The organism is Micromonospora sp. NPDC049175, from assembly GCF_043197345.1.
In the GTDB taxonomy this organism is placed as follows: Bacteria; Actinomycetota; Actinomycetes; order Mycobacteriales; family Micromonosporaceae; genus Micromonospora.
On the sequence record NZ_JBICSY010000009.1, the window covers coordinates 1 to 55,779 of the forward strand.

The following is a 55,779-nucleotide window of genomic DNA, read 5'->3' on the forward strand; positions in this document are numbered from 1 at the left end:
CCGATCTGCTCCCGCTCCAGCGGGCTCAACCTCGACGCCATAACCACCCCAACGAAGATCACGGAAGGGTGTTGCAACCACCAGTTGAGCCCGCCCGCGTAACGGAAAGTGTCCAAGATCTGCGCCCGGCGGCGATCGGGAGTGCGGAATTGGCAACGCCTGCGGCGGTGGAACATGCCCGCCGACGCCGAGGGCGTCTCGTCGGCGGGCGGGTGCCCACCAGCTCCGGCGCGGTGACCCGCGAGGCGGCGACATGGCGGCGGCAGCGGCGACGGACAGCCAGCCGGACCGTGATCCGAGGGGATTCGGCCGGGCGAGCAGTGGGACGGGTGGCCGCGGGCGCGGTGCTCGTCCCAGTCGGACCGGGGGCCGCTCCGCCGAGGGTGGGACGGGTGGCCGCGGGCGCGGTGCTCGGCCCACCCGGACCGGGGCCGCTCCGCCGAGCGGATCCACCTCGACCTGGCTGTCGAGCGGGAACAGGTCGAGGAAGCGCCGCGTCGGCTCGTGGGCGTGCGCGTACAGTCGGGCGGTGGAGCGTACCGAATCGATGCTGGCGCAGACCCGGCCACCTGGCGTGGCCGACGTGGATCCCGGCAGTGTGTTGTTGCCCGGCCACGACGTGCCGTTGGGTCGGTACACGACGGTGCGGCGGCTGTTGCCGCAGCGGGTCCGCCGGATGGTCGGCGCCTGGTGTTTCGTGGACCATTTCGGCCCGGACGATGTGGCGCAACGGCCGGGCATGGAGGTGCCGCCGCACCCGCACACCGGCCTGCAGACGGTGACGTGGCTGCTCGACGGCGAGATCCTGCACCGCGACAGCCTCGGCAACGTTCAGCCGATCCGGCCCGGTCAACTGAACGTGATGACCTCGGGGCACGGCATCGCGCACTCCGAGCGGTCGCCGGCCGTCCACCCGCCGGTGATGCACGGCGTGCAGCTCTGGGTGGCGCTGCCGGACCCGGCGCGGGCCGGAGCTGCCGACTTCGCGCACCACGCCGACCTGCCGCGTTGGCGTGCCGGGGATCTGGAACTGACGCTGCTGGTCGGAGAGTTCGCCGGGCAGCGCTCGCCCGCGGTGGTGCACACCCCGCTGGTCGGCGTGCAGGTGGAACTGAGCGGCGAGGCGCCGACGACGCTGGAGCTGCGGCCCGACTTCGAGTACGCCCTGCTGGCGATGTCCGGCGCCGCCGAGGCCGCCGAGGTGGGATTCGAGCCGGGGGAGCTGCTCTATCTGGGCTCGGGTCGCCGGGAGCTGACCGTGCGCGGCGGGGCCGGGGCGCGGTTGTTGCTGCTGGGCGGTGCGCCGTTCGAGGAGCCGCTTGTCATGTGGTGGAACTTCGTCGGCCGCTCGCACGAGGAGATCGCCGCCGCCCGGGCGGACTGGATGGCGGGGGACGGCCGGTTCGGCGTGGTCGCCGACGATGCGGCGCCACCACTGCCGGCCCCGGCCCTGCCCACCACCCGCCTGAAGGCCCGCGACCGCACCGGCGGCCTGCACGGCTGACACCGCCCGACCAGGGCCGGGTGTGACCGAGGGGCACCCGGGTAGTCGCCGGGATGTCGAGCACTCTGATCACGCCCGTGGCGGACCGCAAGCGCCTGGCGCGCCGCCTCGCCGGCAGCGGACGGGGCTTCGCCGAGCAGTACGGCTTTCGGGTGACAAACAACCCCGCGAGTCTCTTCCAGGTGCTGTACCTGTCGGTGCTGCTGGCCCGTCGGGGCGACTTCCGTCGGGCGTTGGACGGGGCGCGGGCGTTGCGCGACGAGGGGTGGGACAGCGCGGCCCGGCTGGCCCGTTCACCCATTGCGGACCGGGTCCGGGTGCTGCGCGCCAGTGGTCAGCGCGGCGACGTGGACGCGTTGGCCGACGTGTTGGGTGACCTGGCCCGCACGGTGGTCGAGCGGTACCGGGGCGACCTGCGCCGCCTGCGGGCGGTGGCGCGACACGACCCCGCCCGGGAGTTGGCGCTCCTTGGCGAGCTTCCGGGCGTGGACGGTCAGGTCGTCGAGTTGTTCCTCCGCGAGACGCAGGCGCTGTGGCGGGAGGTGGCCCCGGTCGCGGACCGTCGGGCGTTGGCCGCGGCCCGTCGGCTGGGCCTGGGCAGGTCGGCGGACGACCTGGCCGGCTTGGCCAGCGGCGAGTCGGAGCAGCTCGCCTGGCTGGTGGGGGCGTTGGCCCGGGTCGACCTGGAGCACCGGTACGCGGAGGTGACGGGCCGGCGGTGACGTGCCCTGGCCCACACTTCACCAAATTCTGACCAAACGGAGGATGTTCTGTCGTATGGTTGGACCCGGCAGTGGTGACCGCTCGGTTCGGGCGGGCATCCACCGCCTGGTGACCGCGACCGGTTCGGACGTGGTTCACCGCCTGGGCAGGCTTGCGTGGCGCCCTGGGTCGCGGTTCGCGACCAGGGGCGCCCGCCTGTCCCGGCCCTTCCTTCCGTGCCACCCTGTGCCGTCCCCGGGGCCAGCGCGACCCGCCCCCGCTCAGTTGGCCAGACCCGCCAACAGGTTCACGGTCACGGCGATGATGAAGGCACCGAACAGGTACGACACCATCGAGTGCCGGAGCACCGTACGACGCATCTCGTTGCTGGTGAGGTTGGTGTCGGAGATCTGGAACGTCGTCCCGATGGTGAACGCGACGTACGCGAAGTCGGAGTAGCGCGGCGGCTCGGACTGGTTGAAGTTCACCCCGCCGTCCGGGCCGGTGTAGTAGATCCGGGCGTACCGGGCGGCGAACACGGTGTGCACCACGAACCAGGACAGCACCACGCTGAGCACGCCGAGGCCGCCGTGCGCCTCCCGCCCCAGCCCGGGTGGCGCGCTCTGGGCGCTGGCCACCACCAGTCCCACGGCCAGCAGGCTCGCCAGGCAGGCGACGAGCAGCAGCGCGTCGCGGATCGCCCGGTTCGGGTCCTCGTGGACGGCCAGTCGGGCGGTCCGCTCGGCGTTCATCGGCCAGAGCTTGTGCCAGACCAGCACGAGCCAGCTCAACGCGCCGACGTCCCAGCCGGCGAGCGCGGCGAGCGGTAGGGGCAGCAGCAGCGCGAAGAGGCAGCCGGCGATGACGCCCACCACCGCCACCACGGCGAGCTGCACGGCGGCCGGGAAGCGCGCGTCCGGTGGGCGGGACGACGGTCGGGATGCGGGGCCGGTGTGGGTCATCGGCGACGCCCCGGTGTCGAAGCCGTGGCCGCCACCGCCGGGTCAGATGCCGCGCAGATGTTGCGAGACCCGGTTGTGCGTCTTGTCCCGGGCCTGCTCGGCGCGCTGCGCGGGACCCACCTCGGGCGCGGCCTCGATGCCGGCCGACCGGGCGACCTCGGTGCCGTTGGCGTAGTCCACCGGCGGCAGGGCCCGCAACGCCTTCAGCACGTCCGGCGGGGCGCCCTCGCGTTCGGCCTCGCGGACCACGTCGTCCTTCTCGGCCGGGTAGTCCAGGCTCGACAGGTACTGCAGGACGTCGGCGTAGCTCGCCATGGCGTGGGCTCCCTCGGGGCATCGATGTGGTCACGACCGGCGGCGGTTACCCACCCGCCGGCCGGTCACGCCCGAGCGGCCGAGGAATCCCGGCGCCGTTTCCCCTCCGCCGCCGCGGGTACCCGCAGACGCCGACGCGAGACCGAGGGAGTACGCGATGAACTACGACACCTTCATCGACCAGGTTTCCCACCGCACCGCGACGTCCTCCGAGCAGGCGGTCGAGGTGACGCACGCCGTTCTGGAGACGTTCGCCGAGCGGCTGACCGGCGGTGAGGTCCTGGACCTGGCCGCCCAGTTGCCGCAGCCGTTGCAACTGGTGCTGAAGCCGAGCCCGAACACCGAGCAGGCGGACCGGTTCGGGGCGGCCGAGTTCGTCGCCCGGGTGGCGTTGCGCGCGGGCGTGCGGGAGCCGGCCGCCCGGGACGCCGCGCGGGCGGTCTTCACCACCCTGCGGGAGGCGATCACCGGTGGTGAGTTCGACGATGTCGTCACCCAACTGCCGAGGGACTACCGGGACCTGGTGGAGCCGGCGATGGCACCGGGGGCGGCGCTGCGCCGTGGCTGACCACCGCACACACAGCTGTTTACCAGGGCAACCATCGATGTCCCGCTTGGCGTGGGGATTCGGCCTGGCCTAACCTTGTCGTGCGAGGGGAGTACTTCCCACGAACCATTCCGGTCAGTACGGCGCGCCCGGCGCGCCTCGGGTGGTTGCCCATCAGGTGATGGGTGAAGGAGACCTCGAACATGACGGTGTTCGAGGAGACCCCAATGAGCGAAGTGTCATACCTGTCCGCCGCCAGCGACCTGTCGTCGGTGGGCACGCCCACGCTGTGGGCGGTGACCATCATCGGCGTACTCCTGCTGTTGGTGTTGGATTTCCTGGTCACGCGCCGCCCGCACGAGGTGTCGATGCGGGAGGCGATCGGCTGGTCGGCGTTCTACATCGCGCTGCCGCTCGCGTTCGGCGGCTGGCTCTGGTCCCGCTACGGCTCCCAGCAGGGCGTGGAGTACCTGACCGGTTACCTGGTGGAGAAGTCCCTCTCGGTCGACAACCTCTTCGTCTTCATGCTGCTGCTGGCCGCGTTCGCGGTGCCGGCCGTGCTCGCCCAGCGGGTGCTGCTCTACGGCATCGCCGGCGCGCTGGTGCTGCGGGCCGTCTTCATCGCCCTCGGCGCGGCGGCGTTGCAGACCCTCGACTTCGCCTTCCTGCTCTTCGCGATCATCCTCGTCGCCACGGCGGTGAAGCTGCTGCGCGACGCCATGTCCGGGCATCAGCAGGAAGTCGACATCAACAAGATGCGGTCGGTGAAACTGCTGCGCAAGGTCATGCCGGTGGTCGACGACTACCACGGCACGAAGATGACCGTCCGGCAGGGCGCGAGGCGAGCGCTCACCCCGTTCGCGCTGGTGGTGGTCGCGGTGCTGGCCACCGACATCGTCTTCGCCGTCGACTCGGTGCCGGCGGTCTACGGCATCACCGAGGACCCGTACCTGGTCTTCGCCACCAACGCGTTCGCCCTGCTCGGCCTGCGGGCGCTCTACTTCGTCCTGCACGCGGCGCTGAGCCGGCTGGTGCACCTCAGCTACGGCCTGGCCGTCATCCTGGCGTTCATCGGCCTCAAGCTCGGTCTGCACTGGGCGCACGGCATCTGGGACAGTGTGCCGCAGATCCCCACGCTGGCCTCGCTCGGCGTGATCGTCGGCGTGCTGGTGGTGGTCACCGTGACCAGCCTGCGCGCCACCCGTGGCGGCGACGTGCCCGAGGAGCGCGAGGTCGTCGCGGAGCGGCACTGACCGCGCCGCGCCGGGGCGACGAGGAGGTACGCGGGAAAGCTCCCGGCCGGGCCGGCGCGGGTGGTACGACTGTGCAATGGGAATCGTGTCACCGGGCTTTCAGGGTCGGCCCCGAACGCAGGAGCCGGCCCTGCCACCGGGCCAGTACCTGACCGAGGACTATCCGGTGCTCTCGGCCGGTCCGACGCCCCGGGTGTCCCTGGACACCTGGGAGTTCGTCATCTCCGCCGAGAACGGCAGCGAGCACCGGTGGTCGTGGCAGGAGATGATGGCCCTGCCGCAGGAGACGCCGACGGTGGACATCCACTGCGTCACCCGCTGGTCCAAGCTCGGCACCACGTGGCAGGGCGTCTCCCTGGACACCCTGCTCGACGGCGTCGACACCGGGGCCCACTTCGCGCTCACGCACTCCTACGGCGGCTACACCACAAACCTGCCGCTCGACGACCTGCGCGGAGGACGGGCCTGGCTGGTGCACACCTTCGAGGGTGCGCCGCTGCCCGCCGAACACGGCGGCCCCGCGCGCATGCTGGTGCCGCACCTGTACTTCTGGAAGTCCGCCAAGTGGGTGCGCGGCATTCGTCTCAAGACGATGGACGAGCCGGGGTTCTGGGAGACCGCCGGATACCACGACTACGGCGACCCGTGGCGCGAACAGCGGTACCAGGGTGACTGAGCGCGCCGTGGCCACGAGCAAGCCACCCCGGACGGCCAACCGGTGGCAGGTCGGCCGGCTGGTGGAGCGCCGGGTGGAGACACCGACCGCGCAGACCCTGGTGCTGGAGGTGCCGGACTGGCCGGGGCACCTGCCGGGGCAGCACGTCGACCTGCGGCTCACCGCTCCGGACGGTTACCAGGCGGCACGGTCGTACTCCATTGCCGGGCCCGTCGTGGACGGCCCGGGTGGCCCGCGCATCGAGGTGACCGTCCAGCGCGTGCACGAGGGCGAGGTGTCCCCGTACCTCATCGATGTCTTTGCCGACGGCGACCCGCTGGAGGTCCGCGGGCCGCTCGGTGGCTGGTTCATCTGGCGGCCCGAGGAGACCGCGCCGGTGCAGTTGGTCGCCGGTGGTTCGGGCATCGTGCCGTTGATGGCGATGATCCGGGCCCGGCGGGCGACCGGCAGCAAGGCGCCGTTCCGGCTGATCTACTCGGTGCGCACACCCGGCGACGTGATCTACGCCGACGAGCTGCGCCGCCGGGTCCGCGACGACTTCGGCCTGGACATCGCGTACGTCTACACCCGCGAGGCGCCCGAGGGCTGGCGCGGCGAGCCGCACCGGATCGGGCTGGCCGACGTCAACACGCACGGTTGGCCGCCGGACCTGGAACCGCTCACCTACGTGTGCGGTCCGACCGCGTTCGTGGAGACCGTGGCCGACCTGCTGGTGGGGCTGGGTCATCCGTCGCGGCGGGTCAAGACCGAACGCTTCGGCCCCACCGGCTGACCGCCCGCCCGCTCCCGTACCTCGAGGAGATCCGATGACCGAGATGTCGTACCTGGACGGCAACATGCTCGACGGCCCGATGCGTGAGCTGTTCACCGTCGACCTGAGCAGCGCGATGGGCCGATGCGAAAACTGCGGGACGACCGGCTCGATGGCCAGCCTGCACGTCTACTCGCACGCCCCGGGCCTGGTCGCCCGCTGCCCCTCCTGCGCGGAGGTGATGGTGCGACTGGTCCGCGGACCGGACCGGGCGTGGCTGGACCTGCGCGGCACCACGTACCTGCAGGTGCCGATGCCGTTGGAACAGACGTTTCCCGGCCCACTCTGACGGGTCGGCCGGGCGGGGTCAGGCACCGGCGACGGCCCTGATCGCGTGAATCGCCTCGGCGACTCCACCCGACCACGGGGTGCCGTGGCCCGGCAGCACCCACGTCGCCTGGACGTCTTCCAGGTGGCGCAGCGACGCCAACGCCTGGTGGGGGTCGTCGGTGAAGGGCGCGGGTTGCGGGCCCCGCTGGCCGGTCAGCACGTGCCGGGTGGTCAGGGCGTCGCCGACGAAGATCGCGTCGGCCACGGGCACGTGGATGGCGATGCTGCCCGCCGAGTGCCCGGGGACTCCGATGACGCGGGGCGCGCCGGGCAGGTCGAGCACCTGGCCGTCGTGCACGGTGACGACCTCGGTGAGGTGGGTGGTGCGGAGTCCACCCCTGCGCATCGCGTACCAGAAGAAGCCGGCCGTCGCGCCGAGCTTCATCGTGCCCCACGAGACGTCGGCCTTGACCTCGCCCCGCGCGCGGGCGGCGTCCGCCTCGTGCACGTAGATCGGCACTCCGTGGTCGCGCCGGAGCCGTTCGGCGAACCCGAGGTGGTCGGTGTCGCCGTGGGTGAGGACGACACCGCGGATGTCGTCCACCGAGCGGCCCAGGTCCGACAGCTCGGCCAGCAGCTCGCGCCAGTGTCCGGCCAGGCCCGCGTCGATGATCGTCACACCCTCGTCGGTGTCGACGAGGTAGACGGCCACGATGTCGTTGCCGATGCGGCGCAGGTGCGGGGCGAGCCTCATCGCCGCACCCGGTTCGGGATTGCTATCGTCGGCATGATGGCTACGGTACATAGCCATCATGGCTATGGTCAATAGCCATCGGACCGACCCACCCATCCGGAGGGAAGCGGCATGCCCACGCCCGATCGGACCTCCCTCGACGCCATCGTCGACGCGGGACGCGACATCCTGGAGGCGGCGGGCATCGCCCGGCTGACCATGCAGGCCGTCGCCGACCGGGTCGGCGTGCGCGCCCCGTCGCTGTACAAGCGGGTGCGAAACCGTGACGACCTGGTGCGCCTCATTACCGACGCCACCGTCCGCGACCTCGGCGAACGGCTCGCGGCGATCGGTGTCGGCACCGATCCGCGCCGCGAGCTGGCCGAGCTGGCCCGTGCCTTCCGCGCGTTCGCGCACGCCCGGCCGAGGGGCTACCAACTGATCTTCGCGGCGCGACCCGACCCCGCCGGGCCCAGCATGGAGGCCCTGACCCGCGCCGTCGAACCCGTGCTGCGGGTGACCGCCACACTCGCCGGCGACCACCACGCCCTGGACGCCGCCCGCACGCTCACCGCGTGGGCGAACGGATTCGTCAGCATGGAGATGGCCGGGGCCTTCAACCTGGGCGGCGATGTCGACCAGGCGTACGAGTACGGGATCGCCCGCCTCGCCGACGCTCTGGCCCGATGAGCGCCGGCCGGCGTTTCGTCGCCGGCCGGCGCCGTGGTCGAGCGACTGTCCTGGTCAGACCTGGTTCGCGCCACCGTCGACGAAGATCTCGCCGCCGGTCATGAAGCTGCTCTGGTCGGAGGCCAGGAACAGCGCGGCGTTGGCGATCTCCTCCGGCTGGCCCATCCGGCCCAGCGGCACCGTGGCGGCGAGCATCTGCAGGAGCGCGGGCGCCTCCTGCGGGCTGGCGGCCAGCCCGGTGATGCCCGGAGTCTCGGTCGGGCCCGGGACCAGGGTGTTGACGCGGATCTGGCGACCGGCCAGCTCGGCGGCCCAGGTGCGGCCGAACGATCGGATGGCGGCCTTGGAGGCGGCGTAGACGCCGAAGGCGGGACCGCCCTTCGTCGCCGCGGTCGAGCCGGCCAGGATGATCGACGCGCCGTCGTTGAGCACCGGCAGGGCTTTCTGGACGGTGAACATGGTGCCGCGCACGTTGCGGTCGAAGGCATCCGAGTAGTGCTCCTCGGTGATGGTGCCCAGGGCGGCGAACTCCCCTCCGCCGGCATTGGCGAACAGCACGTCCAGTCCGTTGCCGCGGGCCGTGATCGCCGCGAAGACGCGGTCGAGGTCGTCGAGGCTGCTGACGTCGCTGCGGATCCCCGTGGCGTTCGGGCCGATGGCCTGGACGGCCTCGTCCAGCTGCTGCTGGCGGCGGCCGGTGACGAAGACGTGCGCGCCCTCGGCCGCGAAGCGGCGTGCAGCGGCCAGGCCGATGCCTGTGGTGCCACCGGTGACCAGGGCGGTCTTGCCATTGAGCTGAGCCATGAGTCGTACTCCTTGGGGTTGGTGTTTCAGAAGCGGGACAGCAGCGTGGCGAGCTCCCGCCACTGCTGCCGCGGCGGGTCGGCGCCGTCGCCGGCGTCGGGCCGCAGGACGTGCAGGGTGACGTGGTCGGCGCCCGCGTCCAGGTGGGCCTGGATGCGGTCGGCGACGTCGTCGAGGTCGCCCCGGGCGACGAGGGCGTCGATGAGCCGGTCGCTGCCGCCCGGGACCAGGTCGTCCTCGCCGAAGCCGAGGCGGGCCAGGTTGGCGCGGTAGGCGGGGAAACCGATGAACATCCCGATGCCGTCCCGGGCGGCCGCCCGTGCCCGGCTCGGATCACGGTCGAGGACGACCGCCAGGTGCGCGGCGATGAGTGGGGCTTCGCCCACGCGCGCCCGTTGCGCCGCCGAGTACTCGGGCGTCACGAGGAACGGGTGCCACCCGGAGGTCCGCGAGCTGGCCAGATCGACCATCTTCGGACCCAGTGCGCCGAGAAGGCGCCGGTTGGCCGGAATCGGGTGGGCCGCTCCAGATCCCGACCGGGCCGAGCGCGCGCCTCACCGTGTCCATGACGACTCCCTCCAGGATTTCTGTACCGCTCGGTATGAAACGAAACCTAGCAGGGTCCACCGCCATTCCCCAAACTTCTGTACCGATCGGTTTCGTCGGGCGGTAGAGTCGGTGCGGTGAGGAGGTGCGGGAGATGACCCAGACCGGACGACCGCGTGGTTTCGACACCGACGAGGCCCTGGATCGGGCGATGGAGGTGTTCTGGCGACACGGCTACGAGGGCGCCTCGCTGGCCGAGCTCACCGGGGCCATGGGCATCAACAAACCCAGCCTCTACGCCGCGTTCGGCAACAAGGAGGGCCTGTTCCGCACGGTGGTGGCCCGGTACGCGGACGTCGAGATGGCGTACGCGCGCGACGCGCTGGCCCAGCCCACCGCCCGGGACGTGGCGGCGGTGCTGCTGCGGGAGAACGCGGTGGCACTGACCCGACCCGACCGTCCCGCCGGCTGCCTCTCGATTCAGGGCGGCACCGCCTGCGGCACCGACAACGCGGCGATCGCCGACTTCCTCGCGGCCAGCCGGCTGACTGGCGAAACAGCCCTGGCCGCTCGCTTCGCCCGTGCCGTCGAGGAGGGCGACCTCCCACCGGAGGTCGACCCCACCGCACTGGCCCGCTTCCTCAGCGTCGTCACCGAGGGGCAGGCCGTGCACGCGGCAGCCGGAGCCCGGCGAGACCAACTGGAACAGTCGGCCGAGATCGCCCTGCACGCCTTCACCGCCGCGGCGTATCCCGTCCGCTGACCACGGCGCGCCGAAAACTCGGGTGCGGATGATCCCGGCTCGCACCTAGGCTCCCGCACCATCGGCTGGCGCGGCGTCCGGCCGGACGGGAGACGGGCGAAGCGATGACGGCACACCTGTTCGCGATCACGTTTGACGCGCACCAGCCCCTGCGACTCGCGCGGTTCTGGTCGGGGCTCCTCGATCGGGACGTGGTCGACGATCCACAGGACGGCGTACTGGTCCTGCCCACCAACGACACCGAGTTCCGGATCCGCTTCGCCCCGTACGAGCAGCCGAAGGTCGTCCAGAACCGGATGCACTTCGACCTGACCAGCAGCTCGCTGGAGGACCAGCGGCAGAAGGTGGCCAGGGCACTGGAGCTCGGCGGACGGCACGCAGACATCGGCCAGGGCCCGGACATCGATCACGTGGTGCTCGCCGACCCCGAGGGCAACGAGTTCGACGTGATCCCGCCGGGCAACAACTTCCTCGCCGGCTGCGGGCCGGTCGGCGCTCTGGCCTGCGACGGATCACAGCAGGTCGGCTACTTCTGGAGCGCGGCGCTGGGGTGGCCGCTGGTCTGGGACCAGGGCGAGGAGACCGCGATCCAGTCACCCAACGGCGGCACGAAGATCTCCTGGGGCGGTCCGCCGTACATGCCGAACGGGGGCAGGGAGCGGGTGCGCTTCGACATCGCCCCGTCCGCCGACGTCGACCGAAAGGCGGAGATCGACCGTCTGATCTCGCTCGGCGCGACGGTCATCGACCTGAGCGACGTCGGCGGCCGGGTGCTGTTGGCCGATCCGGACGGCGTCGAGTTCGCGGTGTTGACGCCCCGCTGACCCGGGCCGCCCGGGCTCGGACGCCGTGGGTCAGTCGAAGACCGAGACGCGGGTGCGGTGGTGTCGGGGGGTCTCGATCTCGTCGAGCACCGCGACCGCGAGATCGGCGTACGACAGGGTCGTCGATCCCGACGGGGGGACGCGATCCCCGCCGAGGTGGTAGCGGCCCAGCCGAGGGCCGGCCGCGTCCAGCATCGCCGGGGGAGTGAGCATGAGCCAGTCGACCGGGGTGTCCGCCGCGCGGAGCCGGTCCAGGCCGGCGGTGTGCGACAGGGCGAACGGACGCAGGTGACCGGGGAACGCCGCGGGGTCGTCCAGGATCAGACGGCCCTGCTCGTCGCGAAGGTTGGCGAAGAGTCCGATGAGGACGAGGCGGGGCACACCGGCCTCGGTCATGCCGTGCAGGAGCGCGTCGACGGCCTTGACGAAGAACCGGTCGTCGAGCTGGCCGAGGGCGGCCAGCGCCTCGGGTCCGGACGCGGGGCTGACCGCGCTGACCACGGCGTCGTGACCCTCGGAGATCGTGTACGTCGAGTGCGGGTCCGTGACGTCGCCCCGGACCACCGCGACGCCGTCCGTGCCGATGTCGCTGATCGTGCCCGGATTCCGGACGACGGCGGTGACCCGATGTCCACGGGCGCGCGCCTCGGCGGTGATGGCCCGTCCCGCCCTGCCGCCGGCCCCGAAGATGGCGATGCTGCTCATGGATTCGTCCCCCGTCTGGCTGTCGCTGCGAACCCCGGGAACGGTATCTACGAGATACTGGTTACTACAAGGAAACGGGGATGGATGGGGGCATACCATGACGGAACTGGATCCCGAGATGTTCGATCCGATGTGCCCCTCCGGTGCCCTGCCGTTCCAGATCGGTGACAAGTGGACCGGGATGGTCGTGCTCTGCCTGCAGGGCGGGCGGCGTCGCTTCACGGAGATCCGGGTGCCGCTTCGGGGCGTCACACCCAAGGTGCTGACGCAGACCCTGCGAGCGATGGAACGCGACGGGCTGGTGGTGCGGACCGCGTACCCGGAAAATCCGCCGCGCGTCGAGTACGAGCTCACCGAGCTGGGGCGCACGCTGTTGACCCTGATCGAGGCGGCGCGCACCTGGAGCAAGGAGCACCTCCCCGCCCTGCTCAGGGCTCGGGAGGAGTGGACACGATCGGCACCGGTCGGTCAGGGTGGTCGGCCGTGAGATACCTGCGTACCGGTGGTCCCGCCGCGATCCGGCGGCCCCGGCCCACCGACGCCGACGAGTTCGTCGCCGCCACCCGGCGCAGTCGGGACCTGCACCACCCGTGGTTGGTCGCGCCGGCCAGCCCGGAGGAGTACGACCGTTACCTGCGGCGCATCCGCCGCCGGGACAGTGCCGGCTACCTGATCTGTGACCGGGCCAGCGGTGCGATCGCCGGCTACGTGAACATCAGCGGGATCGTGCTGGGTGCCCTGCGTGGTGGTTACCTGGGATACGCGGCGTTCCAGCCGTACAGCGGGACCGGGCACGCCTCGGCGGGCGTCGCGCTGGTGATCGACCACGCGTTCCACACGGTCGGCCTGCACCGGTTGGAGGCGAACATCCAACCGGGCAACGAACCGTCCCGCCGGGTGGCCCGCAAGCTCGGTTTCCGGTTGGAGGGCTTCTCCCCGGACTACCTGTTCGTCGACGGCGCCTGGCGCGACCACGAGCGCTGGGCGATCACCGCGCCGAGCGTGTCCTGACGGCTGCCGCCCGCTCGCGCGGCAGAATAGTCCGGGCAAGAGCCGCAAACCGGGATGTACGCAACGACGGGGGTCAACGGATGTGATCCGGTTCCATTACCCTCAGCGAAGTGGCGGTCAGTCCTGGTAACGAGCCATGGCTGGTTCGCGTCCGCAGGACCGACGGCGTGGTGCGAGGCGCCGGGCTGGCGTTGGATGCTCGTCACGTCCTGACCTGCGCCCACGTCGTCAGCAAGGGCGGCGAGAGCAGGTCATCCAGCAGTGAGCCCTCCGGGGAGGTCCTTGTCGACCTCCTCGGCCAGCCGGGCAGCCGGACGGTGTCGGCCCGGGTCGTGCCCGGCTGCTGGTGGCCACCCACCCCCGACGAACGAGACGACATCGCGTTGCTCGAGCTAGCCGAGCCGATGTCGCAAGGCCCGTTCGCGCCGCTGCGCCGCACGGTGACCGTGGACCGCCGCGTCTTCATGTACGGCTTCCCGGCAACAGTCGTGCACGGCGTACGCGTCGAGGCGAAACTCAAGGGCCGGTCCGGGGCGGGGTGGGAACGGATCCAGATGGTCTCCGCGGCGACCGAGCTCCGGGTCAGCCGCGGCTTCAGCGGCACGGCGGTGGTCGACGCGCAGACCGGGCACGTCGTCGGGATGGTGGTCAGCACGTACGAGGTTGACGACCGCGAGGGCGACGTGGTCGGCGGTGCCGACCAGGGCAGCGGCCTGTCGTGGATGATCCCGGTCGAGACGATCCTGAACCGCCTCCCGTGGCTTCGTGACCGGGTGCCCGGCGAGTCCTCGGTCGACCCGAGCTTCCGGTCCTCCGACGGCACTCTGGCAAACCCGCGGGTCCTTCGTCAGATCGCGAACTTCTTCGGTCGCCTCTCGCCCGACAACGTGCTGGTCATCATCAACCAGCACCACGATTCCGACATCGCCGAGGCGGTGCGTCAGGCCGCCGTGCTCTCCAGCCGTGAGCTTCGATCATCGGTCGACTCGGATCACCTCTCGGACGCTCCGCCGATCGGCAGCATCGACCTCGCGGTGGACGCGACGGACCGGAGCACGGCAGAGGTCTCCCAGCGGATCGCCGACTGGGCCGACGGCGCCGACGCCGCGACCACGCCGCCGGAGGGCGACCGGGCCGTCGAGTCGACGCCTCGCTCGATGATCATCAACAACATCGACGAGGCCACCGACCCGGAGACGCTGCTGTCCGACGTGGTGCTGCCCCTGGTCGACCAGGCGTCGACACGGGATCTGCGGATGCTGCTGACCTTCCGAGGCGAGTCCATCCGGTTGCGTACCACGCTGCTGGCTCGTCGTGTCGCCAGCCTCCAGGCCAGCGAGGAGGCCGCCCGGCGGGCATACCGCAGGGCAGCCGCCATGGTCGCCGACGTGCCCCGGCTCCAGCCGATGGCGACCGAGCTGCGCATCCAGCTGACCAAGCTGCGCGCCGCCGCTGCCACCACCGACAGCGCCGTCCTGGCCAACCTGCTCGCCTCTACCGAGCGCGCCACCGATCGGGCGCTGGCCGAGGCCGAGTCGGTCCGGCGGGAGATCGTGGCCCGGGAGGATCTCTGGTCGGAGCTGCGCGGCCGGCTGGGCGCCTATCGCGCGATGGCCGTGCAGCACGGCTTCGCCGAGGATCCCGCGCTCGGCACGTCGTACCGGGGCGGACACGACCTGCTCATGGCCGCGCCGTGCGATCTGGCAACCGCCGAGGCGGCGGTCCGCGAATACACCGAGGCGGTTTCATACCGAGTTGGCGGCCAACGCGGCGGGGGTGGGTCGTGACACCGTGCAACTGGCCAGGCTGCACCGGCACTGTCGACGAAACCGGGTTCTGTGACGTCTGCGGCCTGGCACCGCTGCCCGCCGGCACCGCCACGCCGGCCGCCGCGCCGTCCCGGTCGACCGGTCGCGACATCTGGACGGTGGCAAGCATCGTCCCCCTGCCGGTGCTGACCTTCTCGCCCGACGGGGCGACGACCGCACCACTGCGGGTGCCCGAGGAGTTCCGCTTCTGCCCCAAGGGTCACCCGGTCGGTCGGAGCCGGGGCGGACGACCCGGTCGGGACAGCGGGTTCTGCCCCTACTGCCCGACCCCGACGCCGTTCAACTTCCGTCCCGGCCTGCGCGCCAACGATGTCGTCGCCGACCGCTACAAGGTGGTCCGCTGTGTGGCCCGGGGCGGGCAGGGGTGGGTCTACCTCGCCCACGACACCCACAACGACCACGTCGACGTCGCGCTCAAGGGTGTGCTGCACGCCGCCGACGAGGCCTCCCTCAAGGCCGCCGTCGAGGAACGACGGTTCCTCAACGCGCTGGACCACCCGAACATCGTGCGGAGCATCGACTTCGCCACCCACGACGACCCGGTCGCCGGCCCCACCGGTTACATCGTGATGGACTACCTCGACGGCATGTCGCTGCGCAGGTTGCAGGTCGCCGCGAAGGACCCCCGACAGCCGGATGTCTCGCTGCCGATCGACCACATCCTCGCCTACGGTCACGAGATCCTCGCCGCACTCGACTACCTGCACCGGCGCGGGCTGCTCTACACCGACATGAAGCCCGACAACGTGATGCGCACCGCCGACCGGATCAAGGTGATCGACCTGGGCGGGGTCCGCAAGGCCGACAGCGGCACCGAGGGGATCGTCCACTCCGTCGACTTCTCGGTCAGCCGGACCGAGTTCCAGACCCGAGGGCCGACCGAGCGCTCCGACCTGTTCGCCGTCGGTCGTACGTTGGAGGAGTTGTACCGGTCCCGCACGCCCGGCCCGGATACTCCCGGCGCGGCCCCGGACGCCCTCGGCATCGAGTCGTTCCGCCGGCTCGTCGCCCGGGCGGTCCGTCCCGACTGGGACCGGCGGTTCGCCTCCGCCACCGAGATGTCCGAGCAACTCCTCGGGGTGTTGCGGGAGATCCTGGCGGGTCAACCGGACCGGCGTCAGCCCGAGCCGATCTCGCTCTTCCAACCCTCCGCCCGGCTGCTGGACGCGGGGCTCGGGCTGGTCCTGCCACTGCGTGTCTGGATCGACGCGGGCGACAGCACCCTGCTGGACGACGGTCTACCCGCCTCCGTCGATGTGGCGTTCGGCCTGGCGGTGCCCCGACCCGACCCGGACGACCCGGCTGTGGACGTGCTGCGCACGGTCGACGCGTCGGACCCGCAGGCGCTGCTGCGTGAGCTGGCCATTGTCGAGCAGACGTCGGTGGAGATCGAGTTGAGCAGGTGTCGGGCGCACCTCGCGCTGGCCGATCTCGACTCGGCCACCGCGGCGCTGGGTAGCGCCGAGACGATGACCGGCACCCGAGGCGACGTCGACTGGCGGATCGCCTGGCACCGCGGGCTGCTCGCGCTCGCCGCCGACCGGATCGACGAGGCGGGGCAGCAGTTCGACGCGGTCTACAGTGACATCCCGGGTGAGGTCGCCCCGAAGCTCGCGCTCGGCTACTGCGCCGAGCGGGGCGGCGACCACGTGCGGGCGGCTCGCTACTACGCGGCCGTCTGGCAGCGAGATCCCTTCCAGGCCAGCGCGGCGTTCGGGCTGGCCCGGCTCCGCCTGGCGACGACCGACCGGGCCGGGGCGGTGGCGGTCCTCGACGAGGTGCCCGCGCTCTCCCGGCATCACGACGCCGCCCGGGTCGCCGCGGCGCGGGTGCTGTCGTCCCGGTTGCCCGGCGGTCCACCCACCGCCGGTGAGCTCAACCAGGCCGTCCACCGGCTGGCCGCGCTGAATCTCGACGGCGAGGCACGCGACCGGCTGATCACGGCGATTCGGGAAATGGCGCTCGACCTGGCCCGTTCCGGGGACGCCGCCGATCTGACCGGCGGCCCGGTGCTGGCCGCGCCGCCGACCGAACGTGCCATCCGCGAGTTGCTGGAGGGGTCCTACCGGGCCCTGGGCCAGCAGGCGCACCACGCCGAACTTCCCGACCCGGTGGTGGTGGCGCGCTCGGGCCGCTTCCGGCGGGCCGTTCGCGTCGACGCCCGGCGCGCTGCCCATGACCTGCTCGTCGACCGGGCGAACGCGGTCCGACCCCGCACCCGATGGTGACGATGCCGACCCGGAACGGAGCGTGAACCGGTGGAAAGCGCAGTCGAGTTCGACCTGGAAGTCAACCAGAACAAGTTTCTGCGCGTTGGCGGTCGGGAGCTGCACGCGGTCCTCTCGGTCACCGGGCGGGGCCTCGCGGCTGAGGACGACACACCAGCCCGGTCGGATCCGTCGCGGCTGGTCGAGGTGCTGGTGATCGACTGCTCCGGGTCGATGGCGGACCCACCGACCAAGATGGCCGCGGCCCAGCACGCCGCCTCCGCGGCCATCAACGTCCTGCCGGATGGTGTCCGGTTCGCGGTGATCCAGGGGACCCACGAGGCCGCGCTGGTCTACCCGCCGACCCGGACGCTGGCGACCGCCTCGTCGGCCACCCGGAAAGAGGCCAGAGCGGCGGTCGCGCGCCTCGGCGCCAGCGGCGGGACGGCGATGGGCAGTTGGCTCGCGGCGGCACATGACCTGCTTCCGCCGTCATCGACGATCAACCACGTGCTGCTGCTCACCGACGGCATCAACGAGCACGAGACTGAGGACGCGTTGGAGCGCGTGCTGCGCAGCTGCGCCGGGCGGTTCGTCTGCGACCCCCGAGGCATCGGGGAGGGCTGGCACCCGCCGGACCTGCTCCGGATCGCCGCCGCGCTCAACGGCGCCGCCGAGGCGGTCCGGCGGCCGGCCGAGCTGGCAGCCAGCTTCCGGGAGTCCGTTCTCGCCGCGCTGACCAAGCTCCTGCCGGACGTACGGATCCGGGTGCGGACCATGCCGTACGCGCAGGTGGTCTTCTTCAAACAGACAAATCCCGTCATCCAGGATCTGACCGAGTACGCCGAGCGGGTCGACGAGCGGACGTGGGAGTTCGCCACTGGCTCGTGGGGTGTCGAACGCAGGGATTACCACCTCTGCCTGCGGGTCGAGGCACCCGACGACATTCTGGAGCGAGACCGGTTGGCCGCCCGGGTCGACCTCGTGGTCGACGGGGAGGTGCGGGCCACCCCCGCCAAGGTCCTCGTCAACTGGACGGTCGAGATGGCCAAGTCCTCCCGCATCGATCTCAGCGTCTCCCAGGTGACCGGTCAGGAGGACGTCCGGCAGGCCATCAACGCCGGCTGCGACGCGCTCGACCGCGGTGACCGGATCGAGGCACACGCGCAGTTGGCCCGAGCGGTGGCGTTGGCAACCGCGACACGGGACGAGGCCGCCCTGGAGCAACTGCGGCACCTGGTGGACATCGAGCCCAACGGCCTCGTCCGGCTCAGGGAAAACCTCAGCCAGACCGACATCAAGGTCAGCATCGTCGACTCGGTGCAGAACCCGTTGCAGCCACCGGTGCCACGGGTGCCGGCGGTCGCGGACAAGATCTGCGATGTCTGTCTGGAGACGTCGCCTGCCGGCTCGGAGAGCTGCGAAGCCTGCGGCCACCCATTCGGCGGAGGCCAGACGCCCGGAGTGCCGGTATGACGGCGGGTTCACGGACTCCGCCGCGGGTCAGCACCACCCGGCAGACCCTCGTGCGTCTGCGCGGGTGGCTGTTCGGGATCACCGCGCTCACCCTGGTGACAAGCCTGGCGGTCTTCCTCGGTGTCGCCAGCAACGCCGACGTCGCCGCGGAGCGGTCGGTGCCGGCGATCCTCGCCAGTTACAACGCACAGGACGCGCTGCGCAACGCGCACCTCGCGGCGGTGGGCAATCTCGGCCAGGGTGGCGTCGTCCTCGGTGGCCCCGGGGCGGATTACCAGCGCCAGATCGCCGCCGCCGGCCAATACCTCACCCTGTTGGCGGAGAACAACGCGGCCGGTGAGGGGGGCACCCAGGACATCCAGACCATCGAGGCGCTGCTGGTGACCTACACCGCGATCATCGGCCAGGCCGACGCGCGCTTCCGGGACGTCGACCTGAAAGCGCTCGGGGTGGCCGCGCTCCGGGACGCGGCGAGCCTGTTGAACGACATCCTCGTCCGGCTCGAGGATCTGCGGGGCAAGCAACTGCTCGCCCTGGACGACCAGGTGGACAACACCTGGACCAACAGGCTGACCGTGGCCGTCTGGGTGCTGCCGCTGGTCGCGCTCGTCGTGCTGTTGGTGCGGACACAGGTCTATCTGACCCGCCGCTTTCGCCGGACGGTGAACCTCCCGCTGCTGTTGGCCACGATCGCGGCGGTGGGGATGATGGCCCTCACCGCGTTGAGTCTCCTGTCGGCGGACAAATTGGACCAGGCCCGTACGGCGGTCCGTGGCGTTGACGGCAGCAGGCAGGGCCAGCTCGTCGACGTGGGATCCCTTGCCGCTTACGGCCTCGCGGAACAGGTGGAGTCGCAGTGTAGGAAAGCCTGCGCCGACACCCTTGCTGAGCTTCGCACCCCGTTCCCGTCTCCGTCCCTGTCCCCGTCCCCGTCTCTTTCCCTGTCCCCGTCCCCGTCCCCGTCCTTGTCCCCGTCCCCCTCTCCGTCTCTGTCTCCGTCTTCGTCTTCGACGTCGGGTTCCGTCGCGAGGGACCCCGTCGTCGCGGACCGAGGCGAGGTCGCTGCCGACGACGCCATCACCGAGGATGCCGAGGGCGCGGCCAAGAGCTACGCCGGTGAACTCCTGTTGCCCGTGCTCGCGCTCGTCATCGCGGGGCTGGTCCTGTGGGGCTTCCAGCTCCGCCTGACGGAATACCGAGAGCGGTGACCATGAAGCACAGCACACGGACGGCGTTGGCGATGGCCACGGTGCTGATCGCCGGTGTCGCGCTGAGCGGTTGCTCTGTCGAGCCGACTGAGGAACTGACGGTCTTCGCCTCGTGGGCTGGTGACGAGGAGGTTGCGTTCAAGGCGGTGCTCAAGGACTTCGAGGAGAGGTCCGGTATTCCAACCCGTTACCAGGGGCACCGCGACGTCAGCCAGGTGCTCCAGGTGGCGATCGAGCGAGGCCGCCCGCCCGACGTCGCGGTCCTGCCCCGCGTCAACGACCTGCAACGCTACGTCAACGCCGACCAGTTGGTGCCGCTGGAGGGCGCCGTCACGACCGATCCGGGCGCCGCTCCGCAACTGATCAAGCTCGCTCCGAAGAGCGGTCCGGCCGGCGCGCCCGACGGTCACGCGCTCACCTACGCGGTCTCGATCGCCACAAGCCTGAAGAGCGTGATCTGGTACGACACGAAGCAGTTGGAGAAGGCCGGCCAGGGTCCGCCAACGACCTGGAACGAGCTGGTCGGCCTGAGCCAGCGCAAGATCGATGATGAGCAGGTGCGCTGGTGCCTCGGCATGAGTTCCCAGTCGGTCTCCGGTTGGCCGGGCACCGACTGGATCGAGGACATCCTGCTGCACCAGTCCGGCCCGACCTTCTACGAGCCGTGGACGCGTGGTGACCTCGCCTGGAACTCCCCGCAGGTCAAGGCCGCCTGGGAGACCTGGGGCTCCCTGTTGCGGGTCTCCGCGGAGGGAACGGCCCGCGCCAGCCTCTACACCACCTTCGAGACGGCGGCGAAGGGCCTGCTTCCGCGCCCGGAGGCGTCGGGGTCGTCCGCCTCCCCGCCGGCGGAGCCGGCGGCGTCCGACTCACGGCGGTGTCACCTGGACCACCAGGGTTCCTTCGCGATCAGCAAATACCGGCCGAAGCCTTCCGCACAGCCGAGCCCGACGGCTTCCGGTTCGCCGGCCCTGTCGTTGGCCTTCTTCCCGACACCGCCGATCGGGCCGACGGGCACCTCGGCGTTCAGCGAGGTTTCCGACGACGTCGCGGTGATGTTCAGGGACCCGAAGGACCCCGAGCGCGCCAAGGACTCCAAGGGCACCGAACGGGCCAGGAAGCTGATGAGCTACCTCGCCTCCACGCAGGCCCAGACGGAATGGCGTGAGCACACCGACGGCCTGGCCTTCAGCCGGCGCGGCGAAGCGCCCGCAGACCAGGACGGCGTCCTGGCGGCGGTCGCGCAGCGGCTGCGGACCGGCACTCTCTGCTGGGACGGGTCGGACCTGATGCCGGCGGCGATGGCTACGGCGTTCGAGCGGGCGGTCCTCGTCTACCTGGAAGCGCCGGAGCGCCTGGACAGCCTCCTGCTCGAACTCGAAAAGATCAGAACGACGGTGCCCAGGGCCGAGTGGCTGAATCTGATGTGCGTGCCGCCCGCGTGAGAAAAGGACGTGAACGATGACGGAACTGCGCAGATTCGACCTCGACGGTGGCGGCTCGGTGGTGGTCGAGGTCGACGGTCGGGCCGGCGTGACGCCGGCCGGCAATGCCGGCAAGGTGGTGCGTGAGGCGCGGGCGACGTTCGACCGGGCGCTCTCCGAGGTCCGCGACGCCGCCTCCGCCGCGCTCGGCCAGTTCCAGTCGATGGCCCACCGTCCCGACGAAATCGAGATCACCTTCGGGGTGCAGTTGACCGCGGAGGCCGGCGCGGTGATCGCCCGGACCGGCGTTCAGGGCCAGCTCACGGTGACGGTGCGCTGGCAGCGGCCACCGACCGCGTAGGCCGGTCGGGACGTTTCACCCGGTCCGGGTGATGACGCTCAGTTCCCCCCTTCCTACCGTGGGTGTCATGGCTGCCGCTCGCGCGACCCCTGCCAACCCCTTCCCCGGCCCGGCCCTCGCGAATGCGGACAGCGCCGACCAGCGGGCCATCCCGCCCGAGCTGGGCACCGACTCCTTCGCAGTGCTCAGCGGGCCCACGTTCCTGTATTCCAACGGGTGCGGGAATGTGCCGACGGGCAGTATCGGGGGACTCGTCCACCTGGACACTCGCCTGATCAGTGGTTGGAGCCTGACCGTCAACGGCGGCGAGCTGCTGGTGCTGCGCGCCGAGACGATCGACCACTATTCCGCGCAGTACGTGCTCACCAACTCGGAGTTGCCCGGGCTGCCGCCGAACTCGCTGGGCGTGCGGCGGCTGCGCTACGTCGGCGACGGATTTCACGAGCGGCTGGAGATGGTCTCCTTCCGGCTGGAGCCGGTGCGGGTGGAGTTGCGGCTCGCCGTCGCCGCCGACTTCGCCGACCTGTTCGAGGTCAAGTCGAGGGTCCGGGACCGCTCCGACGAGATCACCCGTCAGCACGCCGCCGACGGGTCCGAGCTGTGCTTCTCCTATCAGCGCGGCGACTTCTCGGCGCAGACCCGGGTGTGTTGCGCGAAGCCGGCCGACCGGATCGAGGGCGACGACCTGGTCTGGGAGCTGGAGCTGGGCCCCGGCGAGGAGTGGCAGGTCGACCTGCACGTGCCCCTGCCGCCCGGGATGGGGGTGGTCGAGCCGGTCCGGGGCGACATCGCCGACGTCATCCACGGCCGGGCCGACGATCCGCTGCGCCGGTGGCTTGACGACCGGGCGGTGCTGCGCAGCGACAGCGCGGCGTTGGAGCACACCGTGCGGCAGTCCCGTAACGACCTCTCCGCACTGCGGCTCGACCTGGAGGTCAAGGGTCAGCGGATCATGTTGCCCGGGGCAGGGCTGCCGTGGTTCCTCACCGTCTTCGGCCGGGACACGCTGATCACCGCCTACCAGACGCTTGTCGCCGGGCCCGCGCTGGCGAAGGGCGCGTTGCTCGCCCTGGCCCGGCTCCAGGGTGAGACGTGCGACGACTTCACCGACGAGGAGCCCGGCAAGATCCTGCACGAGGTGCGCAGCGGCGAGTTGACCCGCAGTGGCGAGAAACCGTTCGGGCCGTACTACGGCAGCGCCGACGCCACCCAACTCTGGCTGATCCTGCTCTCCGAGTACTGGCGTTGGACCGGTGACGACGAGACCGTCCGGCACCTGCGGGACAACGCGCTGGCCGCGTTGCGCTGGATCGACGAGTACGGCGACCGGGACGGCGACGGCTACGTCGAGTACGCCACCCGCTCGCCGGAAGGGCTGGGCAACCAGTGCTGGCGGGACTCCCCGGACGGCGTCTGTTTCGCCGACGGCCGGATCCCCGTGCTGCCGCTTGCCACCTGCGACCTGCAGGGCTACACCTACGACGCCAAACTGCGGCTGGCCGAGTTGTTCGACGGGCCGCTGGACAACCCCACGTTGGCGCGCCGGCTGCGCGACGAGGCCAACACCCTGCACGAGCGCTTCAACCACGACTTCTGGATCGAGGAACGGGGCGGCTACTACGCGGTCGCCCTGGACGGCGACAAGAACCGCGTCGATTCCAAGACCTCCACCATGGGTCACCTGCTGTGGAGCGGAATCGTGCCGCCGGAGCGGGCCGAGGCGGTGGTGCGACAACTCATGTCGAGGGACATGTTCTCCGGTTGGGGCATCCGCACGCTGTCCCGGGAGGAAGCGCTCTACAACGCCCTCGGCTACCACCTGGGCACGGTCTGGCCGCACGACAACTCCCTCGCCGCGCTCGGCCTGGCCCGGTACGGCTTCCGAGCCGAGTCGAACCGCATCAGTCTGGCGATGATCGAGGCGGCCGAGCAGTTCGGTTACCGACTACCGGAGGCGCTCAGCGGGTTCGACCGCGAGCGGCTGCTCTTCGCCGTGCCGTTCCCGACCGCGTGCAGTCCCCAGGCGTGGGCGGCCGGCACGCCGCTGGCCCTGATCCGCGCCATGCTCGGCATCAACCCGGTCAACGGCCGGTTGGTCCTCGACCCGGACGTCCCGGAGGAACTGGGCCGGATCACCGCCGAGCGGGTGCGGGCGTTCGGCCAACAGTGGGAGTTGGAGGCGATCGGTCGCAGCGGCCACGTCCGGCTCCAGCCGAGCTGAGCGCGGCTGGCGCGTCGGACGTTTGTCCCGGGCCTCGACGGGAAACGGCCCGCAATGACGAAACCTCGTGTGGTGATCGTGGGGGCCGGGTTCGCCGGTTACCACGCGGCGAAGACGTTGAGCCGGATCGCCCGGGACCGGGCCGAGATCGTGGTGCTGAATTCGACCGACTACTTCCTCTACCTCCCGTTGCTGCCCGAGGTGGCGGCCGGGGTGGTCGAGCCCAAACGGATCGCGGTGCCGCTGACCGGGACGCTCAAGGGCGTGCGCGTGGTGATCGGCGAGGCCGACCACGTCGACCTGCAGAACCGCTGGGTCGGCTTCACCCAGGCGGAGGGGGAGAAGAACCGGTTGGCGTACGACCGGCTGATCCTCGCCGTGGGCAGCGTCAACAAGCTGCTGCCCATCCCCGGGGTGACCGAGTACGCCCACGGCTTCCGCGGCCTGCCCGAGGCCGTCTACCTGCATGATCACATCGTCCGGCAGCTCGAACTGGCCGAGCAGGCCGAGGACCCGGCCGAGCAGCAGGCCCGCTCCACGTTCGTGGTGGTCGGGGCGGGTTACACCGGCACCGAGGTCGCCGCGCACGGGCAGTTGTTCACCGACCGGCTGCACGCCCAGCGGCCTCGCCTCCCGGTCCGGCCGCGGTGGATGCTCCTGGACGTGGCACAGCGGGTGCTGCCCGAGATGGACGAGCGGATGTCGAACACCTCGCACCGGGTGCTCAACCGCCGTGGCGTGGACGTCCGGCTGGGCACGTCCGTGGCGGAGGCGACCTGCGACGGGGTGAAGCTCACCGACGGCGAGTACGTGCCGACCTGCACCCTGGTGTGGTGTGTGGGGGTGCGCCCCGACCCGTTCGTCAACGAGTTGGGCCTGCGCACCGACCGGGGGCGGCTGGTGGTCGACGAGTTCCTCAACGTCCCCGGCTACCCGGAGGTGTTCGCCTGCGGCGATGCCGCCGCGGTGCCCGACCTGGTGAACCCGGGAAAGATCTGCGGGATGACGGCCCAGCACGCGCAGCGGCAGGGCAAGCGCGCGGCGCACAACATCGCCGCGTCGTACGGGTTCGGCAAGCGCAAGCCGTACAAGCACCACGACCTGGGCTGGGTCGTCGACCTGGGGGGCAAGGACGCGGCGGCGAACCCGTTGCAGGTCAACCTGGCCGGGTTGCCGGCCAAGACGGTCACCCGGGCGTACCATCTGATGGCGATGCCGGGAAACCGCACGCGGGTCAGCGCCGACTGGGTGCTCGACGCCGCGTTGACCCGCTCGGCGGTGCAGTTGGGGCTGGTCCCGGCGAACGCGGTGCCGCTGGAGAGCACCACACCCGAGATCGCGTCCCGAGCCCGCTGAGCGGGCCGCCCGCGCACCGGCCGGTCAGCCCCGCGCGGCGGGGCCGGCCGGTCGCCGCGCGTCCGGGCCGGCCGGCGGCGCGGGCCGCAGCCGGCGCGGGCCGTACTCGCGCAGCAGGGTCTGCGTGATCCCGGCGGCGGGGATGGCCAGCAGCGCGCCCAGCAGACCGGCCAGCTCCGCTGCGAGCAGCACGCTGACCAGCACGGTCAACGGGTTGAGCCGGACCGCCCGGGACAGGATGAACGGCTGCAGCAGGTGGTTCTCCACCTGCTGGTAGACCACGAAGAAGACGAGCACCACCACCCCGGCGGTGGGGGAGTGCAGGAAACCGGCCCCGGCCGCGATCACCGCGCCGAGCGTCGCGCCGACAAGCGGTATCAGGTCGGCCACCGCCACCAGCAGGGCGATCACGGCCGCGAACGGGACCCCGGTGACGACGAGCACCACGAATGTCAACACCCCGCAGACCACGCTGATCAACAGGTTGCCGGTGAGGTAGCCGGTCACGGTGCGCGACACCTCCCGGCCCACCCGGCGCAGCCGCTCACCCTGACCGTCCCCGGCCGCCGCGAGCAGGCCGCGGGTGATCCGCGGCGCTTCCAGGACCATGAGGTACGCCAACACGACGACCGTGACCAGCCCGGCGACCGTCTCGACGACGCCGCGCAGCACGCCCACCGCAGGTTGCTGCAGTCGGGTGCCGAGATCACGGAGCTGGTCGGAGTGCTCGCTGACGTACCGCCGTGCGCCGGTGCGCTCCAGCAGTTGCCCCAGTGGGCCCCGACCGGCGCGGGCGTCGCGCAGCAGCTCGGGCGCCTGGTCGGCGAACCGGGCCAGCTCGCCGGACAACGGCACCAGGATCAGCGCGGCCAGGACCGCGATCAGCACGAACGCGACGAGGAACACCAGCAGCGTGGCTACCGAGCGCCGCCGCACGAGGCGGCGTTGCACGCGGTCGACGAGGGGTTTGAGCGCCACGGCGAAGAACGCGGCGACCACCGCCCAGACCAGCACCCGGCGGGTCGCGTACACGAGGACCAGCGCGAGCGCGGTCGCGAGCAGCAGACCGATCACGATCAGGGTCCGGCGGGCGGTCACCCGGTCGTCGGCGTTGCTCATCCGCCGCGCCTTCCCCGCACTCGTCGTCGGAAACCCGGCATTGCGGACGCGACGCCGGCTCGGTGGGTGTGCGGGGCGGCGAGGGGCCGACGTCGACCGCTCTCCAGGTGCGTGCTGGCCGGCCGATTCGACGTCGCTCAGCGGCTCCCGCCGTCGTCCGCGTCGGTGACCGGGTGCGCGCCGGCGACGAACGTGTCGAGCGCGGCGGCGTGCAGCAGCCCGCCCGGCACGGGGTCGCGCAGGGCTTCCACCGCCAGCCGGGCGACCGGCAGCCCGCCGGGTCGGGACGTCGCGGCCAACACCACGTTGCCGTACCGGCGACCGCGCAGCATCCGCCGGTCGCCGAGCACGCACACGTCGGCGAAGACCGCCCGCACCGTGGCCACCTGGACCCGGGTGGCGACCAGGGGCGGCAGGTCCGTGACGTTGACCAGGAACATCCCGTCGGGGCGCAGGACGCGGGCCACCTCGGCGGCGAACTCGACGGTACGCACGTGCGCGGGCATGAGTGCGGCCCGGTAGATGTCGGCGATCACCAGGTCGTGGGTACCGGCCGGGGTGGCGGTGAGCGCGTCCCGGGCGTCGGCGACCTCCACCCGCACCTGCGGCGGCAGCGGCGGCAGCTCCCGGGCCACCAGCTCGACCACGGCCGGGTCCCGCTCGACGACACGTTGCGGGGAGCCGGGCCGGGTGGCGGCCAGCCAGCGGGGCAACGTCAACGCGCCACCACCCAGGTGCAGCACGTTCAGCGGGGCGCCCGCCGGGGCGGCCAGCTCCACCGCCGAGGCGATCCGTCGCACGTACTCGAAGTGCAGGTGCCGGGGATCCTCGACATCCACGTACGACTGCTCGACCCCGGCGGACAGCAGGGTCCGCCCGGTCCGCCGGGCCGGGTCGGCGACCAGCTCCAGCCGGTCGGCGGCGCGGTTCATGACCGGCACGCTAGCCCAGGCCCGGGACCCGGTCGGCGGGTGACCCGGCACGGCCGACGGGCCGGCGGAGCGGGAGGTCCCGCGTCCACCGGCCCGTCGGTGCCGCGACGGCCGGTCAGCCGCCGGCCATCCCGGCCCCCACCTCGTCGATCGCGTCGTCGATCCGGTGCGCGAGGTCCACGTCGAGCGCGGTCACCCCGTTGGCCTGACTGGTCCGCACGGTCAGCACGGCGGCGGTGTCGCCCGGACGCCCGATGCTCGGTCCGCGCCCGCTGTCCTGGCGCATCCGGTCGAGTCGGTCGAGCACCCGGTCCAGGTTGTCCGCCGGCAACGCGACCACCCGGTGCAGGCCCTGCGTGTCACCGGCCCAGTAGGGCAGGTCGTCGAGCGCGGCGTCGATCGCATCCGGGTCCAGGGTGGGCGTGGCGGTCGAGGCTCCCACCAGGCCGCCGCCGGCCTCCGGTGGGTTCAGCAGGTCACGCAACCCGTCGGGTACGTGCAACGACTCGACCAGGTCGCCGTCCTGCGCGGCGAGCGCGGCGATCGTCGCCTCCGCCTGGTATCGGGCCTGCTCGGGGGTGTTGCCGCTGATCCGGCCCACCTCGGCGAGGAAGCCGGGCAGGTCCCGGTGCCGCTCGATGCCGTCGACGGGCAGCACGTCGTGCAGCGACGCCGGCACCGCCGCGAGCAGGCGTTGCCGCTCGGCGGCGTCCAGGGCGAAGGCGAGGACCAGCACTGTCGCCTCGGTGCCCACCTTCGCCGTCTTGAAGTCGACCCCGGCCCGGCGACGGACCTCGTCGACCAGTTCGTGGTAGCCCATGGCGCCCACTCCGGCCGTGCCGGTCGGCGGGGACGGCTGCGGCCGCGGATTGTCGGCGCTGCCGACCGGCGGCGGCGCCGGCCCGCCGCGCGTGCTGTCCGGCTTGTGCGGTCCGGCCGGCGGTGGGCCGGTCCGCCTGCTTTGGTCGAGGCTCGTGAGCTGCTTCGACGCGCTCAGGCTGGCACCGATCTCGCTGGGCTGGCGACCCTGGTCGCGGGCCTGTCGAGCCAGCGCCCGACGCCGCTGGTTGTCGCCCTCCATCTGCTTGCGCATGGTGGCACCCCTTCCGCTGGGGATCGTGGGCTGTGTGAGCCGCGTTCCCGCCGTCCCGGGAGCCGAAACGGACGCCGCCGGGCCTGTCGGCCCGGTGTCCGGGACGCTTCATCCGGCGGGGGTGAGGGGTGCTCACCCACCCGGCCCGCACGATCGGGTCAGGACCGAAGTTCTTCCGAGGTACGCGGAAGGAAGGTCGTCATGAAGCAGATCGTCGAGATCGTCCCCGCCCGACGTGGCTGGTACGCCCGCTGGCAGCTCACACCCGAGGTCACCAGGTGTTACCCGGTGAGCCTGTGGGCGCTGCTGGAGGAGGCCGACGGGACCGGCCGTGAGGTCATCGGAATGGACTGCATCGGCCAGTGGCCCGGCGCGGACGACAACGAGGCGGGTGGGCAGTTCGTCCGCTACCTGTACCAGACGCCCGATTCGGGAGAGCCCGACGACGTCGATCCGGCCCCGACGGGCGAGCTGCGCGAGAACGGTCCGAGACTCCAGCCGATGACGACACCCTAGACATTCCTCCGGCCCCCGACCCCAGGTCCCAGGGTCGGGGGCCACCCCGCTCGCGACGCACCCGACCGGGCATGGGTGTCAGTGGGGGACCGCCGTCGAGCGCCCGCTCTCCACGGCGTACGCCCCCGCGGCGAGCGAACCGACGGCCGTGGGGGTAAGCGTCAGCGAGACGACACCGCCGGGCAGCACACGCGCGCTTCCTTCGGGGGCGGCGAGTGTTGCGGGCGTCGACCCGTCCGGGAACAGTCGTTTCCCGGTTCCGACGACCACCGGGTACTGGAGCAGCCGGTACAGGTCGACAAGCCCGGCCTGGTGGAGCGCCTGCACGAGCTGCCAGCTGCCGTGCACCTGGAGCTCGTTGCCGGGAAGGCCCTTGAGCCGGCGCACGCTGTCGACGATGTCGCCGCGCAGGACCGTCGTGGGGCTCCAGTCGGCCTCCTGGTCCGTCAGCGTCTTACTGACGACGTACTTCGGCAGCGTGTTCAGCTTGGCGGCGATCGGGTCGTCCGGCGCGGTGACCTTGGGCCAGTACCCGCCGAGCAGGCCGTAGCTCGTGCGGCCGAAGAGGAACGCGTCCGCCTCACGGAACCAGCCCTGGACGACCTCGTTGGTGTGCACGGATGCGTGCGGGACGAGCCACCCGCCGCGGTCGAAGCCGCCGGAGCGGTCCTCGTCGGGGGCTCCCGGTCCCTGCATGACCCCGTCGAGGCTGACGAAGACGTTGACGCTGAGCAGCACGATTCTCCTCCGAATTCCGGATTGGAACAGCCCGCCGAGGGCTGGCAGACGGAGGCTAACTGCCTGGCCGCGGGCAGATCTTGTACAGGAACGACACCGTCGCGTCGCCCGCCTGCAGCTCCCGCGCGGTGTGCCCGACGTAGCGCCGCAGGGCGTGTGCCAGGTGAGCTTGGTCGAAGTACCCCAGTGTCTCGACGACCCCACGCCAGTCGCGCCCATGGCGCAGCATCGTGGCCGCGGCGTTCACGCGGTCGATCTGGGTCACCGCGGTCTGCGAGAGGCCGGTGATCGTGCGGTACCGCCGCTGAAGGGTCCGGCTGGACGGACGGCCCTCCGGATGCCCGGCGATGTGGTCGTCGATCCCGCGACGCGGTCGCACCAGCAGACCCGCGTCCCGCAGGCGCCGGACGAACTGCTCGACATTGTCGTACGTCGGCGCTTCCCATGCCTCGCCGCCGATGACGACTCGGCCCGAGTCCGTCACGGGGAAGGGCACGTACCCGTCGACGATCGAGGTTGCGGGATGCGGCCGAAGGACGGTGCCGAGCGTGAGCCGGATCCCGAGGAACTCGGCGTTCGCGGGGACCGGCGCCGTGCTCGCCCTGGTCTCCGGTCCGCGCAGGGTGGCGAGGAGCTGCCCCCGCATCCGCGTGAGGATCAGTTGGCAGCACGTACGCGCCGCGGATGTCATCGTATTCTCGGCGTCGCTGTCGGTGCGCCACACCCGATCGACGATGCTCGCGTCCGTCTCGGTGTCACGGTGCTCGAAGCGCAAGCGCGGGCCCCCCTCAGACGACGCGCGACACGTGTCCCCTGCCGAATCGTCGGGCGACGGGGAGGGCAGCGGGTCAGCCGATGGCGCGCAGGTCGTCGTCGGCGTGCTCCACGGTCAGCAACTCGGTCAGACCGGTGCGGTCCAGCATCCGTTGCAGGTGTGGCCGGGCCCCGGTCAGCCGGATCGCCCCGGCGGCGCGGCGCACCACCAGCAGCGCGCTGAGCCCGGAGGAGTCGCAGAGGCTCACGCCGGTCAGGTCGACGAGCACCTGCTGGTCGCCACGCAGTTCGGCGGCGGCGGCGATCAGCTCGGGCGCGGAGGCGTAGTCGAGCTCGCCGGTCAGCCGCAGTCGGACGTGCCCGGCGTCGAGCCGGGTGGTCTCGATGGTCAACAGCTGGTCAGACATCTCACCATGTTCTCAGCCAGGTGGACGATCGCAAGTCGGGGGCCGGCGACACGCCCGCTCGCCGCCGCTGCGCCGCTGGTGGCGGCACCTCGGCAGCCGCGCTGAGATGCCGCTTTGCGCGTCCCGGCGTAGGGTGGGCCGGAGAGTTTGGACCATGGACGCCGGTTCCGGTACGGGTTCGGGTGGACGACAAGGAGTGAGGCTCAGCTGGTGACTGCTTCCGACGTCAGGGACTGGGACCCGGGCGACGGACGGATCCTCACGCCGAGCACGACACCGGCTCCGGCGTGGGACGCCGACGTGTCGCCTCGGCCCGCCGCGACCCCTCCGCCCCGCTCCGGCCCACCGCCGTCGACCCTGGACCGCGACGCCGCCCCGTCCGACTGGTTCGAGGTCGTCGAGCACCTCCGTGAGGGCCTGGTGGTCTGTGACGCCGACGGCATCGTGCGCCACGTCAGCCCGGTGGCCGAGCGGTTGCTGCCCGGTGTGACGCCCGGTGAGCCGCTCAGCGCGGCGGGCGTGCCCGGCCTGAGCGAGGGCGACCCCGGCGGCTTCACCTACCGTGGACGTCGATTGACCGCCCGCCAGGTGCCCCTCTCCGGCGGCCACTGCTGCTGGTACGTCGAGGACGTCACCGACAGCGTCGGCCGCGCCGACGCGCTGCTCGCCGAGCGGGCCCGCTCGACCTTCCTGGCCGTGGTCGGCGCCAAGCTGGGCAACCCGCTGCACCCCGCCCGGGCCGCCGCCGCGATTGTGCGACTCGCCGTGCCGACCCTGGCCGAGGTGGCCGTGCTGGTTCTCGCACCGCGTTCCGGTCGGGCCGGCTGGTGGCGGGCCTTGGGCACCGACGACGAGGTGGCGTCGGTGGACAACGGCGTGCTGGCCGGCGGTGAGCTGCCCGCCGCCATCGCCGACGCGCTGACCGGGGTCGAGCCGCACGCCCTGGACTGGCTGGTCGAGCAGGCTGTCGACGCCGGCTGGCTGCCCGAGCCCGCCGGCGCCGCGACCGCCGCCCGGGTCGTCCCGCTGCCGGGCCGGGACGCGCCGGTCGGTGTGCTGCTGGTCGCCCGTCGCGCCTCCGACTCGTACGACGACGTCGACGCGGAGCTGATCCGCGCGTTCGCGGCCCGTGCCGGCGCGGCGATGACCACCGCGCTGCTCTACCGCGACCAGACCGAGGTCGCCGACACCCTCCAGGCCAGCCTGTTGCCGGTCGAGCCGGCCGAAGCCGCGGGCGTGCAGTGGGGGACCGCGTACCGGCCCGCGCAGGCGGGGCTGCGCATCGGTGGCGACTTCTACGGCTCGCACCGGCTCGCCGACGGCGGCTCGGTGTTCTTCCTTGGCGACGTGTCCGGCAAGGGGGTCGAGGCGGCTGTCTTCACCGGCCAGCTACGCCAGTGCCTCCAGGCGCTGCACCGCTTGGAGTCGCACCCCGGGCGGTTGCTGCGGCTGCTCAACGACGCGTTGCTGGAGACGACCCAGGCGCACGGCCAGGGGCGTTTCGCCACGATCGTGCTCGGCGTGGCCCGTCCGCACCGCGACGGTGGCCTCACCCTGACCATGGCCGGCGGTGGGCATCTGCCGCCGCTGGTGCTGCGCGCCTCCGGCGAGGTGGAGTCGGTGCCGCTGCGCGGCATGCTGATCGGGGTGGTGCCCGACCCCCGCGTCGGCGAGGTGACCGTCCGGCTGGCACCGGGCGAGACCTGCCTGCTCTACAGCGACGGGGTGACCGAGGCCCGTGGCGGCCGTCGTGGCGACGAGCAGTTCGGTACCGAACGGCTTGTCGCCGCGGTGACCGGCTGCCAACGGATGCCGGCGCCGGCCCTGGCCGAGCGGGTCGAGCAGGTCACCTGCGACTGGTTGGCGCAGGGCGACCACGACGACATCGCGGTGCTGGCGCTGCGGGCGGCCGGCCCGGGTGGGCGCGCGCCGCGGCACCTGCACTCGGTGCCCACCCCGTTACAGAGCGACCCGCCGGGGGAGATCGACGGGTGACCGCCGCCACCGCCGCCCTCGACCCGAGCGACGCCTACGTCGGCTACCTGGACTGCCTCGCCGACGCCGACGAGTACGCCGCGATCGACATGGCGATCGGCCTGCTCGACGCGGGCGTGCCGGCGGAACGGGTGCTGCTCGACCTGGTCGCGCCCGCTCAGGCCGAGGTGGGCGAGCGGTGGGCGCGCAACGAGTGGAGCGTCGCCCAGGAGCACGCGGCCACCCACATCAGCGAACGGGTGGTGGCGGCGGTGGCCGCGCACGTCAACCCGCGCCCGACCGGCGGGAGGGTCGTCGTCGCGTGCATGGACGGCGAGTGGCACGCGCTGCCGCCCCGGCTGGTGGCCGAGGTGCTGCGGTTGCGGGGCTGGCAGGTGACATTTTTGGGCGCCAGTGTGCCGGCGGCGCACCTGGTGTCGTACCTGCACCGCTACGACGCGCACGCGGTCGCGTTGGCGTGCGCGCTGCCGATGCGGCTCCCGCACGCCCATCGGATGATCGAGGCCTGCCGCCGGTCGGACGTGCCGGTGGTGGTCGGTGGGCGTGGGTTCGGTGTGGACGGCCGGTGGGCGCGCCGGCTCGGGGTGGCCTGGGCGCCGAACGCGCCCGCGGCGGCCGAGCTGATCGCCGACGAACGGGCGCTGCGCGGGGTGCCGCCGGCGCGGCTGGCGCACCTGGCCGACGACGAGTACGCCAGCCTGGTGCGGCGTCGTGCCGAGCTGATCGACAGCGCGTTGGCCGACCTGCGGGAGCGGGTGCCGGTGACGCGCGCCTACACCGCCAGTCAGCTCGACTCCACCGTGAGCGACCTGGGTCAGGTGGTGGATTTCCTGGCCGCGGCGGTCTACGTCGACGACGCCTCGTTGTTCACCGAGTTCGTCGAGTGGCTGGCGGGGATCCTGTCGAGTCGAGGGGTGCCCGGGGCGGCCGTCGCCCGGTCCCTGGAGCACGTCGCAGGCGCGTTGCGCGACTTCCCCCGGGCGGAGCGCATGGTGGCCCTGGGGCGTGCCGCGCTGCCCGACGCCTGCCGCTGAGCGCCCACTCGCCCACGTCGCTGTCGATCACCGCGCGCTGCGGTCCGCGGGGCGACCCTGCGTATACTTGCCGCACCGCAAATGTCCACCCGCGGGTGGAGCGAGGGGGAGTACGGTGACGTTCCGCGTCAGCAACGTCGAGCGCGACGGCGGTGGCGCCTGCCTGCGTCTGGCAGGTGAGCTGGACATGAGCACGTCCCCGGAGCTGACCGCCGCGATCGACCGGCTCATCGCCGCTGGCGAGTCCCGGGTGTTGCTCGACCTCACCGACCTCACCTTCTGCGATTCCACCGGGATGGCCGTGTTCGTCCGGGGGGACAATCAGGCCGCGGCCGACGGGGGGTGGCTTCGGCTCGTCGGCGCCAACGGCCGCGTCGAGCGGGTGTTGCGGATGACCGGCCTGGCCGACGTGTTGCGCTACGAACCGGAATCGGTCGACCCCGCGTCCCGCACCGCCTCCTGATGGGCTAGATTTCCCCGCCAACGCGGTGACCGTCAGGTCCCGTCCCCGCCGACCCGAGGCAGGTAGTGATGGGCGCAGACAGCCCGCAGCCGGTACGCATCCTGGTCGTCGACGACGACCCCGGTGACGTACTGATGATCGAGGAGGCGTTGGCGGACTCCGACGTCGACAAGGTCATCGACGTGGTCAGCGACGGCGAGGAGGCGATGGAGTTCCTCCGCGCCGAGGGCCGGCACCAGCAGGCCCGCCGGCCCGACGTGATCCTGCTCGACCTGAACATGCCCCGGATGGACGGCCGGCAGGTGCTCGGCGCGGTCAAGCAGGACGAGGACCTGCGGACCATCCCGATCGTGGTGCTGACCACCTCCAACGCCGACACCGACATCGTCGGCAGCTACACGTTGCAGGCCAACGCGTACGTCACCAAGCCGATCGACCTGGACGACTTCAACGACGTGGTCCGCCGCATCGACGAGTTCTTCGGCCGGGTGGTCGTGCTGCCCAAGCGCGTCTGACGCGGGCCCCGTGCGCGCATGCTGAACATTTTTCCCGAACCTCCTCGGTCGTCGCGGTCGCGGCCGAGGATCCAGGAGGGGAAGTAACAGCGGCTGCCTGGGGGGCGACGGGATGAGGTTCTCCATCGTTGAGACCGGTTACGACGTGCGGCAGGTCGATTCCTGCCTGGACGAGTTGGGGATCCGGCTGTCCCGGCTCGCGACGCGCGCCGTGGGCGTCGCCGGGGCCACCGGCGAGTGGGACGAGGTCCGGCAGGAGGCGGCGTGGCTCAGCGGCCTTCTCCAGCGGCTGGACCTCGGCGACACCGCCGTCCCCCGGGATGCCGGTGCCGCCGAGCGGCGTACCGCCGCCGAGATCCTGGCCCAGGCCCGTGCCGAGCTGGACGAGGCCCGCGCGGAGGCACAGCAGGTGCGCGAGCGGGCGTACGAGGAGGCGGTGCGGGCCCGGCGCGACGTCGAGGCGGCGCTGTACGCCCGACGGCGAGGTGCGGCACGGGTGGACGAGATCCTCGGTCAGGTGACGGAGGACCAGGTGCCCGTCGACACGTCGACCGCGGCTGCCGGCGTACCGGGGAGCCGGGTCGGAGTCGGCGGCCTGGACGCGGGCGCGGAGCCGCCGTCCGGCCGGCACTGAGGAGTTGTCGGCTCAGGCGGTGAGCGCCGCTGCGACGGTGGTCGCCCGGTCCTCGTGCTGGGCGTACGCGTCGGGGTAGGCGGAGATCTGCACGGCCTGGGCGGCCGCGGTGACGCTCATGTCCTGCCAGCCGGGGATCTCGTTGAGCGCGCTGTAGAAGGCCCGCGCGGCGTACGACGGGCGCATCAGCTCGGCCACCGTGCCCCAGCCGCTGCTGGGCCGCTGCTGGAACAACCCGAGCGAGTCGTGGTCGGAGCCGCTGCCCTGGTTCGGGTAGTCGGCCGACTCGGGGAGGACGTCGCTGGCCAGGTTGTAGAGGTTGCTCTCCTGCATGGCGGTGGCCAGAGCCACCACCAGGGCGCGGCGGGGCATCTTCAGGTCCAGGCCGACGTCCACGATGATCTTCGCGTTGTCCATCTGGGCCTGATCGAGGCCGGCGACCGGGCGGGGTCGGCGGGGCTTGACCGGCTTCTTGGGGGCCTTGCGCGCGACGGTGGGCGCGGGGGTGGGCGTCGCCGTCGGGCTGGGCAGGATCCGCGCGGGGGCGAGGTCACGATCCAGCGACCGGGAGGCGCGCTCGTCGGCGATGGCGGCGCGATCGGCCACCGCCTCGGCGAGTGGCTCCACGGGGCGGATCGGGTCGTCCCCGTCGCCCCGGGCGGTGGCGACCGCGACGAGGCTGAGGCAGCAGGTGACGCCTGTGGCCAGGGCTATCCGGATCGGGATCGAGCCGAGCAGGGGACGCCGGGGCGGTTCGGGGACGCGGTGCCGGCCGATCGTCCGTTCGGTTGATGCGACGTCGCCCGGGTGGGTGGTCGGGCGCGTGTCGGTCAGCTTCTGGTCGGAGGGGTCGTCGGGATGCACCTGACGAGGTTAAAGACCCAATTGCTCGATATCGCCTGTCCGTACGGTGGCCTGCGCCACAATTTGCCCAGATCGTGCCGACTTCACGCACCAGACCTCAGCAGACCGCCCAATCCTCTCTGATGGGACTAGACGGTTATTCCCGATTAGCCGGCCGATGACGGTCACGCCTGCGGGCCGACCGCCGAGAATCCAGGCAGAACCCAGGGTCCCCCGATCGCCCGATGTCGAATCCACCGAACGGCCAGCCCTCACCTCGCCCCGCCGCATGATCGTGCTCGATCCTGGAAATAGGGGCCTCAACCACGATCGATGCCACTACAACCAGGATCGAGCACGATCATCAGGCGGCGGCGGTCGAGTGGGGCCGGACCTCAGTGTCGACCGTTCTCCGCTGGCGTGACGGTCAGCCGATGGCGGCTCGTGTCGCCGCTGGAGAACGGCCAGAGGCGGTCCGCGTACTCCACCAGGTCGGCCAGTTGATCTCGACTCAGGCCGGCCGACGAGATCGAGGCGTGCACGTCGGCCCGGTAGAGACCGTCGTCGTCACGCCCCAGCTTCGCCTCCGCGCGCACCTGCACGGTGTGCGCCTCGTCGGTGATCTCCCCGGCCGCCTCCACCGCCGCGTGGTGCAGGCACGACGCGAAGGCGGCGGCCAGCAACTGCTCTGGTCGCAGCCCCGTGCAGTGCGCCGCCAGTGGCGACGCCAGCGGGGTGGAGAGCCCGCCATCGTCGGTGCGTACGTGACCGCCCTCGGCGGTCGCGGTGGCCTCACGCAGCCAGGAACTCGGATCCGACATCGCGGTTCTCCCGTCGCTCGGCAGGTCGCCTACCCGGCCCCCGCCCGCCGAAACGCCGTCGCGCCCGCGGTCAACGGCCCGCCGAAACGCCGCGCCCGCGCTCAGCCGCCCGCCGATACGCCGTCGCGCCCGCGGTCAACGGCCCGCCGAAACGCCGCGCCCGCGCTCAGCCGTCCGCCGAAACGCCGTCGCGCCGTCGCGCCCGCGGTCAGCGCCCGGAGGCCGCCTCCGGCTCGTCGAGCAGGACCACCGCCTCGGTCGCCTCGGCGGCGGCCCGTTCGGTCCACGGCGACGTCGGCGCCGGCCGGCGGGGCGTCGAGATCGCCATCGGCACGTACACCCGGGCGTCCACGGCCTCGGCCAGCAGCAGCGCCGCGACCATGCTGCTGGGGCGCAGCGTGGGATCGTCGGCCAGGCAGGAGTGGCACAACTCGGCCACCTCCGGCGGGAGCCCGTCGATCTCGGGCAGCGGCTCCGGTGGCTGACTGCGACGTACGCCGAGCAGTTCGGTGCTGGTGCTCGCGTGGTACGGCAGACGTGCGGTCAGGCAGTAGTAGAGGACCACGCCGAGGGCGTACATGTCGGAGGCGGGGGTGGCCGGCGCCCTCTCCAACTGCTCGGGCGCGAGGTAGGCAGGGGTGCCCAACACCATCCCGGTCGGGGTCGGATCGGGTGCGCCGGCGGGGATGGCGATGCCGAAGTCGAGCACCTTCACGCCCGACGGGGTGAGCATGACGTTCGCGGGCTTGACGTCGCGGTGCACGATGCCCTCGGCGTGTGCGGCGGCCAGCGCCGCGGCGACCTCCGCGCAGACCCGTACCGCGATCCGCCAGTCCAGCGGCCCGGCCCGCAGGTGCGCGGCGAGCGTCTCACCCTCGGCCAGCTCCATCACGATGTAGGGCACGGCCCGACCCGGCCAGGTCGAGGCGGTGCCGAAGTCGTGCACGCTCGCCACGTTCGGGTGCACCAGGCGGGCGGCCGACCGGGCCTCCGCGCGGATCCGGTCCACCGGGCCGCCCTGGCGGTGCCGGCCGTCCTGGTCGTCCGGACCGGGAAGGATGAGCTTCACCGCGACCGTCCGGTCCAGCACCTGGTCGTGCGCCCGCCACACCTCGGACATCCCGCCCACGCCGATGCGCTGCTCGAGCTGATACCGCCCGTCCAGTGTGCGCATCGACCACTCCTCGCCCTCGCTCCGCCGACGGCGGGTGTTCCGGTCGCGGTACCCGAGCGCCAAGCTGGGCAAACCGCAGCGGTGTTCGGGGGGATCGGCGCGCGTACCGCGCTGCGCCGACGGCGGCCGGTGCGGTAGCTTGCGAGCCAGAGCCGGCGTCACCGATTGTGCCGGCACGGTCACCCAGGGGGACGCCGCGATGAGCGAGGTCACCGTACGCTTCGTCGGCGGGCCAGCGGACGGCCTGGTCCGCCTCCTGCCGGCCGGGTCGGACGGCGCCCCACCACCGCGCTGGATCATGCGGCACCCGGACGGCACCGGTCCGGTGCAGCCCGGCCCGGACCATCTCTACGAACGCGACCGGCCCGACGACGCGGGCGGTTGGAGCATGCGGTTCGTGCGCACCGACGCGTACGGGGTGTCCGAGTGACCACGAGGCGGTGCTGACCGGTGGCGACGCCGGCGTCGGGTCGGGCCGGCCGCACAGCTGGCACACAGCTCCCGCAGGGGCGTGGCACAGACGTCGCGGCCACGATGGGCGCCATGGTCACACACGGGCAGACCGCGCCGAGCCGGATCGAGCTGCGTCGCCCCGACGGCGAACCCGTCCGGGTGCTGGTGGTCGACGACGAGGCGACGCTCACCGACCTGCTGTCGATGGCGCTGCGTTACGAGGGTTGGCAGGTCCGCAGCGCCGGCAACGGCATGGCGGCGTTGAGCACCGCCCGACAGTTCCAGCCGGACGCCGTTGTCCTCGACGTGATGCTGCCCGACCTGGACGGCTTCCAGGTGCTGCGCCGGCTGCGCGAGCACGCCCCCACCGTCCCGGTGCTCTTCCTGACCGCCCGCGACGCCGTCGAGGAACGCATCGCCGGCCTGACCGTGGGCGGCGACGACTACGTGACCAAGCCGTTCAGCCTGGAGGAGGTGATCGCCCGGCTGCGCGCGCTGCTGCGCCGCTCCGGCTTCGCCGTCGCCGCCCGGGAGGACGCGGTCCTCACCGTCGGTGACCTCAGCCTCGACGAGGACAGCCACGAGGTCCGCCGCGACGGCCACCTGATCACCCTCACCGCTACCGAGTTCGAGCTGCTGCGCTACCTGATGCGCAACCCACGCCGGGTGCTCAGCAAGGCGCAGATCCTCGACCGGGTGTGGCACTACGACTTCGGCGGCCAGGCCAACGTGGTGGAGCTGTACATCTCGTACCTGCGCAAGAAGATCGACGCCGGTCGGGCGCCGATGATCCACACGTTGCGCGGTGCGGGCTATGTCCTCAAGCCCGCCGAGTAACCTCCGCCCACTGCGCGCCGCCCGCCGGTGGCTGGCCGGCCGTTCCCTGCGTACCCGGTTGGTGTTTGCCCTCGTCGCGTTGCTGGCGGTGGTCAGCGTCGCCGTCGCCGGCCTCACCACAGTGGCGCTGCGGCACGTCCTGATCGCCCGGATCGACGCCGAGTTGGCGCCCGCCACCGTCCTGCGGGGTGAGCGTCCGGGACGGCCGGCGTTCCCGGGCAGTGGCCCGGCCATCCCACCCGGGTCCCCGTCGGGCACGGTGGTCGCCGAGATCACCGGCGGCCGGGTGACCAGCGCCCGGACCCTCACCGACAGCCCGTCGGGCGACGACCCGTTCCCCGACGAGCAGACCGTCGCGGTCGGGGAGGTCGCCGCGCTGGCCGACCTGCCGGTCGACGCCCGACCGCGCACCGTCGACCTGGGCGCCCGCGGCGACTACCGGGCGGTGGCCCGGCAGTACTGGGACGGCCGGGTACGCGTCGTCGCCGTCCCGCTGGCCGGCGTGCGGGAGACCGTCCGGCGGCAACTCGCCGCGCAGGCCGGGGTGGTCGCCGTCGGGCTGCTCCTCGCGGGCGCGGCCGGGGCGCTGATCGTGCGGGCCACGCTGCGCCCGCTCAACCGGGTGGCCGCCACCGCCACCCGGGTCACCGAACTGCCCCTGGACCGCGGCGAGGTGGCGCTCGCCGTCCGGGTCCCGACCGCGGACACCGACCCGCGTACCGAGGTCGGCCAGGTCGGCGCGGCCCTGAACCGGATGCTGGGCCACGTCGCCGACGCGCTGTCCGCGCGGCAGGCCAGCGAGACCCGGGTACGCCAGTTCGTCGCCGACGCCAGCCACGAGCTGCGGACGCCCCTCGCGGCGATCCGCGGCTACGCGGAGCTGGCCCGGCGCGGGCGCGACGAGGTCCCCGCCGACGTGGCGCACGCCCTGCGCCGGGTGGAGTCGGAGAGCACCCGGATGACACGCCTCGTCGACGACCTGCTGCTGCTGGCCCGTCTCGACTCCGGTCGGCCGCTCGCGGCGGACCCGGTCGACCTGACCGCCCTGCTCGTGGACGCGGTCAGCGACGCGCACGTCGCCGGCCCCGACCACCACTGGCAGCTCGGCCTGCCCGAGGTGGCGATCCGGGTGCCCGGCGACGCCGCGCGGCTGCACCAGGTGGTGGCGAACCTGCTCGGCAACGCCCGGGTGCACACCCCGCCCGGCAGCACGGTCGTCACCACGCTCGCCGTCGACGCCGACAACGCCGTGCTCACCGTCGCCGACGACGGACCCGGGGTGCCGGCGGAGCTGCGACCGGAGATGTTCGAACGCTTCGCGCGCGGCGACAGCTCCCGGTCCCGGGAGCACGGCAGCACGGGCCTCGGCCTGGCGATCGTCGCGGCCGTGGTGGAGGCCCACCACGGCACCGTCGCGGTGGACAGCGCTCCGGGCCGGACCGTGTTCACCGTCCGGTTGCCCCATGCCAGCGCGGACACCTGATCGGCTCGCGGGGCAGGTGTGGGTCAGCCGCCCAGCATCCCGGTGAGGACCTCGACGACGCGTCGCGTGTGACGCCCGTCCGGGTCCTCGTCGGTGTTCAGGTCGGTCACGCTCATCCCGAGCAGCCGGTCGGCACGGGCCAGTGGGGTGACGAGCGCGATCAGGTCGGCCCAGCGCAACCCGTCCGGCTCGGGGTAGGTCACCGCGGGCAGATCCCGCGGGTCCACCACGTCCAGGTCGAGGTGCAGCCAGGCCGGCCCGTCGGAGTCGGTGGCCAGGCCCGCCCCGACCGTCGCGGCGCCCCGGCGCAGCACCTCGGCGGCGTTCACCTGGTGGATCGCCGGGTCGATCCGGGCCGCCTCGACCCGGCTGCTCTCGTCGCTGGCCGGGCGGTGCCCGAGCAGGTGGACCCGGCTCGGCTCGATCAGCGCGCCGTCCGGGCCGACGGCGGCGGCCGGGCCGTGCCCGGTGAGCACCGAGAGGTCCATGTCGGCGGCCTCACCGGTCGGTGAGGTCGCGCCGTCGAGGAAGTCCGGGTGGGCGTCCACGAACCACAGCTCGGTCTTCGGCGGCAGGGCCCGGCAGATGCCGGGCAGGATCGCGCAGTCCCCGCCGAGCACCAGCGGTCGACGGCCGTCCGCCAGGATCGCGCCGACCCGCGCGGCGATCGCGCCACCGGCCCGGACCAGGCCCGCGGCGCCGATCACCCCGCTGGCCGGATCTCGGATCGGGTCGCGCAACCGGGCCTCGTCGATCTGCCCGCCGTCGTCGGCGGAAAGGGCGTCGTGCAGGCCGGCCCGGCGCAGCGCGGCCGGTGCCCGTTCCTCGCCGCGCCCAGCGCCGGAGGAGTCCAGCGGGGCGTCCACGATCATCCAGCGCACGTCCGCAGCGTACCGGCGCGGTGGGGCGTTTCGACCACATTCTGTGGCGAGGCTGGGAGTCCGCGAATGTGCCCGCGACGGCGATGACGAGCGGCGTACGGTGAGGGACAAGTCCGGCTTTCTGGGTCAAAAGCCTCATGGTGTACGCCTGGGACCGGGGTCGGGACGGGCGAGGGCAAGGAGCGATCGGTGATACATCTGGCCTACCTGGACGCGGGATCCGGCAGCCTGATCGTGCAGGCCGTCGTCGGCGGGGTGGCCGGCGCCGCGGTCGCCGCCAAGCTCTACTGGCGACGCCTCGTCGACAGGTTCCGCCGGCAACCGACCGACCAGCGGTGAGCGGGCCGGTCCCCACGATGGCGATCTCACCCACCGAGGTACGACAGGAGCCGGCCTCCTTCCGCGACCCCGCCAACCGCGTCTTCCACGTCGGCGACGAGGTGCTGCGCGGGCTCGACCCGCAGGCCGCCGAGCACTGGCGCGCCCTGGCCGGCAGCACGTTCTTCCCGGCCCTGGTCGCCGCGCGCAAGATCTGCGCCACCGAGGACGCCCCGTCGACACTCGTGCCCGCCGCGACCGGCGCACCCTGGGCCGCCGTGCTGCGCCACGAGCGCATCCCGTTCGTCTCCCACCCGTACGAGTGGTCGTTCGGCATGCTGCGCGACGCCGCCCTGCTGCACCTGGAGATCCTGTCCGCCGCGCTCGCCGACGGCTTCACCACCAAGGACGGCTCGGCGTACAACCTGCAGTGGCGCGGCGCCGAGCCGGTCTTCATCGACATCGGCTCCTTCGAGCCGGTCCGCGAGGACGAGCCGTGGGCCGGTTACCGGCAGTTCTGCCAGACCGTGCTCTATCCGCTGATGCTCACCGCCCACCTGGGCGTCGACTTCCAACCCTGGCTGCGCGCCCGGGTCGACGGCATCGAGGCCGACGAACTCCGACCCCTGTTCGGCGGGACCCGCCGGCTGCGCCCCGGCGTGCTGACCCACCTGCACCTGCACGGCGCCATGCAGCGCCGCAACGCCGCCGCCAGCACCACCGACGTCCGCGACCAGCTACGGGCCGCCGGCTTCTCCCGGGAGCTGCTGCTGGCCACCGTCCGCGGCATGCAGAAACTGGTCCGCAAGCTGGACCATCGCCCGGCGGAGAGCCACTGGTCGGACTACCAGCACACCTGCGGCTACTCGGCCCGCGACCGGGTGGCGAAGGAGCAGTTCGTCGCCGCCGCGGTGGCCGCCGGCACCCGCCCCCGCCTGGTGCTCGACCTCGGCGCCAACGACGGCCGGTACTCCCGACTGGCCGCCGGGCACGCCGACTACGTGGTCGCCGTCGAACAGGACCCGGCGGTGGTCGACGCGCTGTACCGGAAACTGCGCGCCGAGGGACAGCGCCGCATCCTGCCGCTGGTGCTGGACCTCGCCGACCCGTCACCCGGCGGCGGTTGGCGGGGCGTCGAGCGGGCCGGCTTCGCCGCGCGGGCCTGCGCCGACGTGGTGCTCGCCCTGGCCGTGGTGCACCACCTGGCGATCGGGCGCAACGTGCCGCTGCCGGAGGTGGTCGACTGGCTGACCGGGCTGACCGCGCCCGGCGGCGCGGTGGTGGTGGAGTTCGTCGGGCCGGAGGACCCGATGGCGACCCGGCTGCTCGCCAACAAGCCCGCCGGCCTCTTCCCGGACTACCGGCGCGACACCTTCGAGGCGTTGCTCGCCGCCCGAGGCCGCATCACCGACCGGCTGGAACTGCCCTCGGGCACCCGCACGCTCTACCGGACGGTGGTGGGTGGCTGACCCGGCCGCCGCCGACCCGCCAGCGGCCTTCGGGCGGTGGGCTCGGGGCTGGCGGGGCGAGCTGGGCCGGCTGCTGGAGGTGGCCGCGCTGGTCGGGCTCGTCGTCACCCAGCCGCTGCTGGATGTGCTCGGCCGCAGCCCCGACTTCTTCCTCTTCCACCGCGCCGACCCGACCCAGATCCTGCTGCTGACCGCCCTGGTGACGGTGCTGCCCACGGGCGTGGTGTCACTGCTCGGCGCGCTCAGTCGACTGGCCGGCCGGACCGCCCGCGCCGTCACCCACACCGGGCTCGTCGGGCTGCTGCTCGCCGCCCTCGCCGTGCAGGTGGGCCGACACGTGACGCCGCTTCGGGGCGTACCCCTGCTGCTCGTGGCCGTGCTGGCCGGCGCCGGCGGCGCGGCCGCACACCGGCGGTGGCGGGCGCTGGGCCGCGTGCTGCGACTGGCCGCCGCCGGGCCGGTGGCGTTCGTGGCGCTCTTCCTGTTCGTCTCACCCACCTCGGCGGTGGTGCTGCCGCGCGGCGACGGCGGGGTCGCCGGCACCGCGCAGGGCACCGGCGTGCACCCCCCGGTGGTCATGCTGATCCTCGACGAGTTGCCGCTGGTCAGCCTGCTCGGCGCGGACGGGCGGATCGACGCCGCGAGGTACCCGCACTTCGCCGAGTTGGCCGCTGGCTCGACCTGGTACCGCAACGCCACCGGCGTCAGCGGCTGGACCCCCAACGCGCTGCCCGCGATGCTCACCGGCCGGTACCCGGCCAAGCCGGTCGCCCCGCACTACACGCAGTACCCGGACAACATCTTCACCGCCTTCGGCGGCTTGTACGACATCCGCGCCGAGGAGAGCATCACCCGACTGTGCCCGCCCAGCCGCTGCGACCGACCGGTCGCCCCCGAACAGGGGCTCGGCGTCCTGGCCCGGCAGACCGGCAGGCTGCTCGGCCAGCTCGCCGGGCCGACGGAGAGCGCCGTCGACCCGGAGGACTCCTACCGGGAGCAGACCCGGGCCGAGGCCGGCCTGGACGCCGCCGAACCGGTGCCGGCCGACCCGACGTTCCGCTGGGACAGCCTGGACGACAACCAACCGGCCCGGTTCACCAGCTTCCTGGCCGGGTTGCGGCCGACACCCCGACCCACCCTGCACTTCCTGCACCTGCTGATGCCGCACTCGCCGTGGGCGTACCTGCCCTCCGGGGCGCGCTACGACGCCCCCGAGGACCTGCCCAACGACGGCGCCGGCTGGATCGAGCTGGCCCGGCAGCGCCACCTCGCCCAACTCGGCTACACCGACCGGCTGATCGGCGAGACCCTGCGGACGCTGCGCGCCAGCGGCCTCTACGACCAGGCCCTCGTCGTGGTCACCGCCGACCACGGCGTCAGCTTCCGCCCCGGCGCGCAGGGCCGGGGCCTGGACGCGATCAAGGCCGCCGCCGGTGAGGTCGCCTGGGTGCCGATGTTCGTCAAGGAACCCCGACAGCAGGCCGGGCGGGTGGACGACCGCAACTGGGAACACGTCGACCTGCTGCCGACAGTGGCCGACGAGGCGAACCTCCGGCTGCCCTGGCGGGTCGACGGCCGCTCCGCCCGGCAGGCCCCCCGCACCGACGGCACGAAACACTTCTACGACCGCCCCGGCGTTCCGCTCACCTTCCCCGGCGGGGTGCCCGCCCCGCCGCCGCTGCCGACACCGCACCCCCTGGTCGGCACCGAGGTCCGCGCCGGACCGGCCGGCGGCAACGCCCGGGTGGCCGACCTGCCCGCGTTCACGGCCACGGACCCGGACACCGGCACCCTCCCGGCGCTCGTCTGGGGCGACGTCCCGGACCGGATCCCGGACGGCACGCTGCTGGCGGTGGCCGTCAACGGCCGGATCGGCGCCGTCGTCCCGGTGGTGCCACCCGACCCCGGCGGACGTCGGTTCGCCGCCCTGCTCAGCGACGACAAGCTGTTCCGCGCCGGGAGCAACCAGCTCGACGTCTTCCAGGTCGCGACGGACGGTACGCTGCGACGCCTCGCCCTGTCCTGAGCCGGTCTCGGGTACTGGGATGAGGGGTTTCCCGGTGGCGCGGTCGGGAATCGGGTGACGCATGCCTCACCGCCGAACCACGGCGGGCGTTGTCCCCCGAGCCGCAATTACGGTAGAAGCGAAGGCAATTCAACGTAGATCTGCCGGCGAAGCGAGGAACCACATGACGGAAGTCAAGCTCGATCACCCCGGTGGGCAGCTGTCGATGCCGGTACATTCCGCGGTCGAGGGCCCCGCCGGTATCGGGGTGAGCAAGCTGCTGAAGGAAACCGGGATGACGACGTACGACCCCGGTTTCGTCAACACCGCGGCTGCCTCATCGGCGATCACCTACATCGACGGCGACGCGGGGATCCTGCGCTACCGGGGATACCCGATCGAGCAGCTGGCCGAGAAGTCCTCCTTCCTGGAGGTCTCCTACCTGCTCATCTACGGTGAGCTGCCGACCGAGCAGCAGCTGACCGAGTTCACCGAGTGGATCCGGCGGCACTCGCTGCTGCACGAGGAGATGCGTCGCTTCTTCGACGGCTTCCCCCGGGACGCCCACCCGATGGCGGTGCTGTCGTCCGCGGTGAGCGCCCTGTCCACCTTCTACCAGGACAGCCTGGACCCGTTCGACTCCGAGCACGTGGAGATCTCCACGGTCCGGCTGATGGCGAAGGTGCCCACCATCGCCTCGTACGCCTACAAGAAGTCCATCGGGCAGCCGCTGCTCTACCCGGACAACTCGCTGGGGTACGTGGACAACCTCCTGCGGATGACGTTCGGCGTGCCGGCGGAGCCGTACGAGGTCGACCCGGTGATGTCGAAGGTGCTGGACATGCTGTTCGTCCTGCACGCCGACCACGAGCAGAACTGCTCCACGTCGACCGTGCGCCTGGTCGGCTCCAGCAACGCCAACCTCTTCGCCTCGGTCTCCGCCGGCGTCAACGCGCTGTTCGGCCCGCTGCACGGCGGCGCCAACCAGGCGGTGCTGGAGATGCTCCAGCAGATCCACGCCGGTGACGACGACGTCCGCTCCTTCGTTCGCAAGGTCAAGAACAAGGAGGACGGCGTCAAGCTGATGGGCTTCGGCCACCGGGTCTACAAGAACTACGACCCGCGCGCGGCGATCGTCAAGAAGGCCGCGCAGGACGTGCTGGGCCGGATGGCCAAGCCCGACCCGCTGCTGGACATCGCCATGGAGCTGGAGGAGATCGCCCTCGCGGACGACTTCTTCGTCTCCCGTCGGCTCTACCCGAACGTGGACTTCTACACCGGCCTGATCTACAAGGCCATGGGCTTCCCGACGAAGATGTTCACGGTGCTCTTCGCGCTCGGCCGGCTCCCCGGCTGGATCGCCCAGTGGCGCGAGATGATCAGCGACCCGGAGACCAAGATCGGCCGTCCCCGGCAGGTCTACGTCGGCGCGCCCGAGCGGGACTACGTCCCCTTCGCCGATCGCTGACCGTTCGTCCCCGGCACCACCGCAGGCCGTCGACCCCTCCGGGTCGGCGGCCTGCGGCCTTTCCGGGCGACTCCCCGGTGGACTCGGTCGTCGTCCCGGCGGTGTGCTCCGCTTGATCGACTCGGCTTTCATGATGTCGCGGTATCCCGCTGCGGTGGATGGCCCGACTTTCAGAAAGGCGAGTTGATCACGCTGGCGGACACCCCGACTTCCGGAAAGCCGAGTCGATCAAGCACCGTGCGCCGTGCGCCGTGCGCCGTGCGGCCTTAGCGCAGGCCGGCGGCGGCGAGGAGGTTGCCCTCGGGGAGCGCCGGGAGGGCGCGACCCCGCGACATCCGCTGCTCGGCGCGCTCGGCGGTGAAGGCGGCGTCGTGGTGGATGGCGGCGGCGTAGCTGGCGGCGGTGCGCTGGGCGATCGCCGACCAGCCGTACTGGTCGTGGACCATCCGGCGGGCGCGGCGGGCCATGACACGGGCCCGGTCGGGGTCGGACAGCAGCGCGTCGACCGCGTCGGCGATCCCGTCGGGGTCGTGCGGGCGGAAGGTCATGCCGGTGACGCCCGGCTCGACGATCTCGGCGAGGCCGCCGGTGGCGGCGACGGCCAGGGGCGCGCCGGCTGCGGCACCCTCCAGGGCCACCATGCCGAACGGTTCGTAGATGCTCGGCACGGCGAAGCAGTCGGACGCCGCCATCAACGCCGGCAGCTCGGTGCCGCCGAGGAAGCCCGGCATGGTGACCATGCCGCCGAGGCCACGGCGGTGCACCTCGGCCTCCAACTCGGCACGGTACGGGCCGTCGCCGGCGATCACGACGCGCAGCCCGGGGTGCCGCTCGCGCAGTCGGGGCAGCGCGGCGATCAGGTGCTGGACGCCCTTCTCGTAGACGAGGCGGCCGGCGAAGGTGACGAGCTGGCCGTCCCCGGCGAACCGGGCGCGGGCGGCGGCCACCGCGCGGGCCGGCACCCGCCAGCGGTGCGGCTCGACGCCGTTGGCGACCACGTCGACCCGAGCGGTCGGTACGTCGAACAGGGCGTTCACCTCGTCGCGCATGTAACCGGAGCAGACGATCACCCGGCCGGACTCGCTTGTGAGCCACTGCTCGACGCCGTGGATGGTGCGGTTCATCTCCTCGGGCAGCCAGCCCTGGTGCCGGCCGGCCTCGGTGGCGTGGATCGTGCTGACCAGCGGGATGTCCAGGTGGTCGCGCAACGTCATCGCGGTGTGGGCGACGAGCCAGTCGTGGGCGTGGATGACGTCGTAGCTGCCGGCCTGGGTGGCGCGTAGTGCGGTGCGGGTGAGGGTGTGGTTGAAGGCCATGGTCCAGGCCAGCAGGGAGCTGGTGGCGAGGGGGAAGGTGACCGGGTCTTCGGGGGCGCGCAGGATGCGGACGCCGTCGGCGTACTCCTCCATGGGTGCGCCGTCGGTGTGGCGGGTGACGACGGTGACCTCGTGGCCGGCGGCGGCGAGGGCGACGGAGAGCGCGTGCACGTGGCGCCCGAGGCCGCCGACGAGCACCGGCGGGTACTCCCAGGACAGCATCAGGATGCGACGGGTCTGCGGGGGCACCCCGGGGCCGGGCTGCGCCGGCACGGTCGCGCCGGGCTGCGCGGAGAGGCCGGGCTGCGCGGTGTGACCGGGCTGGGTCGGGAGCGGGGACCGGGAGGTCAGGGTGGGCCGGTGGGCCCGGTCCTTGGTGGCTGTGTGCTGCTCGTCGACCCGCAGGGTCACATCAATCTCCGTCCATGCATGGTGATACGCCGGCGTCAGTGGCGGCGGAGTGAGGTGTAAGGGGTGGCGAAGGGCCAGTCGGAACCCGCGCGAACGCTTGTCCCCGATCAAGGAAAGTGCATCGGGCCGCCAAACGCACCTCGAAAGCGGTCATCGTGACGGAGGACACCTGAAGGGTGTAGTGCGCATCAGACAGGTGGTTTTCAGCCGTCGCCTGAAAGGATGGATTGGCGCGCCCGGAGCGGGGGCACTACGTGCGTGCGCGCGGGCATGCGTCGGCCGGTGCGGGCACAACCATGGTCTAAGGAGCAACATGCAGGTCTGGCCGGGCGAGCGGTACCCCCTGGGCGCCACCTACGACGGGATGGGCACCAACTTCGCCATCTTCTCCGAGGTGGCCGACAGGATCGAGCTCTGCCTCTTCGACGAGTGGGACACCGGCGCGGAACGCCGCGTCGAACTGCGTGAGGTGGACGCCTACGTGTGGCACGCGTACCTGCCGGGCATCGAGCCGGGGCAGCGCTACGGCTACCGGGTGTACGGCCCGTACGACCCGGCCAACGGGCTGCGCTGCAACCCGCACAAGCTGCTGCTCGACCCGTACGCGAAGGCCATCGACGGTGACGTGCAGTGGGACCCGGCGGTCTACGACTACGACATGGCCGAGCCGGAGAAGATGTCGGAGACCGACTCGGCGCCGTTCATGCCGAAGTCGGTGGTGGTCAACCCGTACTTCGACTGGGGCAACGACAAGCCACCGCGCACCCCTTACCACCACTCGGTGATCTACGAGGCGCACGTGCGCGGGCTGACCATGCGCCACCCGGACATCCCGGAGGAGTTGCGCGGCACGTACGCGGCCATCGCCTCCCCGCCGATGATCGAATATCTGACCCAGCTCGGGGTGACCGCGATCGAGCTGATGCCCGTGCACCAGTTCATCCACGACAACCGCCTCAGCGACCTGGGGCTGCGCAACTACTGGGGCTACAACACCATCGGGTTCTTCGCCCCGCACCACGGCTACTCGGCCCTGGGCCGCACCGGCCAGCAGGTGCAGGAGTTCCGGGGCATGGTCAAGGCGCTGCACGCGGCCGGCATCGAGGTCATCCTCGACGTGGTCTACAACCACACCGCCGAGGGCAACCACCTCGGCCCCACGTTGAGCTTCAAGGGCGTGGACGCCCCCAGCTACTACCGGCTCAGCGAGGAGGACCGCCGCTACTTCGTCGACTACACGGGCACCGGCAACAGCCTCAACGTGCGCAGCCCGCACTCCCTGCAACTGATCATGGATTCGCTGCGCTACTGGGTGACCGAGATGCACGTCGACGGTTTCCGCTTCGACCTGGCGGCCACCCTGGCCCGCGAGTTCTACGAGGTGGACCGGCTGTCGACGTTCTTCGAGGTGGTCCAGCAGGACCCGGTGGTCAGCCAGGTCAAGCTGATCGCCGAGCCGTGGGACGTCGGCCCCGGCGGCTACCAGGTGGGCAACTTCCCGCCGCTGTGGACGGAGTGGAACGGAAAATACCGCGACACCGTGCGGGACTTCTGGCGCGGTGAGCCGGCCACCCTCGCCGAGTTCGCGTCGCGCATCTCCGGCTCCGCCGACCTCTACCAGGACGACGGCCGCCGCCCGTTCCACAGCATCAACTTCGTCACCGTGCACGACGGGTTCACGCTGAATGACCTGGTGTCGTACAACGACAAGCACAACGAGGCCAACGGCGAGGACAACCGCGACGGCGAGAGCCACAACCGCTCCTGGAACTGCGGCGTCGAGGGCGACACCGACGACGAGGCGGTGCTCGCCCTGCGCGCAAAGCAGCGGCGCAACTTCCTGGCCACCCTGATGCTGTCGCAGGGCGTGCCGATGATCGGCCACGGCGACGAGTTGGGCCGCACCCAGCACGGCAACAACAACGTCTACTGCCAGGACAGCGAGCTGGCCTGGGTCGACTGGGACAACGTCGACGAGCAACTGCTGGAGTTCGTCCAGACGTTGACCGCGTTCCGCAAACGGCACCAGGTGTTCCGCCGCCGCCGGTTCTTCACCGGCCTGCCGGTGGGCGGGCGCGGCATCGACGAGCCGCTGCCCGACCTGGCCTGGCACACCCCGGACGGGCGGGAGATGACGGGCGACGACTGGGGCAACGACTTCGGCCGCTCGGTGGCGCTGTTCGTCAACGGCGAGGGCATCCGCGAGCGCGGCCAGTACGGCCAGAAACACCACGACGCCTCGTTCCTGCTCTGCTTCAACGCCCACGACGCGCCACTGGACTTCACCATGCCCGGTTCCGAGTACGGCCAGAAGTGGGAACGGGTGATCAGCACGGCCGAACCCGAACCGGGCGACGCCACCGTGATCAGCGCGGGCGGCACCATCCGGGTGCCGGACCGGTCCCTCGTGGTGCTGGAGAGGACGATCTGACATGGCCCCCACCCCTCCCAAGGCCACCTACCGCGTCCAGGTCCGCCCCGGCTTCGACCTGGACGCCACCGCCGCGATCGTCGACTACCTCGCCGACCTCGGCGTCAGCCACCTCTACACCGCCCCGCTGCTGGCTGCCACCCCCGGTTCCCAGCACGGCTACGACGTGGTCGACCACCGGGCGGTCAACCCGGAGCTGGGCGGCGAGGCAGCCCGGCAACGACTGCTGGCCGCGCTGCGGGACAAGCACCTCGGCCTGGTCGTCGACATCGTGCCCAACCACGCGGGCGTCGCCGTGCCGCCGGCCAACCCGGCCTGGTGGGACGTGCTGCGCCGGGGGCGCGACTCGTCGTACGCCGACTGGTTCGACATCGACTGGGACCGGGGCCGGCTGCTGCTCCCGGTGCTGGCCGACGACCCGGCCGCCCTGGACGACCTCAAGGTCGTCGACGACGAGCTGCGCTACCACGAGCACCGCTTCCCGATCGCCGACGGCACCGGCGACGGCACCGCGCGGGAGGTGCACGACCGGCAGCGCTACGAGCTGGTCTCCTGGCGGCGGGGTGACGCCGAGCTGACGTACCGCAGGTTCTTCGCCATCGCGGGCCTGGCGGGTCTGCGCGTGGAGGACCCGGCGGTGTTCGCCGCCACCCACGAGCTGATCCTGCGCTGGGCCGCCGCCGGCGAGGTCGACGGCATCCGCGTCGACCACCCGGACGGCCTGCGCGACCCGGGCGGCTACCTGGCCCGGTTGCGGGCCGCGGCGCCGGACGCCTGGCTCGTGGTGGAGAAGATCCTGGAGTACGGCGAGGAGCTGCCGGACTGGCCGGTGGACGGCACGACCGGCTACGAGGCACTGGCCGCGGTGAACGGCCTCTTCGTCGACACCGACGCCGAGGGTGACTTCACGGTGCTGGACACCCACCTCGTCGGGCGCCGCACCTCCTGGGAGGACCTGACCCACGCCACCAAGCTGGCCGCCGCCACACAGCTGCTCGCCGCCGAGCTGACCCGGCTGGCCGCGCTCGCCCCCGAGGTGCCCACCGCGCAGGCCCGCGTGGCGCTCGCCGAGCTGGCCGCCGCGTTCGAGGTCTACCGGGGCTACCCGCCGCACGGCGCCCGGCACCTCGCCGCCGCCCGCTCCGAGGCCGGCCGCCGCCGCCCCGACCTGGCCGGCGCCCTGGACGCGGTCACCCGCCGACTGCGCGACCCCAACGACGAGCTGGCGCAACGGTTCCCGCAGCTCACCGGCGCGGTGATGGCCAAGGGCGTGGAGGACACCGCGTTCTACCGGTGGACCCGGTTCGTGGCGCTCAACGAGGTCGGCGGCAGCCCCGCCCACTTCGGGGTGCCGCCGGCGGAGTTCCACCGCTTCGCCGCCGCCCAACAGGTCCGCTGGCCCGCCAGCATGACCACCGTCTCCACCCACGACACCAAACGCGGCGAGGACGTCCGCGCCCGCCTCGCCGTGCTCAGCGAGCTGCCGGGCCGCTGGGCCGAGCAGGTCAAGACCTGGATGGAGTACGCCCCGCTGCCCGACCCGTCCTTCGCCCACCTGCTCTGGCAGACCGCCGTCGGCGCGTGGCCGATCGAACGGGAACGGCTGCACGCGTACGCCGAGAAGGCCGCCCGGGAGGCCGCGGCCTCGACCAGTTGGGCGGACCCCGACCCGGCCTTCGAGCAGGCCATGCACGCGCTCATCGACCTGATGTACGACGACCCGAGCCTGCACGACGAGCTGACCGAGCTCGCCGCCGCCATCACCCCCGCCGGCTGGAGCAACTCCCTCGGGCAGAAACTCGTGCAACTCACCATGCCCGGCGTCCCGGACACCTACCAGGGCACCGAGCTGTGGGACAACTCCCTCGTCGACCCCGACAATCGCCGCCCGGTCGACTTCGACGTACGCCGAGAGCTGCTGGCACGCCTCGACGGCGGCTGGCGTCCCCCGATCGACACCGACGGAGCGGCGAAGCTGCTCGTCGTGTCGCGGACCCTGCGCCTGCGGCGGGCGCACCCGGAGCTGTTCACCGGCTACCGGCCGGTGCCGGCGCACGGGCGGCTGGGGCGGCACGCGGTGGCGTTCGACCGGGGCGGCGCGATCACCGTGGCGACCCGGCTGCCGCTGGGCCTGGCACGCGCCGGTGGCTGGTGCGACACCGCGCTGTCGCTTCCCGTTAACGAGGTGACCGACCTGTTCACCGGTCGGGTCTACAGTGGCGGGGAGACCCCTCTGGACGACCTTCTGTCCGACTATCCCGTCGCACTGCTGGCTCCTCCCACCGCTGCCGTGGAGGCTGCGTCATGACCGAATTCTCCGTGTGGGCACCGGACGCCACCCGCGTGCGACTGCGCCTGACCGGCGACGCCGACCACGAGATGCGCGCCGCCGCCGACGGCTGGTGGCGCGTCGACGTCCCCGATGCCGGCCTCGACTACTCCTTTCTGCTGAACGACGACGAAACCCCGCTGCCCGACCCCCGGTCACCGTGGCAGCCTGCTGGTGTGCACGGGCCCAGCCGCCGCTACGACCACTCGGCCTTCGGGTGGTCCGACGCCTCGTGGACGGGCCGGCAACTGCCCGGCAGCATCCTCTACGAGCTGCACATCGGCACCTTCACCCCGGAGGGCACCTTCGACGCGGCCATCGACCGCCTCGACCACCTGGTGTCACTCGGCGTCGACCTGATCGAGCTGCTCCCGATCAACGCCTTCAACGGCGAACACAACTGGGGGTACGACGGCGTCTGCTGGTACGCCCCCCACCAGCCCTACGGTGGCCCCGACGGCCTGAAACGGTTCGTCGACGCCGCCCACTCTCGCGGTCTGGGGGTGATCCTCGACGTCGTCTACAACCATTTCGGGCCCTCCGGGGCCTACGCGCCGCAGTTCGGGCCCTACCTCGCCGAGCAGAGCAACAGTTGGGGCCGCTCGGTCAACCTGGACGGCCCGCACTCCGACGAGGTACGCCGCTACATCATCGACAGCGTCCTCATGTGGCTGCGCGACTACCACGTCGACGGCCTCCGCCTGGATGCTGTGCACGCCCTGCACGACTCGCGGGCGGTGCCCATCCTGGAAGAGCTGGCGATTGCCGTCGAGTCGCTGTCGACGCACGTCGGGCGGCCGTTGTCGCTCATCGCCGAGTCCGACCTCAACGACCCGCGGCTCATCACGCCGCGCGAGGCGGGCGGGTTCGGGCTGCACGCGCAGTGGAACGACGACGCCCACCACGCGCTGCACACGCTCCTTACCGGCGAGCGGCAGGGGTATTACGGCGACTTCGGCTCCCTCGAAACGTTGTCCGATGTGCTGACGGGTGGGTTCTTCCACGCTGGCACCTGGTCGAGCTTCCGGAACCGTCATCATGGGCGGCCGGTTGATCCTCGGGTTCCGGGGCACCGGTTCGTGGCCTATTTGCAGAACCATGACCAGATCGGGAATCGGGCTACCGGGGATCGGATCTCTGCCTCCTTGTCGCCTTCGTTGCTGCGGGTCGGGGCTACGTTGCTGCTGACCGCGCCGTTCACTCCCATGTTGTTCATGGGGGAGGAGTGGGCTGCTTCTACGCCGTGGCAGTTCTTCACGTCGCATCCGGAGCCGGAGTTGGCGTCTGCGGTGCGTAGCGGGCGGCGGCGGGAGTTCGCCTCGCACGGGTGGCCGGAGGGGGACGTGCCGGACCCGCAGGATCCGGAGACGTTCACGCGGTCGCGGTTGGACTGGGCGGAGCTGGACAAGCCTGAGCATGCTTCGATGCTGGCGTTCTACCAGCGGTTGATTGAGTTGCGGCGGTCGTGCCCTGACCTGTCGGATCCTCGGTTGCAGGAGGTTTCGGTGCAGCATGGGGACCAGTTTTTGGTGATGCGGCGGGGGGACACGCTTGTTGTCGCGAACCTGGCTGGGCGGGGGCAGGGGGTGTCGCTGCCTGGGGTGGCTCGGCGGGTGTTGCTGGCTACGGGGGAGGGGGTCACGGTGATGCGGGACCGGATCCAGTTGCCTGCGGAGACTGCGGCGATCGTGGCGCTGTGACTTTGGGGTGCCGGGCCTCGACAGCTCGAACCGCCGTAGGCCTTGCACGATGGAGGTTCAGCGTCGGCGAAACGTTTCCTGGACGATGAGCACCTAGCCTCCCGGCCCGTGCTGCGTACTCTTAGTGCGCAGCACGGGAGCCAGTTAGCGCTATTGCGATCGTAGGCGCTTATCTTCGTGCCATGAATCAGCGATTTGGCAGGCATCGACGTTGCGCGGCAGTGCCGTCGGCGCGGTTGGAGCTCAGCGGGCTCAGATTTCGTTCAAGTCTCGACTGGCCGAGCCGGCCAGGTCATTGCGAACACGATCTACAAGATCTCGACATCGGGTAGCATTTTTGAACAGGCTTGTGATGTAGTTGTTGCCGTAGGCATCCTCGACATGTTGAGTTAGCAAGTTGAGGACGGTGCGGGTTAAGTCGG

The 55,779-nt window shown here is 71.9% G+C and carries 55 protein-coding genes (1 of these 55 only partly in view); 35 read left to right on the forward strand and 20 right to left on the reverse strand.

The window, feature by feature from the left end:
* Positions 1–529 precede the first annotated feature (529 nt).
* Both ACGFH8_RS28715 and ACGFH8_RS28720 read left to right on the forward strand, forming a co-directional pair.
* Entirely contained in the window at positions 530–1,504 is a 975-nt protein-coding gene (locus ACGFH8_RS28715) for a pirin family protein (protein WP_393373093.1), read from the forward strand.
* A 53-nt stretch (positions 1,505–1,557) separates the two neighbouring features.
* Positions 1,558–2,226, forward strand: coding sequence for a hypothetical protein (locus ACGFH8_RS28720; RefSeq protein ID WP_393373094.1), 669 nt, complete (start codon positions 1,558–1,560; stop codon positions 2,224–2,226).
* Between the two features lie 261 nt (positions 2,227–2,487).
* Here the strand turns inward: ACGFH8_RS28720 and ACGFH8_RS28725 are convergent, their stop codons facing one another.
* The gene (locus tag ACGFH8_RS28725; RefSeq protein WP_393373097.1) at positions 2,488–3,168 is read right to left on the reverse strand and encodes a DUF1345 domain-containing protein; all 681 of its coding nucleotides are present in this window, start codon (positions 3,166–3,168) and stop codon (positions 2,488–2,490) included.
* Between the two features lie 42 nt (positions 3,169–3,210).
* Positions 3,211–3,483: a DUF2795 domain-containing protein gene (locus ACGFH8_RS28730; protein ID WP_328654669.1), complete on the reverse strand. Its 273-nt coding sequence runs from the start codon at positions 3,481–3,483 to the stop codon at positions 3,211–3,213.
* A gap of 157 nt (positions 3,484–3,640) precedes the next feature.
* On the opposite strand from ACGFH8_RS28730, the gene ACGFH8_RS28735 reads away from it, so the two are divergent.
* The 5 genes from ACGFH8_RS28735 (at position 3,641) to ACGFH8_RS28755 (ending at position 7,059) form a co-directional block, all read left to right on the forward strand.
* Positions 3,641–4,051, forward strand: a complete 411-nt coding sequence (locus ACGFH8_RS28735; RefSeq protein WP_393373100.1) for a DUF2267 domain-containing protein — start codon at positions 3,641–3,643, stop codon at positions 4,049–4,051.
* A 206-nt stretch (positions 4,052–4,257) separates the two neighbouring features.
* A complete protein-coding gene (locus ACGFH8_RS28740; protein ID WP_393373102.1) occupies positions 4,258–5,283 on the forward strand; it encodes a TerC/Alx family metal homeostasis membrane protein in 1,026 nt (341 codons plus the stop codon).
* 76 nt (positions 5,284–5,359) lie between these two features.
* Positions 5,360–5,959, forward strand: coding sequence for a sulfite oxidase-like oxidoreductase (locus ACGFH8_RS28745; protein WP_393373104.1), 600 nt, complete (start codon positions 5,360–5,362; stop codon positions 5,957–5,959).
* Positions 5,960–5,966: 7 nt separating this feature from the next.
* Positions 5,967–6,731 (forward strand): ferredoxin reductase, encoded by a 765-nt coding sequence (locus ACGFH8_RS28750; RefSeq protein ID WP_393373576.1) that lies wholly within the window; start codon positions 5,967–5,969, stop codon positions 6,729–6,731.
* A 34-nt stretch (positions 6,732–6,765) separates the two neighbouring features.
* Positions 6,766–7,059, forward strand: a complete 294-nt coding sequence (locus ACGFH8_RS28755) for a DUF6510 family protein (protein WP_393373107.1) — start codon at positions 6,766–6,768, stop codon at positions 7,057–7,059.
* A gap of 18 nt (positions 7,060–7,077) precedes the next feature.
* Here the strand turns inward: ACGFH8_RS28755 and ACGFH8_RS28760 are convergent, their stop codons facing one another.
* Positions 7,078–7,794, reverse strand: coding sequence for an MBL fold metallo-hydrolase (locus ACGFH8_RS28760; protein WP_393373109.1), 717 nt, complete (start codon positions 7,792–7,794; stop codon positions 7,078–7,080).
* A gap of 111 nt (positions 7,795–7,905) precedes the next feature.
* On the opposite strand from ACGFH8_RS28760, the gene ACGFH8_RS28765 reads away from it, so the two are divergent.
* Positions 7,906–8,463: a TetR/AcrR family transcriptional regulator gene (locus ACGFH8_RS28765; RefSeq protein ID WP_393373111.1), complete on the forward strand. Its 558-nt coding sequence runs from the start codon at positions 7,906–7,908 to the stop codon at positions 8,461–8,463.
* Between the two features lie 54 nt (positions 8,464–8,517).
* On the opposite strand, the gene ACGFH8_RS28770 is transcribed toward ACGFH8_RS28765, so the two are convergent.
* Together ACGFH8_RS28770 and ACGFH8_RS28775 are read right to left on the reverse strand one after the other, a co-directional pair.
* Positions 8,518–9,267, reverse strand: coding sequence for an SDR family oxidoreductase (locus ACGFH8_RS28770; RefSeq protein ID WP_393373114.1), 750 nt, complete (start codon positions 9,265–9,267; stop codon positions 8,518–8,520).
* 26 nt (positions 9,268–9,293) lie between these two features.
* On the reverse strand, positions 9,294–9,737 hold the full coding sequence (locus ACGFH8_RS28775) for a hypothetical protein (protein ID WP_393373115.1): 444 nt from the start codon (positions 9,735–9,737) through the stop codon (positions 9,294–9,296).
* Between the two features lie 230 nt (positions 9,738–9,967).
* On the opposite strand from ACGFH8_RS28775, the gene ACGFH8_RS28780 reads away from it, so the two are divergent.
* Positions 9,968–10,576, forward strand: a complete 609-nt coding sequence (locus ACGFH8_RS28780) for a TetR/AcrR family transcriptional regulator (RefSeq protein WP_393373118.1) — start codon at positions 9,968–9,970, stop codon at positions 10,574–10,576.
* Between the two features lie 104 nt (positions 10,577–10,680).
* Entirely contained in the window at positions 10,681–11,400 is a 720-nt protein-coding gene (locus tag ACGFH8_RS28785; RefSeq protein WP_393373120.1) for a VOC family protein, read from the forward strand.
* Positions 11,401–11,430: 30 nt separating this feature from the next.
* Here ACGFH8_RS28785 and ACGFH8_RS28790 read toward each other — a convergent pair whose 3' ends face one another.
* Entirely contained in the window at positions 11,431–12,105 is a 675-nt protein-coding gene (locus ACGFH8_RS28790; RefSeq protein ID WP_393373122.1) for an NAD(P)-dependent oxidoreductase, read from the reverse strand.
* Between the two features lie 97 nt (positions 12,106–12,202).
* Here ACGFH8_RS28790 and ACGFH8_RS28795 point away from each other — a divergent pair, with 97 nt between their 5' ends.
* From ACGFH8_RS28795 to ACGFH8_RS28815, 5 genes are all read left to right on the forward strand, one after another.
* Positions 12,203–12,592 (forward strand): winged helix-turn-helix transcriptional regulator, encoded by a 390-nt coding sequence (locus ACGFH8_RS28795; RefSeq protein WP_393373124.1) that lies wholly within the window; start codon positions 12,203–12,205, stop codon positions 12,590–12,592.
* Entirely contained in the window at positions 12,589–13,116 is a 528-nt protein-coding gene (locus ACGFH8_RS28800) for a GNAT family N-acetyltransferase (protein WP_393373126.1), read from the forward strand. The genes ACGFH8_RS28795 and ACGFH8_RS28800 overlap by 4 nt, the downstream gene beginning before the upstream one ends.
* Before the next feature lie 110 nt (positions 13,117–13,226).
* A complete protein-coding gene (locus tag ACGFH8_RS28805) occupies positions 13,227–14,903 on the forward strand; it encodes a serine protease (protein WP_393373128.1) in 1,677 nt (558 codons plus the stop codon).
* A complete protein-coding gene (locus ACGFH8_RS28810; protein ID WP_393373130.1) occupies positions 14,900–17,173 on the forward strand; it encodes a tetratricopeptide repeat protein in 2,274 nt (757 codons plus the stop codon). Before ACGFH8_RS28805 ends, ACGFH8_RS28810 begins: the two co-directional genes overlap by 4 nt.
* A gap of 30 nt (positions 17,174–17,203) precedes the next feature.
* A complete protein-coding gene (locus tag ACGFH8_RS28815) occupies positions 17,204–18,628 on the forward strand; it encodes a VWA domain-containing protein (protein ID WP_393373133.1) in 1,425 nt (474 codons plus the stop codon).
* A gap of 8 nt (positions 18,629–18,636) precedes the next feature.
* Here the strand turns inward: ACGFH8_RS28815 and ACGFH8_RS28820 are convergent, their stop codons facing one another.
* Together ACGFH8_RS28820 and ACGFH8_RS28825 are read right to left on the reverse strand one after the other, a co-directional pair.
* Positions 18,637–19,152, reverse strand: coding sequence for a hypothetical protein (locus tag ACGFH8_RS28820; protein ID WP_393373136.1), 516 nt, complete (start codon positions 19,150–19,152; stop codon positions 18,637–18,639).
* Between the two features lie 302 nt (positions 19,153–19,454).
* Positions 19,455–19,706, reverse strand: a complete 252-nt coding sequence (locus ACGFH8_RS28825; protein ID WP_393373139.1) for a hypothetical protein — start codon at positions 19,704–19,706, stop codon at positions 19,455–19,457.
* A 132-nt stretch (positions 19,707–19,838) separates the two neighbouring features.
* Between ACGFH8_RS28825 and ACGFH8_RS28830 the strand changes: the two genes are divergently transcribed.
* The 4 genes from ACGFH8_RS28830 (at position 19,839) to ACGFH8_RS28845 (ending at position 25,198) form a co-directional block, all read left to right on the forward strand.
* Entirely contained in the window at positions 19,839–21,281 is a 1,443-nt protein-coding gene (locus ACGFH8_RS28830) for an ABC transporter substrate-binding protein (protein WP_393373142.1), read from the forward strand.
* Positions 21,282–21,297: 16 nt separating this feature from the next.
* The gene (locus ACGFH8_RS28835) at positions 21,298–21,621 is read left to right on the forward strand and encodes a CU044_2847 family protein (RefSeq protein ID WP_393373145.1); all 324 of its coding nucleotides are present in this window, start codon (positions 21,298–21,300) and stop codon (positions 21,619–21,621) included.
* Positions 21,622–21,688: 67 nt separating this feature from the next.
* Entirely contained in the window at positions 21,689–23,842 is a 2,154-nt protein-coding gene (locus ACGFH8_RS28840; RefSeq protein ID WP_393373147.1) for a glycogen debranching N-terminal domain-containing protein, read from the forward strand.
* Between the two features lie 54 nt (positions 23,843–23,896).
* Positions 23,897–25,198: an NAD(P)/FAD-dependent oxidoreductase gene (locus tag ACGFH8_RS28845; RefSeq protein ID WP_393373150.1), complete on the forward strand. Its 1,302-nt coding sequence runs from the start codon at positions 23,897–23,899 to the stop codon at positions 25,196–25,198.
* A 24-nt stretch (positions 25,199–25,222) separates the two neighbouring features.
* Here the strand turns inward: ACGFH8_RS28845 and ACGFH8_RS28850 are convergent, their stop codons facing one another.
* The 3 genes from ACGFH8_RS28850 to ACGFH8_RS28860 all read right to left on the reverse strand — a co-directional run bounded on the left by ACGFH8_RS28850 (position 25,223) and on the right by ACGFH8_RS28860 (position 28,342).
* The gene (locus tag ACGFH8_RS28850) at positions 25,223–26,317 is read right to left on the reverse strand and encodes an AI-2E family transporter (protein WP_393373151.1); all 1,095 of its coding nucleotides are present in this window, start codon (positions 26,315–26,317) and stop codon (positions 25,223–25,225) included.
* 137 nt (positions 26,318–26,454) lie between these two features.
* On the reverse strand, positions 26,455–27,249 hold the full coding sequence (locus tag ACGFH8_RS28855) for a spermidine synthase (RefSeq protein ID WP_393373154.1): 795 nt from the start codon (positions 27,247–27,249) through the stop codon (positions 26,455–26,457).
* A gap of 115 nt (positions 27,250–27,364) precedes the next feature.
* Entirely contained in the window at positions 27,365–28,342 is a 978-nt protein-coding gene (locus tag ACGFH8_RS28860) for a DUF2267 domain-containing protein (RefSeq protein ID WP_393373156.1), read from the reverse strand.
* Between the two features lie 201 nt (positions 28,343–28,543).
* On the opposite strand from ACGFH8_RS28860, the gene ACGFH8_RS28865 reads away from it, so the two are divergent.
* Positions 28,544–28,858 carry a hypothetical protein gene (locus ACGFH8_RS28865; protein WP_357572640.1) on the forward strand — a complete coding sequence of 105 codons (315 nt, stop codon included), beginning with the start codon at positions 28,544–28,546 and terminating at the stop codon, positions 28,856–28,858.
* A gap of 78 nt (positions 28,859–28,936) precedes the next feature.
* On the opposite strand, the gene ACGFH8_RS28870 is transcribed toward ACGFH8_RS28865, so the two are convergent.
* From ACGFH8_RS28870 to ACGFH8_RS28880, 3 genes are all read right to left on the reverse strand, one after another.
* Entirely contained in the window at positions 28,937–29,596 is a 660-nt protein-coding gene (locus ACGFH8_RS28870) for a dihydrofolate reductase family protein (RefSeq protein ID WP_393373159.1), read from the reverse strand.
* Between the two features lie 55 nt (positions 29,597–29,651).
* Entirely contained in the window at positions 29,652–30,242 is a 591-nt protein-coding gene (locus ACGFH8_RS28875; protein ID WP_393373162.1) for a helix-turn-helix domain-containing protein, read from the reverse strand.
* Positions 30,243–30,444: 202 nt separating this feature from the next.
* On the reverse strand, positions 30,445–30,777 hold the full coding sequence (locus ACGFH8_RS28880; RefSeq protein ID WP_393373165.1) for an STAS domain-containing protein: 333 nt from the start codon (positions 30,775–30,777) through the stop codon (positions 30,445–30,447).
* Positions 30,778–30,987: 210 nt separating this feature from the next.
* Between ACGFH8_RS28880 and ACGFH8_RS28885 the strand changes: the two genes are divergently transcribed.
* The 5 genes from ACGFH8_RS28885 (at position 30,988) to ACGFH8_RS28905 (ending at position 35,418) form a co-directional block, all read left to right on the forward strand.
* Positions 30,988–32,772, forward strand: a complete 1,785-nt coding sequence (locus ACGFH8_RS28885) for a SpoIIE family protein phosphatase (RefSeq protein WP_393373166.1) — start codon at positions 30,988–30,990, stop codon at positions 32,770–32,772.
* Positions 32,769–33,806 (forward strand): B12-binding domain-containing protein, encoded by a 1,038-nt coding sequence (locus ACGFH8_RS28890; RefSeq protein ID WP_393373169.1) that lies wholly within the window; start codon positions 32,769–32,771, stop codon positions 33,804–33,806. Before ACGFH8_RS28885 ends, ACGFH8_RS28890 begins: the two co-directional genes overlap by 4 nt.
* Positions 33,807–33,921: 115 nt before the next feature.
* On the forward strand, positions 33,922–34,269 hold the full coding sequence (locus ACGFH8_RS28895) for an STAS domain-containing protein (protein ID WP_393373172.1): 348 nt from the start codon (positions 33,922–33,924) through the stop codon (positions 34,267–34,269).
* A gap of 68 nt (positions 34,270–34,337) precedes the next feature.
* A complete protein-coding gene (locus ACGFH8_RS28900; protein ID WP_145782537.1) occupies positions 34,338–34,784 on the forward strand; it encodes a response regulator in 447 nt (148 codons plus the stop codon).
* Between the two features lie 112 nt (positions 34,785–34,896).
* Entirely contained in the window at positions 34,897–35,418 is a 522-nt protein-coding gene (locus ACGFH8_RS28905; protein ID WP_393373175.1) for an ATPase, read from the forward strand.
* 12 nt (positions 35,419–35,430) lie between these two features.
* On the opposite strand, the gene ACGFH8_RS28910 is transcribed toward ACGFH8_RS28905, so the two are convergent.
* From ACGFH8_RS28910 to ACGFH8_RS28920, 3 genes are all read right to left on the reverse strand, one after another.
* Entirely contained in the window at positions 35,431–36,282 is an 852-nt protein-coding gene (locus ACGFH8_RS28910; RefSeq protein ID WP_393373177.1) for a hypothetical protein, read from the reverse strand.
* A gap of 374 nt (positions 36,283–36,656) precedes the next feature.
* Positions 36,657–37,082: an OsmC family protein gene (locus tag ACGFH8_RS28915; protein ID WP_393373180.1), complete on the reverse strand. Its 426-nt coding sequence runs from the start codon at positions 37,080–37,082 to the stop codon at positions 36,657–36,659.
* A gap of 208 nt (positions 37,083–37,290) precedes the next feature.
* Positions 37,291–38,256, reverse strand: a complete 966-nt coding sequence (locus ACGFH8_RS28920; RefSeq protein ID WP_393373182.1) for a serine/threonine-protein kinase — start codon at positions 38,254–38,256, stop codon at positions 37,291–37,293.
* A gap of 199 nt (positions 38,257–38,455) precedes the next feature.
* Here ACGFH8_RS28920 and ACGFH8_RS28925 point away from each other — a divergent pair, with 199 nt between their 5' ends.
* The 3 genes from ACGFH8_RS28925 (at position 38,456) to ACGFH8_RS28935 (ending at position 41,029) form a co-directional block, all read left to right on the forward strand.
* Complete coding sequence (locus tag ACGFH8_RS28925) at positions 38,456–38,686, forward strand: hypothetical protein (RefSeq protein ID WP_088947960.1); 231 nt, start codon at positions 38,456–38,458, stop codon at positions 38,684–38,686.
* A 104-nt stretch (positions 38,687–38,790) separates the two neighbouring features.
* Complete coding sequence (locus ACGFH8_RS28930; RefSeq protein ID WP_393373184.1) at positions 38,791–39,546, forward strand: response regulator transcription factor; 756 nt, start codon at positions 38,791–38,793, stop codon at positions 39,544–39,546.
* A complete protein-coding gene (locus ACGFH8_RS28935) occupies positions 39,524–41,029 on the forward strand; it encodes a sensor histidine kinase (protein ID WP_393373186.1) in 1,506 nt (501 codons plus the stop codon). The genes ACGFH8_RS28930 and ACGFH8_RS28935 overlap by 23 nt, the downstream gene beginning before the upstream one ends.
* A 23-nt stretch (positions 41,030–41,052) precedes the next feature.
* Here ACGFH8_RS28935 and ACGFH8_RS28940 read toward each other — a convergent pair whose 3' ends face one another.
* On the reverse strand, positions 41,053–41,901 hold the full coding sequence (locus ACGFH8_RS28940) for an arginase family protein (protein WP_393373579.1): 849 nt from the start codon (positions 41,899–41,901) through the stop codon (positions 41,053–41,055).
* Between the two features lie 198 nt (positions 41,902–42,099).
* On the opposite strand from ACGFH8_RS28940, the gene ACGFH8_RS28945 reads away from it, so the two are divergent.
* From ACGFH8_RS28945 to ACGFH8_RS28960, 4 genes are all read left to right on the forward strand, one after another.
* Positions 42,100–42,249, forward strand: coding sequence for a hypothetical protein (locus ACGFH8_RS28945; protein WP_007459587.1), 150 nt, complete (start codon positions 42,100–42,102; stop codon positions 42,247–42,249).
* A gap of 17 nt (positions 42,250–42,266) precedes the next feature.
* Complete coding sequence (locus ACGFH8_RS28950) at positions 42,267–43,697, forward strand: class I SAM-dependent methyltransferase (protein WP_393373582.1); 1,431 nt, start codon at positions 42,267–42,269, stop codon at positions 43,695–43,697.
* Entirely contained in the window at positions 43,690–45,723 is a 2,034-nt protein-coding gene (locus ACGFH8_RS28955; protein WP_393373189.1) for a sulfatase-like hydrolase/transferase, read from the forward strand. Before ACGFH8_RS28950 ends, ACGFH8_RS28955 begins: the two co-directional genes overlap by 8 nt.
* Positions 45,724–45,886: 163 nt before the next feature.
* A complete protein-coding gene (locus ACGFH8_RS28960; protein ID WP_393373191.1) occupies positions 45,887–47,170 on the forward strand; it encodes a citrate synthase in 1,284 nt (427 codons plus the stop codon).
* A gap of 266 nt (positions 47,171–47,436) precedes the next feature.
* Here ACGFH8_RS28960 and ACGFH8_RS28965 read toward each other — a convergent pair whose 3' ends face one another.
* Entirely contained in the window at positions 47,437–48,708 is a 1,272-nt protein-coding gene (locus tag ACGFH8_RS28965) for a glycosyltransferase family 4 protein (RefSeq protein ID WP_393373585.1), read from the reverse strand.
* A 502-nt stretch (positions 48,709–49,210) separates the two neighbouring features.
* On the opposite strand from ACGFH8_RS28965, the gene glgX reads away from it, so the two are divergent.
* From glgX to treZ, 3 genes are read left to right on the forward strand one after another with little or no spacing between them, the layout of a single operon-like run.
* On the forward strand, positions 49,211–51,328 hold the full coding sequence (gene glgX, locus ACGFH8_RS28970; RefSeq protein ID WP_393373194.1) for a glycogen debranching protein GlgX: 2,118 nt from the start codon (positions 49,211–49,213) through the stop codon (positions 51,326–51,328).
* Between the two features lies 1 nt (position 51,329).
* Entirely contained in the window at positions 51,330–53,636 is a 2,307-nt protein-coding gene (treY, locus tag ACGFH8_RS28975) for a malto-oligosyltrehalose synthase (RefSeq protein WP_393373197.1), read from the forward strand.
* Complete coding sequence (treZ, locus tag ACGFH8_RS28980) at positions 53,633–55,357, forward strand: malto-oligosyltrehalose trehalohydrolase (RefSeq protein ID WP_393373200.1); 1,725 nt, start codon at positions 53,633–53,635, stop codon at positions 55,355–55,357. Before treY ends, treZ begins: the two co-directional genes overlap by 4 nt.
* Positions 55,358–55,609: 252 nt before the next feature.
* Here the strand turns inward: treZ and ACGFH8_RS28985 are convergent, their stop codons facing one another.
* On the reverse strand, positions 55,610–55,779 hold the final stretch of the coding sequence (locus ACGFH8_RS28985; RefSeq protein ID WP_393373203.1) for an AIPR family protein. Its footprint extends 1,549 nt past the window's final position; 170 of the gene's 1,719 nt are visible here — the last part of the coding sequence; its start codon lies off the right edge, out of view — the gene reads right to left on this strand; its stop codon occupies positions 55,610–55,612.

Coding starts and splice junctions, on each gene's coding strand:
- ACGFH8_RS28720 (WP_393373094.1), top strand. CDS start 1,558: ATGTCGAGCACTCTGATCACGCCCGTGGCGGACCGCAAGCGCCTGGCG.
- ACGFH8_RS28725 (WP_393373097.1), bottom strand. CDS start 3,168: ATGACCCACACCGGCCCCGCATCCCGACCGTCGTCCCGCCCACCGGAC.
- ACGFH8_RS28730 (WP_328654669.1), bottom strand. CDS start 3,483: ATGGCGAGCTACGCCGACGTCCTGCAGTACCTGTCGAGCCTGGACTAC.
- ACGFH8_RS28735 (WP_393373100.1), top strand. CDS start 3,641: ATGAACTACGACACCTTCATCGACCAGGTTTCCCACCGCACCGCGACG.
- ACGFH8_RS28740 (WP_393373102.1), top strand. CDS start 4,258: ATGAGCGAAGTGTCATACCTGTCCGCCGCCAGCGACCTGTCGTCGGTG.
- ACGFH8_RS28745 (WP_393373104.1), top strand. CDS start 5,360: ATGGGAATCGTGTCACCGGGCTTTCAGGGTCGGCCCCGAACGCAGGAG.
- ACGFH8_RS28755 (WP_393373107.1), top strand. CDS start 6,766: ATGACCGAGATGTCGTACCTGGACGGCAACATGCTCGACGGCCCGATG.
- ACGFH8_RS28760 (WP_393373109.1), bottom strand. CDS start 7,794: ATGAGGCTCGCCCCGCACCTGCGCCGCATCGGCAACGACATCGTGGCC.
- ACGFH8_RS28765 (WP_393373111.1), top strand. CDS start 7,906: ATGCCCACGCCCGATCGGACCTCCCTCGACGCCATCGTCGACGCGGGA.
- ACGFH8_RS28770 (WP_393373114.1), bottom strand. CDS start 9,267: ATGGCTCAGCTCAATGGCAAGACCGCCCTGGTCACCGGTGGCACCACA.
- ACGFH8_RS28775 (WP_393373115.1), bottom strand. CDS start 9,737: ATGGTCGATCTGGCCAGCTCGCGGACCTCCGGGTGGCACCCGTTCCTC.
- ACGFH8_RS28780 (WP_393373118.1), top strand. CDS start 9,968: ATGACCCAGACCGGACGACCGCGTGGTTTCGACACCGACGAGGCCCTG.
- ACGFH8_RS28785 (WP_393373120.1), top strand. CDS start 10,681: ATGACGGCACACCTGTTCGCGATCACGTTTGACGCGCACCAGCCCCTG.
- ACGFH8_RS28790 (WP_393373122.1), bottom strand. CDS start 12,105: ATGAGCAGCATCGCCATCTTCGGGGCCGGCGGCAGGGCGGGACGGGCC.
- ACGFH8_RS28795 (WP_393373124.1), top strand. CDS start 12,203: ATGACGGAACTGGATCCCGAGATGTTCGATCCGATGTGCCCCTCCGGT.
- ACGFH8_RS28825 (WP_393373139.1), bottom strand. CDS start 19,706: ATGGCGTCGTCGGCAGCGACCTCGCCTCGGTCCGCGACGACGGGGTCC.
- ACGFH8_RS28830 (WP_393373142.1), top strand. CDS start 19,839: ATGAAGCACAGCACACGGACGGCGTTGGCGATGGCCACGGTGCTGATC.
- ACGFH8_RS28835 (WP_393373145.1), top strand. CDS start 21,298: ATGACGGAACTGCGCAGATTCGACCTCGACGGTGGCGGCTCGGTGGTG.
- ACGFH8_RS28840 (WP_393373147.1), top strand. CDS start 21,689: ATGGCTGCCGCTCGCGCGACCCCTGCCAACCCCTTCCCCGGCCCGGCC.
- ACGFH8_RS28845 (WP_393373150.1), top strand. CDS start 23,897: ATGACGAAACCTCGTGTGGTGATCGTGGGGGCCGGGTTCGCCGGTTAC.
- ACGFH8_RS28850 (WP_393373151.1), bottom strand. CDS start 26,317: ATGAGCAACGCCGACGACCGGGTGACCGCCCGCCGGACCCTGATCGTG.
- ACGFH8_RS28855 (WP_393373154.1), bottom strand. CDS start 27,249: ATGAACCGCGCCGCCGACCGGCTGGAGCTGGTCGCCGACCCGGCCCGG.
- ACGFH8_RS28860 (WP_393373156.1), bottom strand. CDS start 28,342: ATGCGCAAGCAGATGGAGGGCGACAACCAGCGGCGTCGGGCGCTGGCT.
- ACGFH8_RS28865 (WP_357572640.1), top strand. CDS start 28,544: ATGAAGCAGATCGTCGAGATCGTCCCCGCCCGACGTGGCTGGTACGCC.
- ACGFH8_RS28875 (WP_393373162.1), bottom strand. CDS start 30,242: ATGCGGGGGCAGCTCCTCGCCACCCTGCGCGGACCGGAGACCAGGGCG.
- ACGFH8_RS28880 (WP_393373165.1), bottom strand. CDS start 30,777: ATGTCTGACCAGCTGTTGACCATCGAGACCACCCGGCTCGACGCCGGG.
- ACGFH8_RS28900 (WP_145782537.1), top strand. CDS start 34,338: ATGGGCGCAGACAGCCCGCAGCCGGTACGCATCCTGGTCGTCGACGAC.
- ACGFH8_RS28905 (WP_393373175.1), top strand. CDS start 34,897: ATGAGGTTCTCCATCGTTGAGACCGGTTACGACGTGCGGCAGGTCGAT.
- ACGFH8_RS28915 (WP_393373180.1), bottom strand. CDS start 37,082: ATGTCGGATCCGAGTTCCTGGCTGCGTGAGGCCACCGCGACCGCCGAG.
- ACGFH8_RS28920 (WP_393373182.1), bottom strand. CDS start 38,256: ATGCGCACACTGGACGGGCGGTATCAGCTCGAGCAGCGCATCGGCGTG.
- ACGFH8_RS28925 (WP_088947960.1), top strand. CDS start 38,456: ATGAGCGAGGTCACCGTACGCTTCGTCGGCGGGCCAGCGGACGGCCTG.
- ACGFH8_RS28930 (WP_393373184.1), top strand. CDS start 38,791: ATGGGCGCCATGGTCACACACGGGCAGACCGCGCCGAGCCGGATCGAG.
- ACGFH8_RS28935 (WP_393373186.1), top strand. CDS start 39,524: ATGTCCTCAAGCCCGCCGAGTAACCTCCGCCCACTGCGCGCCGCCCGC.
- ACGFH8_RS28940 (WP_393373579.1), bottom strand. CDS start 41,901: ATGATCGTGGACGCCCCGCTGGACTCCTCCGGCGCTGGGCGCGGCGAG.
- ACGFH8_RS28950 (WP_393373582.1), top strand. CDS start 42,267: ATGGCGATCTCACCCACCGAGGTACGACAGGAGCCGGCCTCCTTCCGC.
- ACGFH8_RS28960 (WP_393373191.1), top strand. CDS start 45,887: ATGACGGAAGTCAAGCTCGATCACCCCGGTGGGCAGCTGTCGATGCCG.
- ACGFH8_RS28965 (WP_393373585.1), bottom strand. CDS start 48,708: ATGCTGTCCTGGGAGTACCCGCCGGTGCTCGTCGGCGGCCTCGGGCGC.
- glgX (WP_393373194.1), top strand. CDS start 49,211: ATGCAGGTCTGGCCGGGCGAGCGGTACCCCCTGGGCGCCACCTACGAC.
- treY (WP_393373197.1), top strand. CDS start 51,330: ATGGCCCCCACCCCTCCCAAGGCCACCTACCGCGTCCAGGTCCGCCCC.
- treZ (WP_393373200.1), top strand. CDS start 53,633: ATGACCGAATTCTCCGTGTGGGCACCGGACGCCACCCGCGTGCGACTG.